The organism is Halomonas sp. AOP30-A1-24 (genome assembly GCF_052378165.1).
Taxonomy (GTDB): Bacteria; Pseudomonadota; Gammaproteobacteria; order Pseudomonadales; family Halomonadaceae; genus Vreelandella; species Vreelandella citrativorans.
The window spans coordinates 1-57,671 of record NZ_JBQSXL010000016.1; the positions used below are offsets into that span (position 1 = coordinate 1).

A 57,671-nucleotide genomic window follows, 5' to 3' on the forward strand; every position below is an offset into this window, starting at 1 on the left:
CTAGCAGGTAGTAGCCCAGGCCGAATAGGGCGCCAGCGCTGCCCAACTGCTGCTGGTAGTTTTTAAGTGCTCGGCTGAGGATATTGGGAATAGCCACCGCAAACGCTGCTGCTATACCCATCATCGGTAACAGGAATAGCAAGGAAGATTGCAGGATGTAGACACCTAGGGCGCTGGCCGCCGCTAGTTGACAGGCTCGGACGATAAGTTGGTGAGGGCTCCCGCCATTCTTGAGTAGCGTCTTGTTAGCATAGCTGCCAATTAGGCTGCCGGTTGCCAGCGCTAACCCGCTGTAACCGAACGCCTGCGCGCTCAGTCCAAGCCTATCAAATAGGAATGGGCCCTGTAGATAATAGCCAAACAGCAGTACGTTAAAGCAGGCCACCAGAATGACATCGCGCCATAGCGCAGCGTCTTTCACCATCTGTTTTCCTAGCGTGACTAGGTCAACAGGCACCTGTACCTGACGGGTTTCTGGCAGTATTTTAGCGGTGATGGCAAGCAATAGAAGTGCCAGCACAAGCAGTGCGCTGAACACTGCCTGATGACCACCAAAGCTGACCAACTGCCCGCCAGCAAACAGACCGACCACCGGACTAAGGGCGATACCCATTCCCATGTAAGAGAAAATCTGCGCCAGTTTCGCTCCCTGCCAACGGTCACGCAAGATTGTCTGGCAGACCACAGAGCCGGTCGCCGCGCCAAAGGCGCTTAGCGCTCGGGCTAGCAGTAGCCAATGAAAATCTGGAGCGTAGATAGCAATGCCGGAACCGAGTGCGTAGCACCCCAGCCCAAGCAGCATTGCCGAACGACGACCTAGCTTGTCCGCCATCATGCCCCAGAACACTACGCCGAAGGCGAACACTAAAAAATAGCAGGAGAGGGTCAGACCCGCAGTGGAGGCTGATACGCCGAAAAAGCTCGCCATCGACGGTAGTGCAGGGCTGTAGATAGTCTCGACCACCTGGGGGAACATCATCAGTGCCAGGATCAAAAAAAGTAGCGGGTTCATCGTAACGATTCCATGTCTCTTGAAATGTGGTGCTAGCTTACTTAGTCTTGTGTTGTTCAAATAACGTTATTCAAACCAAATATGTCGAAAATAAGACAGTGGCACTGATCAACCAGCAGCAGTCTTTTGACCCGGACTTGGTAGTAGGCAACGTGGTGGGCATTGCCGCCGAGGTCGGTCGTCATGATTCAGGTATGCACAGTCACGCCAAAGGGCAGCTGTTGTATGCCCCACGTGGGTGTATGCGCATTGTGCTGGATGGTCAGCGATGCGTGCTGCCGCCAACTCGGGCGGCGTGGATCCCTGCTGGGGTTAAGCATCAGGCGATGATGACCAATGTGGTGTCATATCGCTCCGTCTACTTCAGCCTCGAGGTGTCTCAGTTACTTGGCCAGGAGGTGAAAGTGGTCGTGGTGAATGAGCTTTTGCGCGCACTGATCGAACGTATGGCCTGGTGGCCTTGGGATATAACGGATGTTAATACGCACAACACGCTGGCATTGTTTATAGAAGAGATGCAGCAGGCTGAGCGTGAGTCACTGCAACTGACGCTACCGTTGCACCCGCGTTTGAAGGCACTGGTTGAATGCTGGAGCCCTGAGGGGGAATTACCCCCAGCTCTGATCCCGCTTGCAGGACAGTTCGGTGCTAGTGCTAAGACGGTTAGCCGGATTTTTTGCCGTGAAACCGGAATGAGCTACCAGGCCTGGCGCCAGCAATGGCGTCTGCTTGCAGCTATCGAACTGTTATCAATGCAACGTCAGGTTAACGATGTGGCCTACCTGTTGGGGTTCTCTTCGGACAGCGCCTTTATTCATTTCTTCCGTCAGCACACAGGGATGACTCCACTGAAGTATATGCACGGGCAGTGGGAGGCTGAGCCTGGCAGGTCCACTGTCGACATTGCTTGAAGAACCTCTCGTGCCATGTCGACGTTTGAGTCTTTGAATCATCGCAAAGATCGACCCGGCTAGCTCAATCTCTATTCAGTGCCATCGAGGAAGTACAGGAATAGGCAGCGTGATGGTTTTGTTAATTTTTTCCTTGTTTATCCTCCTTTAGCCGAGTTTTTGTACTAAACCTAGAGCCGGGAAGAAAAAAGCGTGATAGCCTCAGCTTAATCGATTAAGTTAGGATTTTTTCAATTGAATCTCGTCAAATTTACTCCTCTTAGGCCAACGCTGCATTTTACGCCGCCTACTGGCTGGATGAATGACCCCAACGGGCTTGTATATTTCGAAAGAGAGTATCATCTCTTTTATCAATACCATCCCCACGACCCGGTATGGGGGCCTATGCACTGGGGGCATGCGGTAAGCACCGATCTTTGCCGCTGGGAACATTTGCCTATTGCGCTTGCACCAGATGAGCAGGGGGCATGCTTCTCAGGTAGTGCGGTGGTGGATGAGCACGATGTAACAGGGCTATTTGGTGGTAAACCGGGGCTGTTGGTGTTTTACACCTGCCATAAAGTGCTCTCCAGTGACTCAGAGGATTATGAGCAGTCTCAGTGCGTAGCCTACAGCTGTGACCGAGGGCGTACTTGGCAGCGTTTTGCACATAATCCAATCTTGCCACCGCCAGGATTTAAAGACTTTCGTGACCCAAAAGTATTCTGGCATGCCGCTACCCAGCGTTGGGTAATGGCGCTGGCTTGTGGGCAGGAAATTCATTTTTACACCTCGGAAAACCTATTGGACTGGCAGTTTGCCAGTGCGTTTGGCGAGGGCCACGGTGCGCATACTCAGCACCCTTGGGAGTGCCCTGATTTGTTCGAGCTGCCAGTGGAAGGCGCTAGAAATGGGCAGCTATCTAGCCGCTGGGTATTAATCGTTGGCATTGGGGCTACGCCAGATAATGCCTTTGGCTCGTTTACGCAATATTTTGTGGGGGAATTCGACGGGCAGTGTTTTATTAACGATCATTCGCCCCATGACGTCATGATGATGGACGAAGGGCGCGACTTCTACGCCGTGCAAAGCTGGTCGAATACCCCGGGGCGTCGTTTAGCCGTGGCTTGGCTCAATAATTGGCAGTATGCCAATCATGCGCCCGAAGCAGGTTGGCGAGGAATGATGAGTCTACCTAGAGAGCTCACCCTGCGCGCGACATCGAGAGGCATTCAGCTTTGTCAGCGTATCGCCAGCGAGTGCCATGAAGCGTTAACGGCTTATCCGCAAACCATTGCGCCGCAGGAGTGGCTAGGTGTTGGCCAGCATGTGCTCTTGGCCTCTCAGCAAGCGATAGGGCGTGGGGTGCTTACGTTTACCTTGATGCCAGGCAGCCGAGTGGCGCTGTCACTTCAACAGGGCGATCATCAGTGGCTTATTCTTGAAGCGGGAGACGAGGACGTTGCACTGCGCTATACGCGACAAGGTGTGAATGGACAAGCTGCTTTCGATAACCATTTTGCCTGTGATCATGCGGCGGGTAGCATTGATGGATTAACCGTCACGGTAGAGTGGTGGTGCGACCATGGCTCGTTGGAGATTCTGGTTAACGGTGATACGCAGCAACGAGCGATCACTCAGGTTAGCTTTATAAGTCAAATTAAAGGCTCGCTTGATGTGAAAGTTTTGGAAGGCAGCGCAAGGTTACTAGAAGGCAATGTGGTATCGAGGAAAGAAGCGGTAGCGCAAGAAAAAAATGCGGTCACTTCTTGTACTTATTAGCGTGTTAGTGGGATGTAGCGTATAAGCTGGAGACATGGTTAAGGGCGTGCTGTTGCACGCCCTTTTTGCTACAGGCGTTACGTATTTCTTAGCGCTTCAATATCACTATGAGTCGGCAGTGCGGCGTAGGCGCCTGGGCGTGTCACTGCGTGAGCACCACAGCGGCAGGCAATATCCACCGCGCGGGTTAGAAAGGCACTGTCCTGGTACCAGTTCTCATCAATGCCGTGCCGTGAAAGCTCAGCCAGCAGGCCGCCAATAAATGCATCACCGCCAGCCGTGGTGTCAACCGCGGTTACCTGGGGCGGTGTGATGGTGTGGTCAAGGCCAACGCCTTTCAGCACCACCTTGTTAGGGCCGTCGGTGATTAAAATTACTTTTACCCCGGCGGCTAGTCGCTGAGATAGCCACGCTTCCTGAGAGTGGCCGCCACGAAGATAATCAAGCTCCTCCAGTGAGACTTTAACGAGCTCGGCGCTATCCAATAGCTCGGTTACCAGCCAAAGGTCGGCTGACCCTTCGGTCCACAGATTGTGGCGGAGGTTGGCATCCACGCTGACTAAACAGCTCGCGCGCTTTGCCATAGCGGCAATCGCTAAGGTGGTATCGGCAATCTCAGGGTCAGTCAAACTGTTGCTGCATAAGTGAACAATCGCCGGTTGTTCAAACACGCCGTGGGGCAGGTGCTCTAGGCGATAAAGCAGGTCGGCCGCCGGTGGGCGATAAAAATCAAACGTGCGCTCGCCGCTGCTGTCCCGGGAAACAAACGCCAGCGCAGTGCGTGCTTCTTTTGTCAGCAGCACTCCCTGGGTATCTACACCATGACTTTTTAGTTCACGAATAAGGAAGTGGCCAAACGTATCGTCGCCTACCATGCCTAAAAACTGGCTGGGCACGTTAAGTTGGGCACAGGCAACGGCGACATTAGCAGGCGCGCCACCTGCGTAAGGTGTGAAGGTTTCCTGCCCAGTGTCATCGCCTAAGCGGCTGGATAACATATCAACCAAGGCTTCACCGAAAGCAATCACCGGCGTCATAAGTCATTCCTTGTCATTATTAATATTGATAAAGGGGTTACGCGACACAGTGGCCTCGCGCGGCCTCTAATAGCGCGTACCAGGTCTCTCTTGGAAGCGTCTCAGGCCCGTTTAGCATTTCAGCAATACGCTCTGGCTTTACGCTGCCCACAACGGGGACCGGGCGATTAGGCAGTGTACGCAGCCAGGCTAGTGCTAGTGCATTAGGGGTGCTGTTTTGCTCGCGGGCAAAGTGGTTAAGAGCGTTACCCACGTCGCCTTGCATTAGTGTGCCGCCCGCTAGCGGTGACCATGCCATCGGCGCATGACCGTCGGCACATAGATCATCAAAGCTGCCATCAAACAGTGGGGCGGTATGGTTAATGGAAAGCTCGATCTGGTTGGCACGTAAAGGGTGGTGCATGGCGTTTTGTAGCCTGCGCCACTGACTTGGCAAATGATTGGAAATGCCCGCCGCGCCAATTTTGCCTGCCATAATCGCTTCATCCAGTACCCGGCCAGTAGTGACGGCATCCATTAGTAGATCAGGGCGGTGAATCAAAAAATGATCTAGCCGCTCAACACCCAGGCGGTTCAGGGCATTGTCAATGGCATGGCTTAGGTAATCGGGGCTAGCATTGTAGTGCTTCACCTTGTTAGAGCTGCGGGCTGGGTTGTCGTTGGCAATGCTAGCCTTGGTCACCACGTGAAGCCGCTTGGCTAGCGAGGGGCGGGCGCGCAGCGCTTGACCAAACAGCATCTCGCAATCACTGTTTCCGTAAATGTCAGCATGGTCGAACCAGTGCAAACCCTGCTCAATACGTGCTTCGATCCAGTCGGCAAGGTGATTCGTTTGGTGCATCTCTGGTGCTTCATGCAGGCGCATCATGCCGAGAACAAAGGGCACGTCGAAGGTGTGAGCAGGCATGGGCATTCCTAATAAGTTAAAAGACTTCTTCGTTGTGCAGCGCTTCGGCGGCGCCCAGCAGCCCCACCCATGGGTGGGTAACAACCCATACGGGGATATCGGCGTTATAGGCGCCCATACGGCCCTTATTCACAAAACTGTCACGTAACTCGGACTTTGGTAGCCACTCCAACAGGCGCGGTAAAATACCGCCGCAGAGGTACACGCCACCTCTGGCGCCCATGGTCAGGGTCGCATCGCCGCATACATCGCCAAGAATTTTTAAAAAGCGCAATAGGGTAGTGGTAGCAATGGGATCACCCTGGTTAGCAGCTTGGGTAACCTCTGCTGGCGTTGTGTAGCTAGGTGTTTGTTCGTTCAGTGCACAATGTGCCTGATACAGTTCCAGAAGGCCTTGGCCGCATAAAATGCGCTCGACGCTAACGCGGTTGTGGTGTTGTAAAAATACGTCAAGCAGCGCACGTTCGGTGCTATCCGTCGGGGCGAACGTCACATGGCCGCCTTCGGTGGGCAGCGGTATCCATGCATGCTGACCGGAGAAAACACCCGCAACGCCTAGCCCTGTACCGGGGCCAATCACCAAGCGGGCGGAATGGGACTGAGCCACACCTGCTTGTACTTGCACTAAGTTGCCAGTGTCCACATGGGGCACACCCAGCGCCTGAGCGGTAAAGTCGTTAATCACTTTGAACAGCGACAGGTTCAGCGTCTGCTGAACATCACTTTTCATAAAGTCCCAGTGATTATTGGTCATTTTGATCCGCTCGGCGTGAACGGGGCAGGCGAAGGCTAAGCAAGCTTCTTGAGGCGCGTTGTCACCCGTCGCGCCGACACGTTCCAGGTAGTCCTTAACCGCTTCCACTACACCTGGGTAGTCGGCGCAGGGCAGGTTCACAATGTCGTGAGGCGCTACCTCGCCTGGCGTGACCAGCGCCAAGCGTGCATTAGTGCCACCAATATCACCAATTAATGCCGATCGCATCAGGCATCCTCTTGAAGAATCTGGTCTTGTTGGCGAGCAAGGTCGTCGGCTTCGAAGCCGCCCAGCGAGCCAGCGCCTTCTTCACCACGCATGGCCAAGTGGCGGAAGCCGCTAAACAGTTCACGGCCCAGGCCAACGTGATAGTGGTCCAAGTTAGCCTCTACGTGCTCGCGATCTGTCCAGGTAGCGGTGTCAACTTTCGCTTCCAGCGTACCTGCATTGGCGTCCAGGCGTACAATATCGCCGTCCCGTAGTTTTGCCAGCGGGCCGCCATCCAGCGCTTCAGGGCTGATGTGAATCGCTGCTGGCACTTTGCCAGAAGCACCAGACATGCGGCCATCAGTTACCAGCGCAACCTTGAAACCGCGATCTTGCAGCACGCCTAAGAACGGTGTCAGTTTGTGCAGCTCTGGCATGCCGTTGGCTTTCGGGCCTTGGAAGCGTACGACCACAATCACATCGCGATCCAGAGCACCAGATTCGAAGGCCGCCTTCATCTCGTTTTGGTCTTCGAAAATCTTTACGGGTGCTTCTACTTCACGGTGCTCCTCAGCAACCGCCGAGACTTTAATCACACCACGGCCTAGATTGCCTTTCATTACGGTCAGGCCGCCGGTAGCGGCGAAAGGGGTGGCCACTGGGCGTAAGACGTCTTCATCCAGGCTTTTCTCAGGGCCTTCACGCCATACTACTTTGCCATCTTCCAGAAATGGTTCTTGGGTGTAGGCAGTGAGATCAGTACCGAATACGGTGGGAATATCCCCGTGCAGTAGGCCTGCACCCAGCAGCTCGCGGAACAGGTAGCTCATACCGCCCGCTGCCTGAAAATGGTTAATGTCCGCTTGGCCGTTGGGATAGACCTGCATCAAGCTAGGGGTGACCGCTGACAGATCAGTGAAGTCGTCCCAGTTTAGGGTGATGCCTGCGGCAGCAGCCATGGCAATCAGGTGCATCGTGTGGTTGGTCGAGCCGCCAGAAGCGAGTAAGCCCACCACCGCGTTGACAATTGCGCGCTCGTCGATCTGTTTATAGAACGGGCGGTAGTCGCCGCCGGGTGCAGTGTTACGAATCGCTTGTTCCGTGGCGTAACGGGTGAGTGCTTCACGCATCTCAGTGCCTGGATTTACAAACGAGGTACCCGGTAGGTGAAGCCCCATTACTTCCATCATCAGCTGGTTAGAGTTAGCCGTGCCGTAGAACGTGCAGGTGCCAGGGCTATGGTAAGAATCGGACTCCGCTTGCAGTAGCTCTTCTCGGCCAACTTTGCCTTCAGCGTACAGCTGACGAATGCGCGCTTTCTCTTTGTTTGGTAAACCGCTGGGCATCGGGCCCGCCGGTACGAACATCGCAGGCAGGTGGCCAAAGCGTGCGGCGGCGATAAACAGACCAGGGATAATTTTGTCGCACACCCCCAGATAAAGGGCAGCATCGAACATGTTATGAGAAAGCCCTACAGCCGCGGCCATGGCGATGACATCGCGGGAAAACAGCGAAAGCTCCATGCCTGGCTGCCCTTGGGTAACACCATCGCACATGGCAGGAACGCCACCGGCAAACTGGGCGGTTGAGCCCATGGCATTAGCGGCTGCTTTAATCGTTTCAGGGAAGGTTTCAAACGGCTGGTGGGCCGAGAGCATATCGTTGTAGGAGGAGATAATTCCCAGGTTGGCGCTGTTCATCAGCTTTAAGGCATCTTTCTCCTGGGCGCTACAGGCGGCAAAACCGTGGGCTAGGTTGCCGCAAGAGAGCTCCGCGCGATGCACGCCACGGCTGTGCTGATCGGCCATGCGGCGCTCATAAAGTTCGCGCCGTTCGGCAGAGCGCTCACGAATGCGTTGGGTAACATCAGCAACAGTTGAGTTGAGGGTGGCGGGGGTTGGGCTCGGCATATAGACCTCTGCACGGTAGTAACGGCAAGTTTGGATTGTGGTTATCTTACATATTTTATACTCATTTTAAGATACTTTGCGGCAATAAAAGCTAATTTTGTAGTTTTATTACTCTATTTTTGTGTTGTTGAGCATTGGGCGACACCCAGCGCCAGCAGAAGAGCCTGCTGGTGCTGGGCGGATAGGCTGGTTATTTCTCTACCTCATCGCTTTGTATACTAAATAGCATGGCATAAAGGGTGGGAACTGCCACTAGCGTTAGCAACGATGCGAATGCAAGGCCGCCCATAATTGTGACCGCCATATTGTTGAAAAAAGCATCTACAAGCAGTGGCAGCATACCTAGGATGGTGGTTCCGGCAGCTAGGAAAACTGGGCGTAGTCGGCTAACACTGGCATCTAACAGAGCTGTAAAACGTGCTTTGCCTTCGTGAATTTGTCCATCTATTTCATCCACCAAGACGATGGCATTTTTCATTAACATGCCGGATAGGCTGAGCATGCCCAGAAGAGCGGTGAAAGAGAAAGGCAGGCCCGATATCAACAAGCCAATTACCACGCCACATACCGACATTGGCACTACCAACCAGACGATAAGCGGCTGTTTCAGTTTGCCGAAAAGCAGTATTGAGATCAGTAGCATAACCAGTAGGCTAATAGGTAGCTGTTGGGCTAGTCCTGCCTGAGCGTCGCCAGAATCTTCGTGCTCTCCGCCCCACTCTAAGCGATAGCCTGGCGGTAGAGGAATCGACTCGATCTCTTGGCGAATGGCATCAAAGGCTTGCGCTGCGGTATAACCCTCAGCGGGGTCGGCGCCGACCGTTAATGTACGTACGCGATTGCGTCGCTGTATTAACGACTCTTCGCTTTGCAGTTCAAACTCGCTAACCACTTGGCTTAGCGGGATAAATCGCTGCTGGGCGCCGCTCCAGACATGGCGGTCTTGAAGGAGTGCCACATCGTCACGCTCCATCGCGGGAGGGCGAGCGACAATCGGCAGTAAATACTCACCTTCACGGTAGGTGCCCGCCCGCACGCCTGATGAAGCAAACTGCAGTGTGCGGGTGATATCCTCGCGGCTGACCCCGGCAATGCGTGCCCGCTCTTCGTTAATGTGCGGTGCAACCACCAACTCCTGCTGGCGCCAATTATTACGTGGGTCAATAAGATAGGGGTTGGCATCTATGCGTCGCTCTGCCTCGGCTGCCAGTTCGCGCAATACCGTAGGTGAAGGCCCTTGAAAACGGGCTTCTATATCGGCGCCATCCCCTGGGCCAAACTGTAGCCGTTGGGTGCGAATCTGTGCACTAGGAAAGGCTTCATTGAGTTCCCGATAGAACTGACGGTCAAGCGCTGGAATAACGTCCAGATCTTCAGTTGTCATGTTTAGCGCAAGCTCCGTCACCCTCGTGTAAAAAACCTCTACAAATTTGCTAGTTTTAAAACAAGCTGTACTCGCATTGTTGAGTCTTCCTTGACGGGTTGTGATCAGCACGCGTGCTATGACTACTGGGAACATGGCGATTAAGCAACTAAGCGAGTAGCGCCTTTATCTTATGCGATGGCATGCATTTTCTTATATCCATCCAAGGCTTTGAAGAACTCAGTAGCGGTGATGCCTAAGGCCAATGTGTGCTTGGGCTCAGGTAGCGAATAAATCATTGGTCTGTTAGCGACAAGCACGTCATTGTGCATGGACTCACGACGACTAGATGAATTGTTTTAGCATTGGCAGCCCCTGCCTGAGAGGTTTCTCCATGAAAGCACCCCAGTTAGAGATAAGCCAGCCCCCCTTGGCGTGCCACTCAGGAGAACTGACTATTCCCAGCGTAGCCGTTGTCTTGGTGAGAGGGGGGCTAGAGCATAAGAGTGAGGAGGAATCACCCAAGGGCGCTGGCAGAGGCTAGCTGCCTGGGCGCATTACTTCATGAAAGGCATTGCCAGGGTTTTCCTGAATGACGTTTTTCTACATAACAACGCTTCGAGCAGCAAGCCATTTCGCTTTGCAGCCAGTCTTCAGTGCCCAAGCGAGAACAATGATAAATCAATCACTACAATAAGGAGATACATCGTATGGGCTTATTAAATAAACGGGCCTCGTCGACGTACGACGACAACGACATGCAGACGGATTATGTTGTAGGGCAGGACAATATCCAGGGAAGTATGGGACCCATCGGTTTTGACATTCATAACCGCGTCTTTGTCCTGTCCGCACTCGCCTCGTTGATTTTCATTGTGTTGACCCTGATGTTCCCGGCGCAGGCAGGGAAGCTGTTCCAATCTATCGTTGGCTTCTCGACGCGCACGCTGGACTGGTACTTCATGATTCTGGTGGATTTTTTCATTGTCTTCTGTCTGGCGCTGATCGTGCTTCCCCATGGCAAAGTGAGGCTAGGCGGCCCGGATGCTCGGCCGGAACACAGCTACCTGTCGTGGTTCGCTTTGTTGTTCACGGCGGGTATCGGGATCGCCTTGCTGTTCTTCAGCGTGCTGGAACCGGTTTATCATGCAAATGTGTCTTCGCCCTTAGGCACTCCTTCGCCCTTCGGTGCCGACGGTGCGCTAAATATGGCCGCGGTTGACGAAGCCTCGGCCATGGGGCTGGCGGGGACGTTTCTACACTGGGGGCTGCACGGCTGGGCCGTATACGCGGTGATGGCGCTTGCTCTGGCGATCTTTAGTTATAACAAGAAACTGCCGTTTTCTATTCGCTCGATCTTCTTTCCTATCCTGGGGGATCGCGTATGGGGCTGGTGGGGGCACTGGATCGATATCCTGGCGGTGTTTTCCACCTTGTTCGGCTTGGCCACGGCACTGGGCCTGGGCGCGCAGCAGGCCAACGCGGGACTGAATTTTGTTTTCGGTATGGCCATCAATACCACGACACAGGTCATCATCATTGCACTTGTCACTGCGGTGGCGCTGGTATCGGTGTGGCGCGGCCTGGAAGGGGGCGTAAAGCGACTCTCCGAGATCAACATGATCGCGGCCGTGATGTTCTTCTTCTTTGTGCTGTTCGCTGGCCCGACCTTGATGGCGATCAGCGGCATGTGGACGGGAATCACCCATTATGTGACGGAACTCATTCCGCTCTCGGCGCCCTTTGGACGTGAAGATGACGCCTATCGTCAAGACTGGTCGGTGTTTTACTGGGCGTGGTGGGTCAGCTGGGCGCCTTTTGTCGGCATGTTTGTCGCGCGCGTGTCCAAGGGGCGTACGGTGCGTGAATTTCTGCTCTGCGTGCTGATCGTGCCAAGCCTTTTTATCTTTATCTGGATGGGGGTATTCGGCAGCATTGCACTGGATCAGCTTTATACCAATCCCGCCGCCAGTCTGGTCAAGGAGTACGTGATCGATAGCTACCGTCCCGAACTAGCCCTATTCGGCATGCTCAATGAGCTACCGCTGACGGGTTTGATGTCGAGCCTGGGGATCATTCTGGCGCTCACCTTCTTCGTGACGTCATCGGATTCCGGCTCTCTGGTGATCGATACCATCACCGCCGGCGGCAAGATCGAAGCGCCTCGGCCTCAGCGTATGTTCTGGGCAACGGTAGAGGGGTTGATTGCCATCGTGTTATTGATCGGTGGTGGGTTGTCGGCGCTTCAAGCGGGTGTCACGGCGACGGCTATCCCATTTTCCATCTTGATGCTGCTGATGTGCTACTGCATCATCCGGGCGCTGAACGGCGAGCTGCGCCGCATGCGCAACGGAAAGTGACGTGTTGACCCCTTTGCCGGACGCTACGTCCGGCAAAGAGAAGTTTTACTGCCCCACACGAAAGAAAAACGCCTGTACCCAACAGGTACGGGCGTCCGCGTTGCTTGTGTAATCCCCCCCGAAAATCCGATTCAGCTCAGATGAGGTGAATCGCCATGAGCTTACTCGCCGCGGGGGTAGCGCTGGGCTTCTTCGACTTCGTTCAGATCCATGTGGTTACGCATGTAACGCTCGCAAGCATCCTGCAGCGGCTGATAGTCCCACGGATAGTAGTGGCCATTACGCAGGGCTTCGTAGACGATCAGACGCTGTGCCTGGGAGGCGCGCACGTCGGCATCGAAGGCTTTCATGTCCCACTGCTTGTGTACCTTGGCCTGATAGTCGGCTACCACCTCGGCGTAGTCGGGATGCACCGCCAGATTGTACTGCTCCAGCGGGTCGGCCTCCAAGTCGAATAGCTGCGGTGGGTCAATCTCGCAATAGTTGAATTTCCACTTGCCCTCGCGGATGGTCACAATTGGAGAATAACTGGCCTCGGCGGCGTATTCCATGTACACCGGCGCGTCGCGCTTCTCGCCTCTGGTCAAGGGGAGCAGCGACTGGCCATCGGTATAGGGCGCGATCGAGGAAAGGTCGATGCCGACCAGGTCGGCAATGGTGGTATTGATATCGATGATCGATACCGGATCCTCAACGTTGCGCGGTTCGATCCCCGGTGCAGACAGCATCAGCGGTACCCGCGACGAGCCTTCATAGGGACTCATCTTGAACCACAGGCCCTTTTCGCCAAGCATATCGCCGTGATCAGCACAGACCACGATAATCGTGTTGTCGAGCATGCGGGTGCGTTCGAGCACGTCTAGAATGCCGCCGATCTTATCGTCGACATAGGAGATGTTGGCGAAATAGCCCTGGCGAGCGTTGCGCACGTCCTGGGGCTGGATATTGAACTTGGTGTAATCGTTGGCTTCGAAAATTCGCTGGGAGTGCGGATCCAGCTCATCGAAGGGTATGGGCCCTTGCTGGGGCTCAAGATACTCGCAGTCGTTATATAAATCCCAGTATTGGCGACGTGCTACATAGGGGTCGTGCGGGTGAGTGAAACTGACGCACAGCGCCCAAGGCCGCTCGTCGTGACCGCGCGACAGGTCATATAGCCGCTGCTCGGCGTGAAACGCGACTTCGTCGTCGTATTCCATCTGATTGGAAATTTCAGCAACGCCAGCGCCTGTCACCGACCCCAGGTTGTGGTACCACCAGTCGATACGTTCCTCGGGCTTGGTGTAGTCAGGTGTCCAGCCGAAATCAGCCGGGTAGACATCGGTGGTTAAGCGTTTCTCGAAACCGTGGAGCTGATCTGGGCCGACGAAGTGCATCTTTCCCGACAAGCAGGTGGAATAACCTGCGCGACGCAAATGATGCGCCCATGTCGGCACGCTTGAAGGAAATTCCGCTGCGTTGTCATATACCCCGGTGCGGCTCGGCAACTGGCTCGACATGAAGGCGGCCCGCCCCGGTGCGCAAAGATAGCTAGGTGTATAGGCATTGTTGAAATTGACCGAGCGTTTGGCCAGTTTCTTGAGGTTAGGCGCATGCAAGAAATCGGCGGGGCCATCCTTGAACAGTGTACCGTTGAGTTGGTCGGCCATTAACACCAGTACATTAGGTCTAGCCATATAGAAATCTCCCTGGCGAGTATTGTTGATATTCGAAGCTGCCAATAGGCGCGACTTCAATCCCTTACAATGACGTGCCAGGAAGTAGTAAACCAATGATTTATTTGCCCCCTAAGCCCAAACTCACATTGGCCTTAGGTATAAACAACGATTTAGTGGATAGTGTCTGTTACCGCCATTAGGATTAACACTCGGTCTTGCGGTGGATATTAACGTTTGAGGCGCCATCAACTTGGTTCTACTGTGCCCTATATTAATGCTACTGCTGTGTGATAATCATACGGCCTACCTGCCGGTTGGAGGCTGAGCGCTATGTGTTTCCATCGTTTTTAAGGTGAAGGTAGAGTGGGTCGAACTCGCCAGCTTGCTGCAGCTTGTCCCAGTCCGGTATGGTCATCCGGCTTCTTTCGGTGATGATCAAGCCATCTGCGCGTAGTGCCTGAAAAACGCGGTTTACGTGGACGGGCGTCATCCCTGTCGCATCTGCTATTTCTGCTTGGGTCGTTGGCATATAGAACGTGTTCCCCTCAGTCAAGCCTACTGTCTTTAGGCGCACCATGAGTTCGCAGATAATATGCGCGATACGGGAGTAAGCCTCGCGTTGTCCAATATTTAACAGCCATTCACGGAAAATAGAGGCGTAGACAAGTGTCTCGCGCCAAAAGGCAGCAACAAGCCTGGGATAGCGCTCACAGAGTTGGTGCAGATCTTTATGCTGAATGAAGCCGAGCTTGCAGGGGCTGATAGAGGCAATATTAATATCTATTACTCTCAAGTGAAGGCTTTGCAGGTCGGGTATGTCGCCAGGAACATGCAGGGCCATGATCTGGCGTTTGCCTTCAATGGATACTTTATTGACGCAGGTAAAGCCCTCAACCATCAAGCAGCACTGGTTTGGCTGATCGCCCACTTTAACAATGTCTTGATTGCTCTTGATTTCTTTTGTGTGGATCGGTAGCCCCATCAGTGCCTGCTTCTCTTCACTGGTAAGCGCAAAAATATTTTCTAATTTGCGGATCATGATGTGATTGGGCGAGAAGGGCGCTGTGGTCATGTTTGGCTCCGAGGTTTGCAGAAATAATGAAGCCTGATGCAACATTTTCTGCGCACTATGTGGTTTGGTAATGCCAGTCTCCAGCATGCTCCACGTGAGGTGAAATAGCCAGGTTACGCGATTTATCGTATTGGATTTTATTTATTTGGAAGGAGGCTTTAAAAAAAATTAAAGTTCTGTGGCAGGTATTTTCATCAGTGACGCTAGGCTGGTGTGTTGGCCCTGCAGCAAATCGGCCAGTGTATATTGATCCAGAACGCCCAAAAAGGCGTCTAGTGCATCGTTAAGGATAGGCTTTAAGCGGCATGCGGGGGTAATGACGCAGGCGCTATCGTCTCGAAAGCACTCGACGAGCGCCATTTCCTGCTCGGTATCTCTCACCAGCGCCCCTAATCGAATGTGTTCGGGCGCCCGGTTTAGCCAAAGCCCGCCATACTTGCCACGGATGGCTTTGAGGTACTCTTTTTGATGTAGTTCCTGGACAATTTTCATCAAGTGATTGCGCGAGATCGAGAATGTCTCGGCAATTTCCGTGATTGTTGCGCGCTCTTCTCCCTTGGCTGCCAGGTAAATCAAAACGCGAATAGAGTAATCCGTGAAGCGGGTTAGGTGCATGGTTTGCCAAGTGTGGACCAAACACCGCATTGTACGGGGTTTAAAAAGGATGGGGAATATTCGGCTAGGGGCCGTGATAATAGAAGGAAGGTGTTTATGATAGAAAATGAGCGCTATTAATCATTTTTGCTCATCGTTAATGTCGTTAACATGGGGCAGAGTAATTGCCTGGTAGCCTGTATAGCATGGGTGGGGTGAATGGGGTGTTGTTAAAAAAGCGGATCAGGGAGGTCATATGAACTACGAAATAGTGCTTAAGCGCGTCTATTCAGCGTTTGAAGACGACGAGGGAGCACGCGTCCTGGTTGACCGTTTATGGCCACGTGGAAAAGAGCGTGCTTCGCTGGCGCTAACGGAGTGGTATCGCGATGCCGCGCCTTCATCATCTCTAAGGCGTGACTACCACCAGGACAAGATTAGTGAGGCTTCCTTTCAGACCCGCTACCGTTTGGAATTAAAGGAGTCTGATGAGGCGTTACTACCGCTGATGCGTTATGCCAGGCAAGGTAAGCTGACGTTATTAACGGCTTCACGCCAACTGGACCATTCACATTTGCCCATTCTGCGTGAAGCGGTGCTGGACGCGCTGGATATAGAAGACCGAGCAGACCAAGAGTTAGCGTCCTCACCGTGTTACTTAAATAGCACTTCTCAGGATAGTGAGTAGCGAGGGATGTTATCACTAGGCTGGCTATCGGTCGTGATTAACGCGTTGTTTGTTCGTCAATAAAGTGCTGCATAATCGCCAGAGTTTCATTGCTGACATGATGCTCCATGCCTTCAGCATCAATGCGTGCGGTATGATCATTAACGCCCAGCGCGCGTAAAAAATGTAGCACTATATCGTGCCGTGCCCGGGATGTTTCTGCCATTTTTTGGCCTTCCGCTGTTAGAAACAGGGAGCGGTAAGGCTTACTGGTGACCAGTCCCAGCTCATTTAAGCGGCGGATCATCTTGGATACGGTCGCTTGACTCACCCCCATGCGGCTGGCGATGTCGGCGGCGCGCGCTTCTCCCCGATGGCGAATCAGGTCGCCGATCAGTTCAACGTAATCTTCGATTAGCTCGGTTTCATGCGCATTGCGCACGGTTTCATATTGCCGTGTGTGCTCTTCAATGGGCGGCAATGCGTCATTGCAGTAACCTTTACTCATACATTTGGCGTTATGGGGAAGCGGCTGATCGTTATCACTCATTGGCAGACTATATCGAGGTGGATGGAAAACTCTAATGGATCATGGTAGCGCATATTGTAGAATAATTGTTAGCCAAGGCTAAACTATTTGCACAATGCTTTTTTGTTGAGCTAAAGTTGTAATTAGCGCAAACCAAATTTACAACGGGGGACGTCCATGAGCCAACGAAAAACATGCTTGATGATAAGTTTGTTGCTTGCGACGGCGGGCAGTGTTACGACGGCCGGTGCCCAGACGCTATCGCCGCCGATTAATGTTGTGGCGACGTTTACGGTATTGGGCGATTTGGTGGCCCGCGTGGCAGGAGACGACGCCAACGTATCAGTGCTGAGCCCTGTTAATGCAGAGGTGCACGAGTGGGAATTAACGCCCAATAATTTTGCCGCTCTGGAAGAAGCCGATATTGTTTTTTATAACGGCTATCAACTGGAGCAGTGGATGCGCCAGGTGGAAGCGACTACCCAAGACGATGTGTCCTTGGTCGCCGTTGCCGAAGCGTCTGAATACCCCACTCAGCATATTATGATTGGCGATATGCAGGGCGATGTCGACCCACATTTGTGGACAGACCCGCGTGCGGCAATGGCCTATGTTCATGTGATAGCGAGTGAGTTAGAAGGCCTTCTGCCAGAGCAGGCAGAGGATATTCAGGCGCGTGCCGATAACGTCGTGGCAGAACTTCAAGACCTTCACTTGGAGCTTCAACAGACGCTAAGCGATATTCCGGAAGAGCGTCGTGTTTTGCTCTCAAGCGAAGCAGCATTTTTGTATTTCTCTGATACTTATGGCTTTGAACATGACGGTATCTGGGGAAATAACGCCGAAACGGAAGGCTCGCCGCAGCAGTTAATGCGCGTCATCGACTTGATTAACGCACGCCAGCCTGCAGCGCTTTTTTGGGAAAGCACAACGTCGGATCGTTACGTTAGTAGCCTTTCCAGAGATACGGGGATTCCCACCGCGGGCCCTTTATACGTGGATTCGTTAAGCGAGCCAGAGGGCGAGGCGGGAGACTATTTTGCCATGTTGAGGCATAACGCCGATATGCTGCGCCAGTATTTAGCCGTTGAGTAGTGCACCATGACAACCAGTTTACCGAGCACGATGGCCGCCATTGAAATAACCGGGCTGTACGCTGCTTATCAGCGCCAAACCGTGCTGGAAGATATACACCTCACATTTCCCGCTGGGAAATGGACGGCCATTGTCGGGCCTAACGGTGCGGGTAAATCGACACTTTTTCATGTGTTGACCGGCAGCATGAAGCCGCTGCAAGGCAGCGTAAAAGCCTTTGACGAGCCCATAGCAAAGCATCGTCGGGCGGGGCGTATCGCGTATATGGCTCAGCGTGAGGCGATTGAGTGGGATTTTCCTGTCTCGGTATGGGACACCGTTATGGGTGGGCGCTACGGACACATGCGCAGCGATGCGTTATGGCGCCGCTTATTGCCAGCGCGCTGGCATCACGCTCGACATAGCGAAGCGGTGCATGATGCTTTGGTGGCAGTCAATATGCTCGACCTGGCTGACCGACCTATTGGCGCGCTTTCCGGTGGTCAGAAAAAACGTGTGTTGCTAGCACGCGCGCTAGCGCAGCAGGCCAGCATTTTGTTGTTGGATGAGCCACTGGCTGGCGTTGACCCGCCCAGCGAGAAGCTCATCTTGTCGGTACTTCGTCGCGAGCGTGAAGCGGGTAAAACCGTGATTATGGTCACACATGATATGCCCGGTGCTCGCCGCTATGTGGACCACGTCGTGCTGATTAATCGCTTTGTGCGGGGTACCGGTACGCCTGAAGAGATGCTAAGCGAAACAAAACTGGCCGAACTTGCAGTGAGTTCAATTGAGCAAACGGCCAATGATCGCCAAACGATGCCAGTGGCTTCCAATAGTTCTGGGCAGGGGTAAGTTACGTGGTTGACAGCATATTAATGATTGAAACGTTTAGCGATGCACTGGTAAACGGCTTAATCGCAGCGTTAATGGTGGTAGTTAACCTGCTACCTGACAGCGTTTCTGACGCCTTTCAGTATGCATTTATGCAACGAGCGCTACTGACCTCGGTGCTGGTAGGCGCTATTTGTGGGATGCTTTCCTGTTATGTCGTGCTAAAGCGCTGGTCGCTGCTGGGGGATGCGATCTCTCACGCTGTGCTGCCGGGGGTAGCCATTGCGTATTTGCTTGGCTGGCCCTTCTTTGTAGGGGCGTTTATTACCGGGGCGCTGACCTCGGTAGGCATCGGGGCGATTGAAAGGAACACACGAATTAAAGCAGATGCCGCGATGGGGCTGATGTTTACCGCCTCCTTCGCCCTTGGTGTGGTCATTATCAGTAAATTGGCTTCCAGTACCCATCTGATGCACATTCTGTTTGGCAATGTACTGGGTGTTAAACACTCAGCATTAATGCTGACCTTTGTTGCCAGCATCATTGCCATTTTAACGGTATGGCTCGCTTATCGGCCCTTGTTGCTCTATGCCTTCGACCCTCAGCAGGCACAAGCATTGGGCTTTAATACGCAGATTATTCACTATGGCCTCATTCTTTTGCTGACGCTGACGATTGTTGCAAGCCTTGAGACTGTCGGCATCATATTGGTTGTTGCCATGTTGATCACGCCAGGTGCGACAGCACATCTGCTGACAGACCGCTTCACGATAATGCTGTTGATTTCAGTATCCATTGGCATATTGTCTGCGGTTATCGGGCTTTGGCTTTCGGTAGTATTTAACGTGGCATCGGGTGGCTCAATCGTACTGGTGGCTTTCGCTTTCTTTGTTTTAGCGCTGCTCTTTTCGCCCAAGCAGGGTATCGTGCCGCGCCAGTGGCGTCATTGGAAGATGGGATAACGGCTCGTTTACGAACAGAGCACCCGAGTCCGCCATGAGTTGGCTAAAAAGCAGTACGGCCAGTGACGCCATTAGCGGGGCTCGCAAACGTACAGAGATGCCTCTATATGCCAAAACATTAGCAACAGCAGAGAAATAACTGATGGATGCTTTTTGTAAGCGCGCTATCTGCTAAAATTTGCACCCTTCGATATTAGGCTGTGTACGAAATGGTGGCTCTTGAGTGAGCCATTCGGCATTCGCTTGTTTTTCGTACACGTCCTAATCACCTTGTCATCGGTCTGGAAATCTTCATGAATGCAGTTATTCTTGCCGTGCTTGTCATGGTAGTGCTGTCTCTTGTGCGTGTCTCAGTTGTTTTTGCATTGGTTGTAGGTGCGCTAGTGGGTGGCCTGGTGGGTGGGCTTACGCTTGACCAAACGTTAGAGGCCTTCAACAACGGCGTTGGCGGGGGAGCGCAAGTAGCGCTGGCCTATGCAACGCTCGGTGCGTTTGCGGTTGCCATCTCGCGTTCTGGCTTGCCCGATATGCTGGCGAACCGATTGATTGCCATGCTGGGCAAGGAGGCAACGGCCGCGCGTCAGGCTCGTGTGAAAACGCTGCTGCTCACCGCCATATTGTTAGTGGCTATTGCATCGCAAAACGTGATTCCGGTGCATATCGCGTTTATTCCGGTGCTGATTCCTCCACTGCTTACCCTTATGAATCGTCTGAAGTTGGATCGTCGAGCGGTAGCCTGTGCATTAACGTTCGGCCTAACCGCGCCTTACATGTTATTGCCCGTTGGATTCGGCGCAATTTTCTTGAACGATATTTTGTTGGCTAACTTAAACAGCGCCGGTACGCCATTTGGCTTGGAGATTACGCGTGGCATGGTGCCGATGGCGATGGCCATTCCTGTTGGGGGTATGGCCATTGGCTTATTAGTGGCGCTGTTCTTTAGCTACCGCGGTAATCGCGAATATGCGGATAAAGAGTTGGCGGCGGCTCCTTATCAGCAGGATTCTACACCGGCTGAGCCTCACCTCTTGGGGTTGGTAATGTCTGGTGTTGCCATTGTGGCAGCGCTTGGCTTGCAGCTTTATAGCGGGTCGATGATTTTGGGTGGCCTGGTCGGGATTGGCTTGCTCTCCTTGGGCGGCATTTTTAAGTGGCGTGAAGCTGACGACCTGTTTACCAGCGGCATGCGGATGATGGCGCTGATCGGTTTTATCATGATCTCTGCGTCAGGTTTTGCCGAAGTGATGAAATCCACGGGTGAGATCGATACGTTAGTGACGGGGGCTTTTGATATCTTTGGTGATAACCGAGGTGTCGCAGCGTTAGTGATGTTGCTGGTAGGGCTTTTTATTACCCTGGGCATTGGATCATCATTCTCGACGATTCCGATTATTGCCGCGATCTTTGTACCCTTGGCGATACAGTTTGGCTTTTCCCCTATGGCAACGGTGGCGCTGGTGGGTACGGCGGCGGCATTGGGTGATGCCGGTTCACCAGCATCTGACTCGACGTTAGGGCCAACCTCAGGCCTAAACGTGGACGGGCAGCACGACCACATTTGGGATAGCGTTGTACCGACATTTTTGCATTACAACCTGCCATTAATCGCCTTTGGTTGGCTGGCGGCCATGACGCTTTAATAGTGTTATAGGGCAGCACTCAAAACGGTAGTAGCAGTCACAACAAGGGCAGCCAATGGCTGCCCTTGTTGGTTTTAGCGCTTATGGCTGCTTCGGGAAGTGAGCTTCAAAGGCGCTTAATAACCCGCGCAACAGAGAAAGCTCTTTTCGGCTTGGCTGGGCGCGTGCAAAGAGCGCCTGAAGCTGCTCTTCGGTGCGCGCATGCGGCTGGGTAAGAAAACCACTTTGCTGCATCAAGCGGCCCAAGTGGTCCTGGAAATGCACAAACTGCTCGCGGCTGGGTGGGGTGGCGTCAAGAGGGCGCTGGTAAGTGAAGTCGTTACCAGCGCGTTTTCGCCAAGCGCGGTGGGTTTCGTAGGCGAGGATCTGCACGGCTTGAGAAAGGTTTAAAATACCGTATTCAGGGTTGGCCGGTATGCTGACTTGATGCGTGCAGCAGCGAATCTCGCCATTGGTTAGGCCCGAACGCTCACGGCCAAAAACGAGTGCGACGGGGGCATTGGCCGCGTTTAAAATAACCTGTTCGGCCATTTCATCCGGCTCATCAAAGTGGGGAAGTGGCAGGCTGCGTAATCTGGCGCTTGCGCCAATCACTTGCACGCAATCCTGCACCGCTTCTTCAAGGCTAGTAACCATGCGGGCGTTTTCCAGCACATCCGTCGCGCCCGCTGCCAATCGGGTGGCCTCTTCATCAGGGAAGCTTCGTGGGTTAACCAGTACCAGGTTGGTTAGTCCCATGGTTTTCATGGCGCGAGCGGCGGCGCCTATGTTGCCAGGATGAAAGGTTTGCACGAGTACAATGCGAATATTGGAAAGCACGGTAATGATGACCTAAAAGCTGCCTAATAAAGGCGCTGATGGTAGCACGCTTTAACGCCGGGTACGCGTGGGCATTACGCAGGCGTTAAACAGCAAGAACCCCGCAAAGGCGGGGTTCTTGGTGACGCTAGGCGTCAGAGCGGTAGGCTCAGGGGTGCATGTCGGGTAGCAGCAGTGCATTACTGCACCGCCGCCCCCTAAGAACCGTACGTGCGAGTTTCCCCGCATACGGCTCAAGCCTTTATAAGCCCGCAGTGAAACAAGCCGGCGACTGTTTTCTCAGTCGTCACCGTTCATCATCTCATCACAGTGATGGCAGCAATCGCTGGCATGGTCAGGGTTTTCAACGGTGGCCTTGACTGCATCGGTCATCTCTTTACGAGAGTCAAACGCCTCAAGTTCACCTCTTGAAAACTGAGTATTACCAAGCTTATAAGCTTCCTCGACGTTTTCACCAGTTTGGTACACGATGCTTTCGCAGAATTCACATCTTTCTAGAACTCCAGCTTGTATCGCTATCTCAGTGGCAACGTTCAATTTATGCTCTTCTTGCTCCATCCACCTTTTAGTGATGCTCATTTCCATGCCCCTTAGCATAAGAAAAATTAATGCTAGCAGTGGCAATGGTCATTGTCGATCACTTGTTTCATGATGATGTTGCCGATGGCAATTGGGATGCAACAGTACCAAATTGCTCAGCTCGTCACCGCCACCTTTATGCCGCTCCACCACATGGTGAACATTCCAACCCGTTTCCCAGGTGATAATACTACGGCACATCGGGCAGCGTTTACCTTGCCGAGTCCAGAGCGTTTGCAGTTTCTTACGACCTTTCGTCGACGCCTTCCAAGAACGCTCCAGCTTGTCCTCGAAATACTGCTCGTCTCTAGGGTCATAAGGGTTTGCTTCTGCCCTGATCTTAGTATGTCGCACAATCGGGATGTCCTTACTGCTCAACAACCGTACTGGCTTGCCAGGCAATAAGGTGCTTTGGAAAACCCAGTTCTCGTTTTTGACTGAGTGAAAATACTTCCTTTTCACCCAGCGTTTTTGACGATTACCGTGACGCCGACAGCTCCAGCGCCACAAGAGTTTCCAAATACGGTAGTCAACATAGCCAAAAGTCTCCTTAGCCACCACGTGACGATGATAGTTGGCCCATCCGAGTAGTACTGGATTAAGCTGCTTTATCAATATGTCTTGTCGTGACGTACGGTTCACTTTGACGATGTCCTTGATTTTTCTCAGGTGTCTTTGCAGGTTCTTACGGCTAGGCTTAATCAACAGCTTACCGTTGTACTTCCGCAGGTTCTGCCCAAGAAAGTCAAAGCCTTCTGTAATGTGCGTCACCACTGTCTTACTAGCTGACAACGCTAACCCACGCTCTGCCATGAAGGCAGAAACGATAGGCAACACATCATTTTCCAACAGCTCTTTCGAGATGCCAGTAATGATGAAGTCATCGGCGTAACGCACATAATTAACCTTGGTCTTGTAGCTCGCTTTAGTGTTTTTCCTCCCAAAATGGGATTCCAGAACCTTTTCAAGCCCATCAAGCGCCAAGTTTGCTAATACCGGAGAGATGATCCCGCCCTGGGGCGTTCCTGCCTCTGTCGGATACAGTTGTTGAGACTCCATGAATCCCGCTTTCAGCCATTTTTTGAGCACTTGCGTGTCCATCGGGACATTAGCCAGCAGCCAATCGTGACTGATATTGTCAAAGCACCCCTTGATATCGCCTTCCAGCACCCATTGAGCAGAGTACTTACGACTCAAATTGACAAAGCATTGCTCTATCGCATCGGCCGTTGAGCGCCAGGGACGAAATCCATAGCTATTGCGGTCAGCTACCGTTTCTGAAACTGGTTCGAGCGCCAGCAAATGTAATGCTTGCATGGCTCGATCCCGCATCGTAGGTATCCCTAATGGGCGGCGTGAGCCGTCCGATTTTGGAATATAGACACGACGTAATGGGGCAGGGCGATAGCCCTTCCTTTTCAGCCTGCCTAACGCTAACCACTTGGCTTGTGGAGTGCTCCACAATTCACCATCAACGCCAGGCGTTTTCTTGCCCTGGTTTTCAGTGACACGTCTAACGGCCGATGCTCTGGCCCCAAACGAGTGGGTAAGTAGTCGTTGCAAGGCTTTCACCTTACGCCAACGTTTTTCCCGAGTCGCCTTCGCGATCCGCACTTGTAGCCCTCTCACCTGTCTGTTGACGGCAGACCAATTTATGGTGTGCCAACCTTCAGGCGGGTGGGAGAACGCAGGTACTTGATTAAAAACAGTACTCATCTTGCTGTCCTCCGAATGCCAATAAAACGACCTCGGAGAACAGATACATTGATCCCTAGCGGGAGTGTATGTGCTCCCGCAAGGGTGAGATAGGATCGCTAGCTTGCCGCGCCTACCTTTATCGTAATATCAGCATGATTGAGCGCTTTAGAGCGCTATCACACGATTAAAGACCAGTTGGAAGTGGGCCCCGTTTCCGGTAGAGGAACGTTTAACCTCTTATCCATCCCATTACAGGATGGCATTCGCTTTCTCCAACCTCCTAATCCCGCACTATTAACAGCTCGCCTCACGGCTTGCCTGCCTGGAAGGCAATAATACGGGGTTTCCGAGTTCCATATCCTGGACACGGATCACTTAGACCCTGCCAATACACCGAAGGTCTGTTGGTAACGTATCCCCAGATGTAAAAGGGATAGCCGACCTTGTACCTTTTGGTCAAAGCGTGTCAGTAGCTTACGCTTCTTGCGGCTGACGGTGCTTTTTAGCAGTTCACTTACGTTGGTCATATGATCCAGCCTAGCCTCTCACCTGCCTGCTACTAGCGGGATCTCCAATGGACCTCGCGGTCACATCAAACCCCGAAGGGGAGTACATTGTCAGGACGCTTGGCACCTCACCGTTACCGGTGACGCACTGCCCCTAGGCTACTGCTGGTTACACAGCAGGTTCCTCTTACATCGCTCCAGCTACATACTGGTTAGACATATGGAACCATCCAGAATACAGCTTCGCACCGGATAGGTAGCTAAGCCTATTAATAGACACGAGTATTCCCGCTACATCACATTTTCCAAAAATGAAAATGTTTCAGCGTGTACGAATATCGCCGAGGCGAAAGGTACGAGCAGACTCATACCAGAAAGGGGTATTTACCCTAAGGTAATACCCGATATCCGGACTGAGTCAGCCCGAACATCGGGTTTATTAAAAATACTTCTTTCGCGGTTGTGGTCACTAACGTAATGTTAGTGACCACTTCTAGTGTAGACCGCTAGGCAAGTTACCTATACGACTCTCGTCGCACTACATCATGCCGCCCATGCCACCCATTCCGCCCATGCCACCCATATCCGGTGCAGCTTCTTTCTCTTCCGGATCGTCAGCGATCATGCACTCGGTGGTGATCATCAGACCAGCCACGGAACCAGCAGACTGCAGCGCAGTACGGGTTACTTTTGCCGGGTCAAGAACACCCATTTCGAACAGGTCGCCGTACTCACCCGTTTGAGCGTTGTAGCCGAAGTTACCTTCGCCGTCTTTAACGCGGTTGATCACAACAGCGGCTTCTTCACCGGCGTTGGTAACGATCTGACGCAGCGGAGACTGCATAGCGCGCAGCGCCATGTTGATACCGTGGTTCTGATCTTCGTTATCGCCAGTCAAGCCTTGTACTTTGGCCATTACGCGAACCAGCGCAGTACCGCCGCCAGGCACAACACCTTCTTCTACGGCAGCGCGAGTAGAGTGCAGCGCGTCTTCAACGCGAGCTTTCTTCTCTTTCATCTCTACTTCGGTAGCAGCACCAACGCGGATAACGGCAACACCGCCTGCCAGTTTGGCAACGCGCTCTTGCAGCTTCTCTTTGTCGTAATCAGAAGTGGTGTCTTCGATTTGCGCGCGGATCTGGTTAACGCGTGCTTCGATATCGTTCTCTGCACCAGCGCCATCGATGATGGTGGTGTTCTCTTTGGACATGGTCATGCGCTTGGCGGTACCCAGGTGATCCAGGGTCGCTTGCTCAAGTGTCAGGCCAACTTCTTCAGAGATAACGGTGCCGTTAGTCAGGATGGCGATATCCTGCAGCATGGCTTTACGACGGTCGCCGAAGCCAGGTGCCTTGGCCGCTGCTACTTTAACGATGCCGCGCATGTTGTTCACAACCAACGTTGCCAGCGCTTCGCCTTCGATATCTTCAGCGATGATGGCAAGCGGTTTGCCTTGCTTGGCAACGGCTTCCAGTACCGGGAGCAATTCGCGAATGTTGGAGATCTTCTTATCCACTAGCAGGATGTAAGGATCTTCAAGTTCAACCGCCATGGTGTCCTGGTTGGTAACGAAGTAGGGCGAGAGGTAGCCGCGGTCAAACTGCATACCTTCTACGACTTCCAGCTCGTCTTCGAAGCCACGGCCTTCATCGACAGTGATAACGCCTTCTTTACCGACTTTTTCCATCGCTTCAGCGATGATTTCGCCGATGCGCTTGTCGCCGTTGGCAGAGATAGTACCTACCTGAGCGATAGACTTGGTATCGGTGCAGGGCACAGACATTGCCTGGATTTCTTTAACCGCTGCAGTAACCGCTTGGTCGATGCCGCGCTTAAGGTCCATCGGGTTCATGCCAGCCGTTACGCCTTTCAGGCCTTCAGCAACAATAGCTTGAGCCAGTACGGTAGCTGTCGTAGTACCGTCGCCCGCAGCGTCAGAAGTTTTAGACGCAACTTCTTTCACCATTTGTGCGCCCATGTTCTCGAACTTGTCTTTCAGTTCGATCTCTTTGGCAACTGATACACCGTCTTTGGTGACGGTCGGCGCACCAAAGGATTTGTCGAGCACAACGTTACGGCCTTTCGGGCCTAGAGTAACTTTTACCGCGTTGGCCAGGACGTCAATGCCATGCGCCATACGTTTGCGTGCGTCATCAGAAAACTTAACTTGTTTAGCTGCCATGTTCGTTACTTCCTAGAATCGAATTGTAAAAGGTGAAAGTAAGTAGTCGAGGCGATGATTAGCCTTCAACGACCGCCAGGATGTCGGCTTCGCTCATGATCAAGACTTCTTCACCGTCGATTTTTTGCTTCTCAACGCCGAAGCCATCTTTGAAAATGACGCTGTCGCCAACTTTAACGTCTAGCGGACGTACTTCGCCGTTATCGAGAATGCGACCATTGCCTACTGCAAGAACTTCGCCACGCGTGGGCTTTTCTTGTGCATTGCCTGGCAGAACGATGCCACCAGCAGTTTTCTGTTCTTCTTCCACGCGACGAACAACGACGCGATCGTGCAAAGGACGGATTTTCATGCTCACGTTCTCCTGAGTATCGTCAAGGCCCGTATAGGGCAGATAGCTAAAACAAGATTCTCGAGGATGTCCCATCGAGAAATGAAGGTTCGCGACCTTCGTTGTTAATGGTGGCAATGTCACCATCGCCACCGAATTTGTATGCTGGTTCAAAAGTGGGGGCTTCAGTAGCCCTTTCAAGGGGGTGGCAGTGAAAAAAGTGTCTTTTGTTGGATTTTTTCTTGCTAATGCAGGCTAGCGTCACCGGGTAGTTTCATCACGGCTAATGAAATCGCCTTCCAGGGGAGTCTCTTTATGTGAGGTATTAGCATTGGAGTGGCTATTTTCGTGGTAAGCCGTGCCTTCACGACGATGCGTTTTGGTAGATTTTGCTTGCTCGCTATTCCTGCTGGTTTTTAAACCCAGCCACATTAATGCGTTGTACATAAGCTGCCGAGCGGTGGGGAGCAAGCAAGCAATACCCAGCAGGTCAGAAAGAAAGCCGGGCGCCATCAGTAAAGCGCCGCCGAATATAAGTGCCGCGCCGGTTAGGAGCTCGCTGGACGGTAGCTCTCCCGCTTGCATGCGCTGGCGGGCGCGGGAAAAGGTGGCCACACCCTCTTTACGAATAAGATGAAGGCCGATAACACCGGTTGCCAGCACGAGCAGTAGGGTGGTTAATAAGCCTATTTGACTGCCAATCGAAAATAGCAAAATAAAATCGAGTAAGGTAAACAAGGAAATAAAAACAAGAATAGGCATGGTGGACTCCGTAACAGGCGTAATCGCTCATTATTGTGTCAAATATGCAAAAAACAAGCGCCCGCAGGTCTTTGCCGGAAAGCCCTTTACTGACAAGGGGGCGCTCCTGGATAAACTCGAATTTTGAATGCACGCTTACATTAAAGGAGTAACGGATGCAGTTAACCGATAAAGTCATTGCAGTAACGGGTGGGGCGCGGGGATTAGGCTATGCCATTGCAGAGCGTTTGGGCCAGCAAGGTGCCGTGCTTGCACTGCTTGATAGGAGTGCTGAAGCGTTGGATCAAGCGGTCTCAACCCTTAAGTCACAAGGCATTCACGCCGAAGCGTTTGTCGTCAATGTTGCCGATGAGTCGTCAGTCATCACGGCGTTTGATGATATTGCGAAACGCATGGGTGCCATTAGTGGTTGTGTTAATAATGCGGGTATTACCGAAGATGCCTTGCTGGTAAAAGCACGTGATGGCCAGGTCGAAAAGCGCATGTCGCTAGAGAGTTGGCAGAAAGTCCTCAATGTTAATCTAACCGGCGTATTTCTATGCGGCCGTGAAGCGGCAACACAGATAATCAAGGCCGGACATGAAGGGGTGATTGTCAATATTTCGAGTATTTCCCGGGCTGGCAATGCGGGGCAAAGCAACTATGCCGCCGCCAAGGCAGGCGTTCATGCGTTAACCGTCACGTGGGGTAAAGAGCTTGCGCGCTACGGTATCCGCACCGGCACCGTGGCACCTGGGTTTATTGCGACCGAAATGACGGCGTCCATGCGCCCTGATATGTTAGAGCGGATCTCTTCAAGCGTGCCGTTAAAGCACTTGGGGGAGCCGGATGATATTGCCAAAAGTGTCGCGTTTATATTTGATAACGACTATTTTAGCGCGCGTATTATTGAGTGCGATGGCGGCTTGCGGCTTTAGTATCACCTGAGCTATCACTTGGCCTTTTTTGCATCATCCTCTATTGCCCAGCGGCGTCCTGGCGACTGCCCAGCTATCGATGCGTGTGGCACCTGCTTGTTGGGCAACGTTCGCTAATGCATTGATGGTTGCACCGGTAGTGATTACATCATCAATCAGCGTTATATGTGCTGGGAGTAGTGCTTTGATTGAAAAGGCTCCGTGTAAATTAGCCGCCCGTTCGTGTCGGTTTAAGCTACGCTGGGAAGCGACCAGCTTATTGCATTGAGCTTCCAGCACGACAAGGCCTGTACGCTTTGCCAGTTGCTCCGCCAACCATCGAGCTTGATTGAACCCTCGCTCGCGTGCTCGTTTGCGATGCATGGGGACTGCTACCAAGGCAGTGCCTGGGTCGTCGGGTATGCTCGCCAGCATAAGCTCTACCAGCAGCATCCCAGCACGAGGAGATGCCTTGAATTTGAAATCGTGCAGCAGCTCTTTAATCGATGCTTGAAAAAGCAAAGCAGCATGGGCGTGAGTGACCAGGGGCGGATCAAGTAAGCAGTGCCCACAGCGTCGTTGTGTTGGATGATCCAGGGGCTCGGCACATTGTTCGCAACTTGAAACGTTCCAGGGTAATTCAGTAAAACAAGTTTGGCACCAGCCTAAGCCTCGACCCGCTGGCATTAAACAAAAGGCGCAGTAGCCCGGCAATGCCTTTTGAAGTTCCTTATGGGCCGCTTGCTGCCACGTTGACCTTAAACGCATACTGCTCCTGGAATGCTTTTGAATAATTATGTTGGATGATAGCGTTGACTTTTGCACCGCATATATATAATATACGTCTCGTCTTCTGCGGATGTGGTGGAATTGGTAGACACGCTAGATTTAGGTTCTAGTGCCGTAAGGTGTGGGAGTTCGAGTCTCCCCATCCGCACCAATTACTTGTTATCTCATAGTTATTGCTTAAATATCAATCGGCCAGCATCTGCTTGCCGATTTTTTTGTGTCTATTTTTCGCTACCCTCCTTCCTGCCCGCCTGACTTTTGCTCGCGGTTGCGCTAGCTTGATATTTCATTATTGCTTTGAGAAGGATCTCAATCATGGGATGGCTCAATGAGCACGCCCAGGCAATTTCTGCTATTGCCAGCGTCCTTACCCTGTTTGTTTGGGTTTTCTATGCTCAGCTTCTTTATAACGGCTATGTTCGGCAGCGACGTCCGCGAATTATTATTAACCGGGGCAAGGGCGTTGGGCTGGAGGCCTTGTGCTTAATAAGTAATATGAGCAATGAGGCTATCTATATTCAGCACCTGGTGGCTGTGCTACATGCCCAGGAAAGAGATTACGAACTCGATATTGTTGAATACCAACAGCAGGGCGATGAAGAGCATGAAGCCGCTTTCCGTACCCACCAGGGCCCGCTTAATTCAGGTGATTACATTCATATTCAGTCATTTGACAGGATACTGAAGCGGCTCCTTCAGCACTGGGATTTAAAAGAAGACACCATTAAACAGCAGAAACCTCAGCTTGAAATTCGGGTGATTGCCATCTATGGCTCAGAAGACATGCCGGTTGGTGCCGCACGCCATTTTCATCTTGATATTTCGGCTGAGCCCGCTCGACAGCTCAACCCTTGTGACGTGGATACACATCGTATGAATAGCAGGCGCGATCGTAAACGTGTCTTAAGTTGGGCACAAAATATAGAAATACATAAATCAGATTAGCCTGCTTTTGTCATGTAAATTTCTCCAGACTGCACGGTTTAAAGCTATGTGTTGTTATCTTCGTGCCCTTTTCCTCCAGGCGTTCCCCGAAGAAGGTGTACTAAAAGCAAAGGCTCAGTGCATCGATAGTGGGGCGTTCGTCAGAACGTTTCCATGCAATAGTTGATAAGATAGGCGCCCCGTTATGCAGGAGCGATCCATGTCACATCCTTTTAGTGCGCTTTCGCCCGACACGGTTATGTCGGCGGCCGAATCGGTTGATATTTGGCCCGCAGGCGAGCCTTTTGCGCTCAACAGTTATGAAAACCGTGTATTGATGTTTCGTGATGATGATGCCCGTCACTGGGTAATCAAGTTTTACCGTCCCGAGCGCTGGTCGGATGCTGCGATTCAAGAGGAGCATGATTTTTTAAAGGAATTAAGCGAGGCCGGGGTGTCGGTTGTCGCACCCTGGCGTAATAGCGCGGGGCAGTCATTGCATCATTACGCAGCGTTTCGCTTTGCTCTTTTCCCCCAGTGTGCAGGCCAGGCGCCTGAGCTTGATAATCCTGAACACCTCTTTGCGCTGGGCGAAGTGTTAGGCCAGCTGCATAACGTATCGCAGCGCAAGGTATTTCAACACCGCCCGCGCATGGAGCTGGAAAGCGGTATAGAAGAGGCACGGCAGCGCGTTGTGGGCAGCCAATGGCTCGACAAGTTTCAGCTTCGGGCGTATGACGCGGTGATTCAAAAGCTGCAGCATCGGTTGGCGCCCAAGGCGTTGGACCCAGCATCGTTAATACGTTGCCACGGTGATTGTCATTTAGGGAACGTATTGGGCCGAGATGAGCATTTTTCCCTGGTCGATTTTGATGACTGTGCGATGGCGCCCGCCATACAGGATATATGGATGTTGCTGCCCACTGATGAGCCGGATAGCTGGCGGGCGCAGCTAAGTGAGATTAGTGAAGGCTATGAGGAGTCACTAGCGTTTCCTCATGAGCAGATGTCGCTCATTGAGCCGCTAAGGGCTTATCGCTTGATTCGGCATAGCGCCTGGTTGGTTTCGCGCTGGGACGATCCGGCGTTTCCGCGTGCTTTTCCCTGGATGGCAGATAGCGGCTACTGGGATCAGCATATCCGTCAGTTAGAACAGCAGTGTTTACAGCTTGAGCGTCCTGTTTGGTTAGCTTAATAGATCTTTTGACCCCTCTGTTGTCGTAAAAATTATACGTTCAGCGCCTTAAAAGTCGTTGCGACGCTGCCACCGAGTGGCCAGGTACGTTAAAATAAGTGCATAAATCGCCTTTGGTACGTTTAGTGGTTTCTGTATGCTTGGGCATTGTTTTGTAAGGTTGTTTTGCTTGCGTGCTGGTTACTTGATAAAGCAATAACGAGCGAGTGAGCGGGCACCGCTTTAATGAGAATGACTATGACCGACGATATCGCCCAGCACTATCGCCAAATTATTACCGCCCTTGGCGAAAACCCGGACCGCGAAGGGCTGCGGGATACACCAAAGCGTGCAGCCAAAGCCATGCAGTTTTTAAACGCGGGCTATCAGCAGTCGCTGGAAGAGATTATCAACGGCGCGGTGTTTGAATCGAAGACCGATGAAATGGTGTTAGTAAAAAACATTGAGCTTTACTCAATGTGTGAGCACCACTTATTGCCGTTTATTGGCAAGTGCCATATTGCCTACTTACCTGATGGCAAGGTATTAGGGCTTTCCAAATTTGCGCGCATCGTTGATATGTATGCGCGGCGTATGCAGATTCAGGAAAGCCTGACTCGTGAAATTGCCGATGCCGTCCAGCAGGTAACCGGTGCGAAAGGAGTAGCGGTTGTCGTTGAGGCGCGCCATTTATGCATGATGATGCGCGGTGTTGAGAAGCAGAATTCGAGCATGTCGTCATCGGTAATGCTGGGTGGATTCCGTGACAACCCCGCGACGCGCCAGGAATTTCTAACGCTTATTAACTAAACGAATTTCTCCACGGCCAGGATGACCATATTTGCCAAACACTTGGTTAAATACGCCGTTTCGTCTTAGCATGAAAGCGTAAATATGAGCCCACAGGGCCATCCTTTGGCCAGGAGTCTGTCATGGAAGCGCTAAAAGAGACACAGCTGTATTGCCCCTTTGCCTATATCGACGGCAGTTGGGTAGCGGCTGAAAGTGGAGAACAAATTAACGTTATTAACCCCGCCACAGGCAAACCGGTGGGGGATATGCCGCGATTAGGTAAAGCTGAAACCGAGCGTGCCATTGACGCGGCTGATGCCGCTTTGCCTGCCTGGCGGGCATTGACCGCTCAAGAGCGGGCTGACATGTTGCTTAAGTGGCATGATCTGATGCTTGAGCATCAGCACGACCTTGCACTGCTGATGACCTATGAGCAGGGTAAACCGGTTAAAGAGGCTGAGGGCGAAATTGCTTACGCCGCCAGCTTTCTGCGCTGGTTTGCCGAAGAGGCGCGGCGTGTATATGGCGAGACCATTCCTGCAGCAAAAGCCAACCAGCGTATTGTGGTAACCAAGCAGCCGGTGGGCGTTGTAGGAGCGATTACTCCGTGGAATTTCCCCGCAGCGATGATCACGCGTAAAGCAGGTGCAGCGCTAGCAGCAGGTTGTACCATTATCGTTAAGCCCGCTAGCCAAACGCCTTTCTCGGCAACGGCGCTGGCGCTATTGGCTGAGCGAGCAGGGATACCCCGCGGCGTCTTTAATGTGGTGCCAGGCAGCGCCGCTGACATTGCTGAAGCGCTAACCCAGTCGCCCAAGGTGCGCAAAATCACCTTTACTGGCTCTACGGAAGTAGGCCGGACGCTGATGGAAAAAGCGGCGCAGCATGTACAAAAAATATCGCTTGAGCTGGGTGGAAACGCGCCGTTTATCGTTTTTGAAGATGCTGACCTTGATGCCGCCGTTGAGGGCGCGATGGCAGCCAAGTTCCGCAATGCAGGCCAAACGTGCATTTGCACCAATCGGTTTTTAGTTCAGTCCAGTGTGATTAACGCGTTTTGCGAAAAGCTCGCGGTTGCCATGAACAGTGAGCTGCATGTTGGCGATGGTGCTCAGCCAGGCAACAATATTGGCCCGCTCATTGATGAAAATGGGGTCAAGAAAGTCAGTGAACACGTTCAGGACGCTATTGATAAAGGTGCTGAGTTGCTGCTGGGCGGTCATCCGCATCCGTTAGGCGGTAACTTCTTCACGCCTACGTTAATCAGCTTTGCCGATGCCAGCATGAAGGTTGCTCAGGAAGAGACGTTTGGCCCGCTAGCGGCGGTGTTCCCGTTCGACGACGAAGAGACCGCTATCGAAATGGCCAATGATACGCAGTATGGGCTGGCGTCCTATTTCTACTCCAGCGATCTTGCTCGTGTATGGCGCGTGGCTGACGCGCTTGAATACGGCATGGTGGGCATTAATACCGGGGCTATTTCCAATGCGTCGGCGCCGTTTGGTGGTGTCAAGGCGTCAGGGCTTGGCCGTGAAGGTGGTCATCAGGGGCTGGAGGAGTACCTGGAAACCAAGTATTTATGCATTGACCTTGGCTAGTGTCGGTTAAGGCATTCTGAGCGTTATATTCATAAAAAAACCTCGCAAGCAGTGCTTGCGAGGTTTTTATGGTGCTAGCGCTAAAGCACAGCTTAGTGACGGAAGTGGCGCATTCCGGTGAAGACCATGGCAATGCCCGCTTCGTTGGCAGCATCAATCACTTCCTGGTCGCGCATGGAACCACCAGGCTGAATAACGGCGGTAATGCCCGCAGCGGCGGCGGCATCAATACCATCACGGAAGGGGAAGAAGGCATCAGACGCCATAACGGAACCAGGTACAGAAAGGTTTTCGTCGGCCGCTTTGATGCCCGCAATTTTAGCGGAGTACACGCGACTCATCTGGCCTGCGCCCACGCCAATGGTTTGGCCGGCTTTGGCATACACAATGGCATTGGATTTGACGAATTTGGCAACGCGCCATGCGAACGCCAAATCGCGCAGTTCCTGTTCTGAAGGTGCACGCTCGCTGACCACAGTAAGCTCGTCGCGAGTCACCATGCCCTGGTCACGCTCTTGTACCAGCAAACCTCCGTTAACCCGCTTGAAATCAAAGGCGGGCTGGAGGTTGCCAGGCCAATGAGCGCTGACATCCAGTAGGCGGACATTTTTCTTTTCAGCGATAATCGCAACGGCCTCATCGCTCACCCCGGGTGCAATAATGACCTCAACAAACTGACGGTCAACAATTGCGCGCACGGTATCGGCTTCAAGCGGTGTGTTGAAGGCAATAATGCCGCCGAAAGCACTGGTAGGGTCGGTTGCAAACGCTTTGTCATAAGCCTCAAGCGCCGTAGCGCCGATGGCAACGCCACAGGGGTTAGCGTGTTTAACAATCACGCACGCCGTTTCATCAAACGCCTTGACGCACTCAAAAGCCGCATCGGTATCGGCAACATTGTTAAACGAAAGCGGTTTGCCTTGCAGCATAGTGGCTGTCGCAACACTGGGTTCAGATGCTGCAGGGTCAACGTAAAAGGCGGCCTGCTGATGCGGATTTTCGCCGTAGCGCATGTCCTGCTTTTTATGCAACTGAAGATTAAAGGTACGCGCGAAGGTGGCATCGCTCTCGCTGACTTTACGGCCCAAGTACTCGGCAATAGCGCCGTCGTAGCCCGCGGTGTGCTCAAACGCTTTAACCGCAAGGTCAAAGCGTGTGGCGGTGCTCACTTGGCCATCATTGGCGGCCAGTTCTTCAAGCACGCGCGTGTAGTCGTCGGCGTTAACGACGATGGTGGTGTACGCGTGGTTTTTAGCGCAGGCACGGACCATGGTGGGGCCGCCAATATCGATATTTTCGATGGCGTCTTCCAGGCTGCAGTCAGGTTTGGCAACAGTGGCTGCAAACGGGTAGAGATTAACCACGACCATATCAATCGGGGTGATATCGTTGTCAGCCATTACTGCGTCATCTTGACCACGGCGCGCCAGAATACCGCCGTGAATTTTAGGATGCAGCGTTTTCACTCGGCCATCCATGATCTCAGGGAAGCCCGTATGTTCGGATACTTCGGTGACCGGGATGGCGTTTTCCTGTAACAAGCGGAAGGTGCCGCCCGTGGACAGTAGCTCAATGCCGCGCTCGGTAAGGCTGCGGGCAAACTCAACAATACCCGTTTTATCGGACACGCTTAACAGCGCGCGGCGAACAGGAGTAGCGGTACTATCAACCATGAATAAGCTCGTGTGCAGAGTGGAACAATAAAAACAACAACGCCCCATGGTTATGGGGCGTCACCTTCGATAAGACCGTAAATCTTGAGTTTCTTGCGCAGTGTACCGCGGTTTAATCCCAGTACATCAGCGGCGCGTGTCTGGTTGCCTTCGGTATGCTCCAGCACGCAGGCCAGCAGCGGCGCTTCTACTTCGGCCATCACCATGGCGTACAGGTCGGTGGCCTGACTGCCATCGAGATGCTCGAAGTAGCGGCGCATGGCAGACTCCACGGCCTCTCTTAACGGCTGCGGCGGGGCGCTTGCCGCTGGGTCAGCGAGCGTACCCGCTAGTCGCGAGGGTAACTCGCTAGAAAGAAGATCGCGTTCGTTCATGCAGCATGGGTTCCTTTGGCTAATAGACGCTTGTCTGCGTCAAACGCCATGGCGTCGTTAATCCAATCAAATTGTGTTTCAGGTGATGCCAGCGCATTGAATTGCTGTTTTAGCTCGCGGCGTTTTGTATCGCAAAAGCGCAGATCACTTTCGAGATACCAGCCAATATGCTTGCGCGCAATGCGTACACCCATTGTGTCGCCATAAAAGGCGTGCAGCGCCGCTACGTGCCCGACCAGCACGTGACGACGCTCCTCCAGGTTTGGCAAAGCCAACTGCTCGCCATGCTGTAGATAATGGGTTATTTGCTTGAAAATCCAAGGATTACCCTGGGCGCCACGTCCAATCATTACCGCATTCGCGCCGGTATAGCGTAGGACATCGGCTGCTTTTTCAGGACTTGTAATATCACCATTGGCAATCACTGGGATGGACAGACACGATTTGATATCGGCGATCGTGTCGTACTCTGCCCAACCAGTATAGCGCTGTTCGCGATGTCGGCCATGAACGGCGAGCGCCTGAATGCCTGCATCTTCTGCCAATCGAGCAATTCTCACGCCATTGTTGGATTCGGCGCACCAACCGGTACGGATTTTCAAGGTAACCGGCACATCCACCGCCTTGACCACCGCATCTAAAATATCGGCTACCAAGGCCTCATCGCGCAGTAGCGCTGAGCCAGCCGCCTTGTTGCAGACCTTCTTTGCCGGGCAGCCCATATTGATATCGATAATCTGGGCGCCCAGTTCGACGTTAAGGCGTGCCGCCTGAGCAAGCATCTGGGCGTCGCCACCGGCAATTTGCACGACCCGTGGGTCGGGCTCACCCGTATGGTCCATCCGCAGTTGGGACTTTCGGGTATGCCACAGGCTGGGGTCTGAGGTGACCATTTCGCCTACTACCCAGCCAGCGCCCAGCCGCCGGCAAAGCTGGCGAAAAGGGCGGTCGGTCACGCCTGCCATCGGCGCCAGTATGACCTGATTGGGCAAGCTGTAAGGGCCGATAGATGTCGATTGTTGCGTGGCTAATGTCATGGAGTTTGCGCTGCTGGATAAGCGAGTAGGCGTTCAGGGGGGCGTATGATACGCCTACTCGGAAGCGGAATGAAGGCTGTTTTGAAGATTAACCGGGTCGATGGCCTGTTAGTCTCACCCAGCCTTCACGAATAACCGGTTCATCCATCATTATGCCTTCTGCTTCGTAGGCCTTAAGCACGTCCTGGGCCTGGTTGGCAAGAATACCTGACAGCGCAAGAAGCCCCTTCGGCGCGACATGTCCTGCAATCGTTGGCGCCAACTCCACCAAGGGGCCGGCTAAAATATTCGCAGTGACAATCGGGTAAGGGCCGCCTGTTAACTGCTCCGGATAATAGAGCGCGAGATTTTGCTCTGCAATATGATTGCGTTCGGCGTTATCGCGGCTAGCCTGCAGCGCCTGAGGGTCAATATCCGTGCCATCGGCGTGCTGAGCACCTAGCTTAAGCGCGGCAATGGCGAGAATGCCCGAGCCACAGCCAATATCCAGCACGTTCTTTTCGCCAAGTGTGCCATCAACCGCTAACTGATCAAGCCATTCAAGGCACAGTGCGGTAGTAGGATGAGTGCCGGTGCCGAAGGCTAAACCTGGGTCTAAAATTAGATTGACCGCGCCTGCTTCAGGCGGTGTATGCCAGCTAGGAACAATCCATAAGCGCTGGCCCATCTGGAGCGGTTTGAAGTCATCCATCCACTCGCGTTCCCAGTCGCGGTCGGCCAGCAGCTCATACTCAATGGTGGGGCAGGATTCATCGGGCATTTGTTGCGCCCAAGCGCTTTCGATGCGGGCCAGCATGCTTTCCACGCCCTCCAAATCATCGTACAGGCCGGTCAGAATGGTGTCCTGCCAAAGCGGCGTGGTGCCGCGTTCTGGCTCAAAGACGGGGTCATCATGGGCATCCTGAAGCCCAATGGCGGTAGCTCCCTCTTCAAGCAGTAGCTCTTCCAGAAGTTCAGCCTGTTCAGGCGCTACGTGGGCTTTGAGTTGCAGCCAAGGCATGGGGAGTCTCCGCGGTAGGCATAATCGATAACGGGGTGGGCTTGGCCACCCCGTTGGGTATTACTCGGCAACACTATGAAATGCTTGCTTGGCACATGGAGCGTTTAGCCGGCAAGTTTCTTTTCTAGATAGTGAATGTTGACACCGCCCTGGCGGAATTGGCTATCGCGCACCAGGTCTTTCTGTAGGTCAATATTGGTTTTGATACCTTCGACCAGCAGCTCATCCAGCGCATTACGCATGCGCGTTAACGCGATCTCACGATCCTCGCCCCAGGTGATCAGCTTGCCAATCAGTGAGTCGTAGTGTGGCGGAACGGTATAGCCTGTATACAGGTGAGAATCCATGCGCACGCCCAAGCCGCCAGGGGCGTGATACAGCGTCACTTTGCCTGGTGATGGCATGAACGTGCGTGAGTCTTCCGCGTTGATCCGACATTCAAACGCGTGGCCGTTAAGCTTAACGTCTTCCTGGCGAATCGACAGTGGCAAGCCTGACGCAATACGCAGCTGTTCTTTGACGATATCCACGCCGGTGACCATTTCCGTTACCGGATGCTCAACCTGAACACGTGTGTTCATCTCGATAAAGAAGAACTTGCCATCTTCGTACAGGAACTCGAACGTACCGGCGCCGCGGTAGTTAATTTCAATACAGGCCTGGCGGCACGCTTCCAGTACGTCGGCACGTGCTTTCGGGTCGAGGCCGGGGGCAGGCGCTTCTTCAAGTACTTTTTGATGGCGGCGTTGCAAAGAGCAGTCGCGGTCATAGAGGTGGATCGCATTGCCCTGACCATCGGCCAGAACTTGTACTTCCACATGGCGCGGTTTCTCAAGGAATTTTTCCATGTAAACCGTGCCATCGCCAAACGCTGCCTGGGCTTCGTTTTGGGTAATGCTAATGGCGGACAGTAACTGGTCTTCTGAATGCACGACCCGCATGCCACGACCACCGCCACCAGCTGCTGCCTTGATAATAACGGGATAGCCTATACGCACGCCAGCCGCCAGGCTTGCGGCCTCATCATCGCCCAAGGGGCCATCAGAGCCAGGTACGGTAGGCACGCCCGCCTTCTTCATGGCTTCAATGGCGCTCACTTTGTCGCCCATTAAGCGAATGGTTTCAGCGCGCGGACCAATAAAGGTAAAGCCGGAGCGCTCAACCTGCTCGGCAAAATTGGCATTTTCAGACAAAAAGCCATAGCCGGGATGAATGGCGCTTGAGTCGGTCACTTCGGCAGCGCTAATCAGCGCGGGAATATTCAAGTACGACTGGGCCGAAGAGGCCGGGCCAATGCACACTGCCTCATCCGCCAAGCGTACGTGCATCAGCTCGCGGTCAGCCTTGGAGTGTACGGCGACGGTTTTGATGCCCAGCTCTTTACATGCCCGTAGAATACGTAGGGCTATCTCGCCGCGGTTCGCGATAAGTACCTTGTCCAGCATGGGAGAGTCCACCCGTGTTGATGTGAAAGATTAAGCGAGGACGATCATGGGTTGATCAAATTCCACCGGCTCACCATCTTCCACCAGGATGGCTTCAACCACGCCGTCGCGATCAGCTTCAATCTGATTCATCATTTTCATCGCTTCAACGATACATACCGTGTCGCCTTGCTTAACGGTGTCGCCTACTTCAACAAACGATTTTGCACCCGGTGCCGGGCTGCGGTAGAAGGTGCCCACCATCGGAGAGTTAACGGCTTCACCGCGGAAGCTTGCGCTGGCAGGCTCCGCGTCAACGCTGGGCGCTGTAGGTGCTGCGGGAGCCGGTGCAGGCGCTGCAAAAGGTTGGGAATACTGGGGCATTGGCTGGGGCTGCCAGGTAGCACCGTTAGGATGACGGCTGATGCGTACTGACTCTTCGCCCTCCTGAATTTCAATTTCGCTAATGTTGGATTCTTCGAGCAGTTCGATCAGTTTTTTTACTTTGCGAATATCCATATTGGGCCCCGTAGATAGATGAAGGTTGCTGCCTAACACGCTAGTGATAACGCTTAAGTATCGCAATATTTAGCGCGCAGTAAACCGAGTTAAGAAAAGAAGAGAACGCAGCATGATGGTGAACGTTACCCCTCTAACAGCTTAAAAATCGAGCATTTAACTAATGTGGAGGCGGAGTTTGCCGAAAAAAGCGGAACATGTCCAGCGCTAGTCCAGTGCAGAGCCGAGGCATAAAACGCGGTATGCCTTGATGGCTATCTTTACCGTTTAGCGAAGAGCATGCTGTTATCGGTACTCAACAATTGCCCCCAGGGTACAAATAAAGTTCAGGCTTTTAGCTTAATAGCCACTGTTTTAAGGATGAAAGATGCTCTGCAAGCGCGTTGGCGGTGACCTCCCCTTGGATCCGCGCTGGGCGTATTTCTGCACCTTGATCAAAGAACAGCAGGCTGGGCGGCCCAAAAAGCTGGTACTGGTTAAGTAGCTGTCTACTTTCAGGGGTCGTATCGGTGACATCGACGGCAATTAGCGTGAAGCCTTCCAGCGCCTCAATAACACGTGGGTCTGGATAAACTTCACGCTCCATCACTTTGCATGAAATACACCAGTCAGCGGTGAAATGGACAAAGGCGGGTTGATGGGCACTGTCTGCCTGAGCAAGAGCTGAGCGTAGTTCATCCAGGCTATCCACGGTTACAAAATCAAGCGCCGTTTCTTGAGTGGCTGTAGCACTATGGGAAAAGCGCAGCGGTTGAAGCGGGTTATTATTGCCCTGAGCTGCGCCCAAAACGAGGGCAACCCCCCAGGCAAGCAGCATCAATCCCAGCGTTTGTCGCGCACGCGACCAACCTGACGGTGGGTTCAGACGTAACGCGCCCAGCGCCAGCGCGCTGCCTATCGCCAGTGCTGCCCAGAGCAGGAGTCCTACAGGCCCGGGTACAAGACGCTCAATCATCCAAATGGCCACACCCAGCAGCAATAAACCAAAGCCGGTTTTAACGCCGTTCATCCAGGCGCCTGTTCGTGGCAGTAGGGTAACGCCCAGCGTGCCGACCAGTAGCAGCGGCAACCCCATGCCAAGACCCAGCGCAAAAAGAACCGCGCCCCCAATAGCAGCGTCGCCGGTAGAGGAAATAAAGACCAATGCACCGGCAAGCGGCGCGGTAACGCAGGGCGATACCACCAGTACCGAAAGCGCGCCTGCCAGGGCGAGCCCTCCCGGGCCACTGCGTTGCGCCCGAGCTTGCCATGCCTCGATGCGGTGGGTCATGCGTGACGAGAAACGTAACTCGAAGGCGCCAAACATGGCGAGCGCAAACAGCGTGAAAAGTAACCCAAACGCTATTAATACAGGCGCCGACTGAAGGCGGGCCTGCAAGTTTAGGCCTGCCCCAAAGAGCCCCATTAAGACACCGACAACGGCGTAGGTCGTTGCCATGCCCAATACGTAGCTTGCTGAAAGAACAAACGCACGCGGTTTAGTCGGGTTCTGACCAACGATGATCGAGGAAAGAATGGGAATCATGGGTAAAACGCAGGGCGTAAATGTTAAACCCAGCCCGGCAATAAAGAAAAGCCCCAAGGCCAGTGGCAGGCTTGCCTCGCTTAGCAAGGCGCTAAAGCGGCTGTCGGCACTTTGCGGTGTGTTCAGCGCTTGACGAGAAGCGTTGAGGTTTTCCGGCTCGGCGCTGCTCGCCGCTTGGGCCGGCGCGGCAACGCCTGTTGATGAGGGGCTGTTTTCGGCTAACCATTGGGCATATTGAGCAGGCGGCTGTGACTCAGCGGCCTGTAGCGGTACCTGTTCAGGTGGGTAGCAAAGCCCGGCATCGGCGCAGCCTTGAAAGGTAAGCTCAATGTCGATGGGGCCTGAATAAACGTGTTCAAGCGGTGTCTCAAACATCAGTATGTCGCGAAAGGTGTAGACATCGCCCATAAATTCGTCATTGGTAAAGGTGCCTTCGGGTAGAGCAGGGCTACCCAGTGCCACAGAAGGCGTTTGGCTTTTAACGTCAAACTGATGTCGGTAAAGGTAATAGCCTTCAGCACTTTGAATGCCGATATAAAGTGTTTCGCCATCGTGCCAAGCGGTAGGCTGAAATGCCTCCATTACGGGCAGAAACTGATCGTTGCTGCTGGATGAAAACCATTGTGCGTGGGCGAATAATGGTAGCCAGCAGAGTAGCCAGAATAAACCTAATCGTTTGACGGATAACACGATACATCCTTAACGGCGATATGGCTGAAAAGCACCCGCATTAACATGGCGCATAATATGGAACGAGCGCTTGGTAGCGCTTGTGAAAGATCCGCGCGCAGTGATAAAAAAATGGCTAGTGGGTGTAATAAGAAGGCCGCCTATTGGCGGCCTTCTTAATAGAGACAAAACAGCGCGTTTAGTTCACTTACGCCTTTTGGTAAGCGGCCGCTGATTTTTCAATAGCTTTACGCGCTGCTTCAACGCCTTCCCAGGACTCAACTTTTACCCACTTACCTTTTTCAAGGTCTTTGTAGTTTTCAAAGAAGTGGGCGATTTGCTGACGCAGAAGCTCGGGTAGGTCGGTAACTTCCTGTACGTCATCATAAAGCGTGCTGAGTTTGGGGTGTGGTACGCATACCAGCTTGGCATCTTCACCTGCTTCATCGGTCATGTTCAGGATGCCGATGGGGCGCGCACGAATAATGCTGCCAGGCGCTACCGGGTGCGGTGTTACTACTAAGGCGTCGAGTGCATCGCCATCATCAGCCAGCGTATGGGGAATAAAGCCGTAGTTGGCGGGGTAGAACATTGGGGTCGCCATAAAACGATCAACCAATAGTGCGCCCATATCCTTATCAATTTCGTATTTGATAGGCGAGTGGTTCGCAGGAATCTCGATCGCCACGTAAATATCGTTCGGCAAATCCTTTCCGGCTGGGATGTTATCGAAGTTCATCGTTGAGTCCTTAGAAGTTCTTGGGTGTTGCAGTGGCTAAGCAATTGATGCGTTGCACGAATAGTCGGGAATTATACGAAGATGGCTGGGCGATTGCCAATGCAACATGGGCGCAGCGCCGACGCTATCGCTTAATGGTAGCGGTAATTTGCTTTTATCGCAGTGGTCGCGACGTTTGGTGGGCATCGCAGTAAAGCCGTTGCGTGTATTATAGCGACCATGAAGTTTTGTCATGAAATTCTGTCATGAAATTCTGTTGAGCGGTTCGCCAAGGAGGATGAGTGGGGCATGCCCAGTTGCTGATCAGTTATGGTCAAGCGTTTGTTGCGCCTGACCGACGTTTGCATCGCAGCTCCATGTCGGTGCGTTTCCCTGATGCACCGCTATTAAAGGTCAAAGGGGGCTGCGCCGTTATTAGCGACTCTGTGTCACGCAATACGCTGGCCAAACAGGCGGGTGATTTAAGTGTGCGTGGCTTTTTAGCGGATTACTTTTCTACACCTGACCATTGGGACACTAAAACGTCAGCAACACGCGTGCTACGTGCACTCAATAGCTGGTGCTACAGCCAAAGCCAGCATGTAAAAGAGGGTGGCTTTGTTTCCTCAATGTCGGTGGTTGTCTTTCGTAAGTGCGAAGCGCACCTGTTTCATATGGGGGACACGCTGGTATTTCGCTTACGGGGCGCTGAGTTTGAACAGCTAACGCGAGACCATGTGACCGATATTGGCGGCTACCACTATCCGTCCCGGGCGCTGGGAATGGATGGCAGTGTGGACATCGACTATACCCATTTGGGCCTTAAACAGGGCGATATTTTTCTGTTCACCACGCGTGGCGTGCGCGGTACGCTGTTGCCTTCTGACTACGTACGCTTGATTCGCCAGGATGCCAGTGACCTGGATGCGGCTTGCGAACGCCTGGCCAGTGAAGCTAAGCAGCGCGCTCAAGAGCGAGGCTACGGAGGGGATCAATTTTGCTTTCAATTGGTGCGTATTGATGAGTTGCCGGAAGAGTCACCGGACGACCCGGGGCTGATTTACGGTGATTTGCCGATTCCGCCTGAACTTGCGCCAGGCGAGCGGCTTGATGGGTTGGAAGTAATAGAAGTGCTGTCGCGTAATGCGCAGTCTCGTGTCTATCGGGTAAGAGACGTGCATACCGAGCGTGAAATGGCAATGAAGGCGCCAAGCCCTGAGCTATCGCTCCGTAATGCCTATCTGGAGCATTTCCTGCTTCAGCAGTGGATCGTTGAGCGGGTTAATTCGCCTTTTATCGCTAAGGTCGTAAAGCCCTCAAGACCACGCCGCTATCTTTACTACTTGATGCAGCATGTTGAAGGGGACACGTTGCGCCAGTGGGCCGAGCGGCATCCTCAGGCCAGCCTTGTCCAGCGCTTGGATATCGCAAACCAGCTGGGTAAGGCCGTGCAGGCGCTGCACCACCGCGACATTATTCATCAGCAGATTACGCCGGATAATATTTTAATTGATAGCCACGGTAAGTTGATGCTCAACGATTTTAGCGCGTGCCATATGCGTGAGGTGGATGGTCACCGGCATTCAGGTGAGCTGTTGCGCCAAATTGGTTTTAACGAACACACCGCGCCTGAGTATGCATTGGAAGATAGCATTGGCCGCCGCAGCGATCAGTACTCCCTCGCTTCAACCGTCTACTGGCTGTTAACCGGAGAGCTACCTTACCAACTTACCCCGAACAAGTTGCGCAGTCATACGGATTTAGAAGAACTTAGCTATCGCAGCTCGCGAACTCATAACCCGGAAATTACCCAAGAGCTGGATGATGCCTTACGGCGTGCATTGGACCCACAGCGTGCGCTGCGCTTTAGGCGTCAGTCAGAGTTTCTGCATGCACTGCGAGTTCCGCTAGGCCGTTTACCTGTTCAAGAGGACACTCGCCAGGAGCCACGTCGTCATTTCTGGCAAGGCGTCGCCGGTGTGTTGCTGCTGCTATTGGTACTTTCGTGGCTATTAAGGTGATGTGCTAGCTAAAAAACGGGCGATGAGATAATCATCGCCCGTTTTGGTTACCGCCGTTGGCAACCCCGAAAGGGGTGGCGCCTTATAGCGTAAACGTGGGGAGTTTTTGGTCCACTTTAGCAAGTTTCAGCTTAGCCACTTTGGGCAAGCCGTTCTCAAAGGGCGGGAAGTCTTCGCCTTGAATCAACGGTGAGAGGTAATCACGGCATGCCTGGGTAATCGCAAAGCCGCTTTCGCTGATAAAATCGCGCGGCATGAACTTTTCCTGGTTGGCAATCTGGGCCAACGGCGCGGAAATAACATCCCACTGATAGGGTGATTGAGAAATACGGCGAATCGCGGGCATCATCGAGTTCTTGCCTGCCAGCGCGAGCGTCACAGCTTCACGGCCAACCGCATAGGCTTGTTCAACGTCTGTTTTCGAGGCCAGGTGGCGAGCTGCACGCTGTAAGTAGTCAGCGACGGCCCAGTGATACTTGTAGCCCAGGTCTTGCTTGATCATGCCGGCAAGCGTAGGCGCAACACCACCCAACTGGCGATGACCAAAGGCATCGGTATTGCCTGCATCGGCCAGGAAGGTGCCGTCTTCATAACGTGCGCCTTCTGATACCACGATGACGCAGTAGCCGTTCTGTTTCACGCTTTCCTCAACCCGCGCCATGACGGCTTTACGGTTGAAGGCGATCTCGGGGAAAATAATCAAGTGAGGCGGTTCACCTTCGCCTTCACCGGCTAATCCGCCCGCCGCTGCAATCCAGCCAGCATGGCGCCCCATCACTTCAAGCACGAAGACTTTGGTAGATGTTGCGCACATGGAGGCGATATCGAGAGAGGCTTCACGGGTAGAGGTGGCAATATATTTGGCAACGCTACCAAAACCTGGGCTGTTATCGGTAATCGGCAGGTCATTATCCACGGTTTTAGGCACGTGAATAGCGGTTAGCGGATAGCCCAGCTTTTCTGAAAGTTGAGAGATCTTCAGGCAAGTGTCGGCACTGTCGCCACCACCGTTATAGAAGAAGTAGCGGATGTTATGTGCCTTAAATACCTCAATTAAACGCTCGTACTGAGTGCGATGGGTATCGATATCTTTTAGCTTATAGCGGCAAGAACCGAATGCACCGCCGGGCGTATAGCGTAATGCGGCAATCGCTTCGTCGCTTTCCTGAGTAACATCAATGAGGTCTTCGGTTAATGCGCCAATAATGCCGTTATGGCCCGCGTATACCTTGCCAATTTGTTCGGGAGCTTGTCGGCATGCTTCGATAACGCCGCAGGCGCTGGCGTTAATAACGGCGGTAACGCCGCCTGACTGGGCGTAAAAGGCATTATACTGAGCCATTGAAACGTCTCATCTTTTGAAAAGCGAAAAAATAAAGCACACAGAAAGCGTTGAACGCCTTCATCAACGGTGCATGTAAAGTGGCGAAGTTTAGCGTAAAGCCCACGTCACTGCATCCAGCCAACGGGTTATTCACCGTCGTCCATGTCCTGCTCTCGTTGGGCCAGGCGCCATCCGCCCAGGTCTTTATAACGGTTAACCATGGCGCAGAATAACTCCGCCGTGCGTTCGGTATCGTAGCGTGCTGAGTGTGCTGCTTTATTGTCAAATTCGATACCGGCCGCACGGCAGGCTCGGGCCAGTACGGTTTGGCCGTAAACAAGGCCTGCCAGCGTCGCGGTGTCAAAACTTGAGAAAGGGTGGAACGGATTGCGTTTAACGTTGCAGCGATTAGCAGCAGCGTTAAGAAACCCCTGATCAAACGCCGCATTGTGGCCGACTAAAATGGCGCGCGAACATCCGTGGGCTTTTATAGATTTGCGTATAGGGCGGAAAATTTCACCCAGCGCTTCTGTTTCGCTGAGCGCTACCTGGCGGCGTAGTGGGTCATCTAGATTGATACCGGTAAAGTCCAGCGCTGACTGTTCAACATTGGCCCCCTCAAAGGGTTGAATGTGATAAGCGTAGGTCGCATCAGGCAGTAGGTTTCCTTCCGGGTCCATGGTGAGCGTGACGGCTGCAATTTCAAGCACGGCATCACTGTGGGCATTGAAGCCGCCCGTTTCTAAATCAATGACAACCGGCAGATAACTGCGAAAACGTTGGGCCATTAATTCGCGGGCAATTGCCTCGCTCATGCAGCTCTCCTTAGTACAGCGAGTAATCGTCAAAAATGGGCGGTAAGCCGCCTCCTGGATGGTGTGATTCTAGCAGCTTTCTGTATAAGGCGTCGCTGACGGTATTCGCTAGCCATAGAGAACGCTATACTTGGCGTTTACTTTGATACGTTGTGCGCTTAAAGGCGCCGTATTCGCTGGTGAGCGTCGTTTCACACACGTGGTTTTTATAAACGGTTTTATAAACAAGGAGCAAAGAATGTCCGATGTCAAAAAGGTTGTGCTGGCATATTCAGGCGGCCTGGACACCTCTGTAATCGTTAAGTGGTTGCAAGAAACTTACAACTGCGAGGTAGTGACCTTTACTGCCGACATCGGTCAAGGCGAAGAAGTCGAGCCGGCACGCGCGAAGGCACAGGCACTGGGTGTTAAAGAAATTTACATTGAAGATTTGCGCGAAGAGTTTGTACGCGACTATGTCTTCCCCATGTTCCGTGCCAATACCATTTATGAAGGCGAGTATTTGCTGGGCACCTCCATTGCACGCCCGCTAATCGCCAAGCGGTTGATCGAAATCGCCAATGAAACCGGCGCCGACGCTATCTCTCACGGTGCAACCGGTAAAGGTAACGACCAGGTGCGCTTTGAGCTGGGCGGTTACGCACTGAAACCTGGCGTTAAAGTGATTGCGCCGTGGCGCGAGTGGGATCTAACGTCTCGTGAAAAGCTGATGGCTTACTGCGAAGAGCACAATATCCCGGTCGATTTCTCCAGCAAGAAGAAGAAATCGCCGTACTCCATGGACGCCAACCTGCTGCATATCTCCTACGAAGGCGGCATTTTGGAAGATCCGTGGGCCGAAGCTGAGGACGATATGTGGCGTTGGAGCGTATCGCCTGAAGCCGCCCCGGATCAGCCTACGTATGTTGAGTTGACGTTCGAGAAAGGCGATATCGTTGCCATCGACGGCGAAGCGCACAAGCCGCACGAAGTGCTTGAGAAGCTCAATAAAGTAGGTGGTGATAACGGCATTGGCCGTCTGGATATCGTAGAGAACCGTTACGTGGGCATGAAGTCGCGTGGCTGCTACGAAACACCTGGCGGCACCATCATGCTTCGCGCCCACCGTGCCATTGAATCGCTGACACTTGATCGTGAAGAAGCCCACCTCAAAGATCAGCTAATGCCGAAATACGCAGAAGTGATCTACAACGGCTACTGGTGGAGCCCCGAGCGCCGCATGCTGCAAGCCGCTATTGATGAGACGCAGGCAAACGTCTCGGGCGTTGTGCGCATGAAGCTCTATAAAGGTAACGCCACCGTAGTAGGACGTAAGTCCGAGCAGTCGTTGTTCGACGAGTCCATCGCAACGTTTGAAGATGACGCCGGTGCTTACAACCAGAAAGACGCGGAAGGCTTTATCAAGCTGAATGCATTACGTTTACGGATCGCCGCTGGCAAAGGTCGTCAGCAGAGCTAATTCCGATCAAAAGCGGCAGGTTTTCCTGCCGCTTTTTTTCTAACGCGAGGAGCCCGTATGTTTAAAAAGCTCTTTTCAGGACTGTTGGGTGGCGGCAGTAAGTCGGCCACTAAGGCGGTCACCAATGCCGCGGAACCGGTGGAATACAAAGGCTATTCGATCGTTTCTCAGCCCGATCAACAGAGCGGTCAATACCGCGTCAGCGGTTGGATTAGCAAGGCTGACAGCAATGGTGAACCGCGTGAACTTCGCTTTGAGCGTTCCGATATGCTCCCTGGCCGCGATGCTTGCGATGCCATGATGGTGACCAAGGCACAGCGTTTTATTGATGAAGTGGGCGATGAAATGTTTAAGCCTGACCCTCGTCATGCGGGCAGTGAGCCAACAATGACGGATAACCAGCAAACGCCAAGCGCCTAAGGCGCAGGCGTGCCTTTGTTAGGCTCTGCTTCTGGTAGTGTCAACACAAAGCAGGCGCCCTTGAGTATTTGGGCATCCTCTACCCAAAGCCTGCCACCCATGTGAACAGCAATTGCCCGGCTGATGGGTAAGCCTAAACCACTGCCTTTAGGGCGACCACCGGTGGATGTATCGCCCGGCTGTAGCTGGTGGAATTTCTCGAATACATGTTCACGTACGCTTGGCTCAATGCCTGCGCCATTATCTTCGACGCATAAATAAACGTGTTGATTCTGTTTATACAAGCGCAGCAAGACGTGTGGGTCTGCCGGGTCGGCAAATTTGCTCGCGTTATCCAGCAGATTGATAATAATTTGCTCCAGCCGGTCCGGGTCGCCAATAACGTTGGCGGGTCGTTCTAAAATAGTGATTTCAAGGTGGACATTACGTTGCTCTTGTAGTCGCGCAATCGCTTCAAGGCTATGGTCGGTAAGCGCTGCTAGATCCAGCGTTTTTGCATCAAACGTCATACGGCCGCTCTCCAGGCGAGCAAGATCCAGAATTTCATCAATCAGCCGTGAAAGGCGTTGGCTCTCAAGTACCATGACGTGCAAAAAGTGCTGTCGCTTTTCCTCGGGAACGGCCTGAGAACCTGACAGGATTTCTGCAAATGCGCGAATGGAGGTGAGCGGGGTGCGCAGCTCATGACTCACCATCGCTACAAACTCATCCTTTAAACGGTCCAGTTCACGGAGTCGATCATTGGCGCTTTGTAAATCCTTGCCGATTCGCGTCAGCTCATCCGATTTTTGTTTTAAACGACGGTTGTACTCCAGCGTTTGCGTGGTGATGTCCAGCATGCTGAGCAATGACTCAATATCGAGTGCTTCACCGCGAACCACCGAGTTGATCAATACGCGCGCTGACGCATTACCCAGTGAGCCTGCCAAGGCCTGTTCTGCGCGCATGATAAGTTCATCAGCGGCAGGCTGGTCTTTTTGCAATGTGCTAAGGGTTTGGGTGTGCGTTGAAAAAACCTGCTGCGCCGCTTTAAGCCCTAAGTAGCGCACCAATAGCTCATGCAGAGCACCTTGCGTTGTTTGGCCACGTTGAAGCGAAGTGGTGGGCAGGTTGGGGTGCAGCGCCTCGGTAAACAGGGCGGCCTGGGTTTGTTCAAGCGGGGTGGAGCGCGTAAACAGTGAAATGCTCACTAACAGACCTGCGTTGACAAACATGCTCCAGAGAAGGGAGTGCGTATAAATATCCCATCCTTCCAACCCAAAAAGCGCATAGGGCGTCAGCCAGCCAATACCCCAAGGGCCTTCGGTGAGTAGTGCGCTATCCAGCCATCCGGACTGAGCAAACCCAGGCAAGAGCAGGGTGTAACTCCACATGAAGAATCCACCGATTAAGCCATACACTGCCCCCAGCCGGGTGGCGCCACGCCAATAAAGGCCAATTAGCAGGGCCGGTGCGAACTGTGCCGCGCCGACGAAAGATACCAGGCCGATGGTAACTAAACTGTAGGAGTCGCCGATGAGCGCGTGGTAGAGATAGCCGAGTAGCAAGATAAGTACGATGGCGACCCGGCGTATTCTTAAAAGCCACCGGGCAAGCCCGCCTTTACTGTCTGTATGCAGCGCCTTGAAACGTAGCAAGAGCGGCATGATCAGTTGGTTGCTGACCATAGTGGAGAGCGCAATGGTTTCAACAATGACCATGCCCGTTGCCGCAGAAAGCCCGCCAATAAAGACCAGCAGGGGAAGCCCTTCAAGCCCCGCAGAAAGCGGCAGGGTCAGCACAAAGCTGTCTGGGTCTCCCGCATCGAGCAGTAAACCGGCCAGGGCAATAGGGATCACAAATAGGTTGATCAGGAGTAAATACAGGGGGAATAGCCAACTGGCCCTGGCAAGATGGCGCTCATCGATATTTTCAACCACCAGCACCTGGAACTGACGTGGTAGGGTTAGGAACGCCAGAAAGGCAAGGACCAACATGCCTACCCAGCCGGTTGCTCCACCTGGAACGCTTTCCAGGTGCATTAATTGGCTTAAAGCAGGCGTTTGGGCGACCTGAGTAAACAGCGAACCTGGCCCCTCAAACAGGATAAAGACAACAAAAATCCCCACCGCTAGAAAAGCCACCAGTTTGACAATAGACTCCAGCGCAATAGCCGCTACCATGCCTTCATGACGCTCGCTGGCATCTAGGTGGCGTGTGCCGAATAAAATAATAAAAACGGCCAGTACCAAAGCAACCCACAAGGAGCGGTCCATCCAGAAACGCTCGTTATAGAGAATCGACTCAGCGCTTTGTGGGTAGCTAATGAGTACCGCATGGCTCACCGTAATGGCCTTTAGCTGTAGGGCTATATACGGCGTAATGGTAATCAGCGATATGAGCGCCACCAGCGCGCCAAGACTGGCACTTTTGCCATAGCGGGCGCTAATAAAGTCAGCAATGGAGGTGAGCCGTTGGCGTGCAGCAATGCGCACCATTTTGCGGATGATAAAAGGCGATAGCATCATCGCAAGCGTTGGCCCTAAATAGATAAGTAAAAAACTTGGGCCAAACTGCGCCGCGCGCCCGACACTGCCGTAGAACGTCCATGCCGTACAGTAAACGGCAATAGAAAGTGCATACACCGTTGGAGAGTTAATAATCGAACGGCCTTGCACCGCCCGGCGGTCGCCCCAGGCCGCTACTAGAAAAAGCAGGCCTAAATAGCCGAACACCGCACTTAGTATCAGCGCATCCGTTCGCATGATTATCGCCTTTTAGTAGGTTCCATCAGCCACGCGCTCAGGCCAATGATGAACGCCCAACTGCAGAAAAGATAAAGGGGTAGCCAACCGATACCTACCGAGGGCAGGCGATCAATCACTAGAAGCAGTGGCGGACAGAAAAGCATCAGTGCCAGGGTGACTAGTCCAAGCAAGCGTTCTCGGTAGCGTGAATTTGAAGGCATCATGAGGCGCTGGCATCCTCTTTATCAAACGCACTGGCTTGTAAGGCGAGTAGCTGCTCAAGTGTGGTAATTCCGCGTGCTTCCAAACGTGGCAATAGTGCAAGCCAGAGCTCGCCAGTTACGCGAGCATCGCCCAGCGCCGTATGGCGAAGGCCGGGTGGCAGTGTCAAACCATACCGCTTTACCAGGCTGTCCAGGTCATGGCCATCGAGCCCTTCATCAAGCGCACGGGAGATTAATAACGTATCCAGTACGGGCATGTCGAATAGCACACCTTTCTGACTGATCGCGAGCATATCAAACGAAGCGTTATGGGCGAGCAGGACAGCTTCTCCAATATAATCACGAAAGTGTGGTAGCACCTGTTCCAGGCGCGGGGCTTCGTTAACGTCGCTATCTGTGATGCCATGAATCGCGGTACTGGCGGCAGGAATCGGCTTGTGTGGATTAACGTAGTGATCAAACACATCGCTGGCTAATAAGCGCCCATTCACAATACGACAGGCGCCGAGGCTAATCACCGTATCGCCTCTGCGCAGCTCAAGCCCGGTTGTTTCGGTATCAAAAATCACCAGTTCCAGGCTACGCAGAGCGCAATTAGCGAGCGTGGTATCGGGAGAGGGCAAGTCTGCGATACCAAAATCATGAAATTCTGGCCGAGGTGGCGCAGAGCGCGGAGCCGCATTTTGCGCCACGCCAAGAAGTGGTAGCCGCAAGCGTGCGTGCTGGCCGTCGGTGTCTTGCGTGCTCCAGGCATCGCTTGCGTGCTGGCGCAATACATCCGCCGCACTTGGGCTCAAGGGGAGCGTGTTCAGGGGGTGCATCAGCCACTTGGTAAGCTCGCTCTCGGGTATCGGTTTGCCCTTCCATACAAGGTCGAGGTAGGTGTGTTTAGGGCTAAGCGACACTTCGCCTTCAAATACACTACCTGTGATGTAATCACTCAGGTGTTTAACCAGCGATCCAAAAAGAGCCATCAATGCAGGGGCATCGCCTTTAAACCAGACTGGCATTCCAATGGGGGTGATCAGGCGGTGGGCAGGGTCCAGATAATCATCCAGCATCTGCCAAAAGTCATTGGACCATATTGAGGTAAGCCGCTCACCCTGTTGCTGCATGGCTTCAACAAGTTCACTGACGTTGGCGACTGTTTCACCTAGGGCGCTACTCTCTTCACGCACTACTTGCTCCAGCCGCTGAGCAAGCGAGCCACTTTCATGCGCTGATTGACGCAGTTGGCTGAGTGCATCCGTCGCGGTTACCAGGCTTGCAGTATGTTGGCGCAGAGGTGTGAGCATACGTGCAAGATCGGCCCGCTCACCCCGTTCACTGGCCCAGGCCGCCGTGGCATCGCTGCAGGTTATCAGTGTTTCACCTTGGCTTTCAGGCACCCGACGGATAATGACTTTTAACCAGCGCTGATCACACGGCACCAAAAGCTCACGCGGAGTGCCATTAGCGGGCAGTTGCTCAAGGAGTTGTTGCAAACTTGCAAGCGGCAATAGGGCTTCCAGACGCTTACCCAAGCCCAGGCCTTGCGTATTCACAAAAAAGCGCTCAGCCGCTTGGTTGAACAGCATTAAACGGCGGTGCTTATCGTAAAGCAGAAGCGGCGTTTCCAGCACCTGTAGCAGCGCCTCAAGCGCTTTACGAATACGGGTTGCGCTTTGGGCGCCCTCGGCACGGGCCTTATGCAATGAATGACGGTCCGAGTGCCAGCTCTCTTGCACACGGCGTAGATCAGGTGCTAGGCCCTTCAGCCAGCCTTGCGGGGGCCAGGTGTCTTCGGTATCAGGGTTGGCGGCCAGTCGGGCAAGCTGTGCTTGCAGACTGCGTAGCGGCGTAAAAAGCAGACGTTCAAGCAGCAAGCCCACTAAGAAAAGTGTGATGCCGCCTGAAAAGCAACCTGCCCAGAGGATAAGCCGGTAGCCACCACGCACGTTCAACTGGCTTTCCAGCCAAGCAGCAAATAAAGCCCCTCCCAAGAGGCTCAAGCCGCTAAGCAGTAGCCAGGCACCCACCAAACGCTGCCGTTTAGGCAGTGCCTTTGGTGTCATGAGGTTTCCTCACCCAGCAGGGTTTGCACTTTCTCAACCAGCGCCTGTGTTGAAAATGGCTTGGTAATATAGGCGTTAGCGCCCAGCGCAAAGCCCTTTTCACGCTCCGCTTCACGGCCATGGGCGGTGAGCATAATCACCGGCAGCTGTGCCGTAACGGTATGGCTGCGTAGTGCTTCCAATACATCAAACCCGCTAATCCCGGGAAGGCTAATATCCAGTAACACAACATCTGGTTCGTTGGCCGCCACACACTCAAGGGCTTGTTCGCCATCCAGCGCGCTGATGACATCAAACCCTGCCTGCTCCATTAAAAATTCAATCGATAGGACGATGTTCGGTTCATCATCGACCACTAGCACTTTTGTCATGGAGCCCACCGACTGGTTGTTGTTTAAAAACGTTTATCTCACTCACTACGAGTGTAGGTAGCGATGCAAGGCAGGCCAAGACGACCTTGGCCGAATAGAAAGCGAGTGCGGGTACCAGTTTACAACTTTAGGGTGAATAATCGGTGTTCAAGAGATTTAGACATAGACGTAATCAAGAAGCCGTACCAACATATAAACAGAAACACCTAACCTATACGTGCCTTGGTTTTAATAATAAAGAACAATCTTGCCAAAGGAGCCGCGCATATGAGTGCTGTTATCTTGCTGTTAATCGGACTTGGGGCAATGGCGTTAGGATACGTGTTGTATTCTAAATTTATTGCTCAAAAGATCTATCAGTTAGACCCCGATTTCAAAACCCCTGCCCATGAATTTGAGGATGGCATCGACTATGTGCCGACCAACCGTTTTGTGCTCTGGGGGCATCACTTTACCTCAGTAGCGGGAGCGGCACCCATAGTAGGCCCTGCCATTGCGGTGATATGGGGCTGGGCACCTGCTTTTTTATGGGTGGTGTTCGGCACCATCTTTTTTGCCGGTGTACACGATTTTGGCGCTATATGGGCCAGCGTACGCAATAAGGCCAAATCGGTAGGCGCCTTAACGGGCGATGTAGTCGGCAAACGGGCACGCAGCATTTTTATGATCGTTATTTTCCTTGTGCTGCTTATGGTTAATGCCGTGTTTGCTGTGGTGATTGCCGGATTAATGATGAACTTTCCTAGTGCAGTGGTACCGGTTTGGGGGGCGATTTTTGTGGCACTGATCATTGGCCAACTGATCTACCGGCGGATACTGAGCCTAGCTGTGGTATCAGTATTAGGCGTCATCGCTCTTTATGCGCTGATTGGTATTGGCCCGATGGTGCCTGTTCAAATGCCTGCTGAAGTCGCTGGACTGTCGGGTAACGCTATCTGGATTGTGATTTTGTTTGGCTATGCAGCCATTGCTTCGCTATTGCCCGTATGGATGCTGCTGCAGCCACGAGACTATATCAATGGTTTACAGCTATTTATCGGTCTGCTGATTCTTTATGGAGCGCTGGTGCTGCTTAACCCAACGCTGGTCGCGCCTGCCTTTAACAACAATGTACCTGCCGGCACGCCTTCGATGATTCCGCTGCTTTTTGTAACGATTGCCTGTGGGGCAATATCGGGTTTCCACGGGCTGGTATCTTCAGGTACAACGTCCAAACAGCTTAATAAAGAAACCGATGCGCGGTTCGTGGGCTACTTTGGGGCGGTAGGCGAGGGGATGCTAGCACTAGCGGCTATTTTGGCCGCGACGGCAGGGTTTGCGACATTTGGCGATTGGCAGGCCATGTACAGCGCCTTTGGCCAGGGCGGCGTTAACGCCTTTGTGGAAGGGGGCGCATTTATTATTCATAACGGTATTGGGCTGCCTGAGGCTACTGCCGCGACGCTGCTTACGGTCATGGCCGCGCTTTTTGCAGGTACCACCATGGATACTGGCTTACGCTTGCAGCGTTATATTTTCCAGGAGTGGGGTGATATTTATAACCAGCCGTGGATGAAAAAACCGGCACTTGCGACAGGGCTGGCGGTGGGAACCTGCCTGTTGTTGGCATTCGGGGCAGGTGGTGCGGATGGTTCTGGCGGTTTGATTATCTGGCCGCTTTTTGGCACCACCAACCAGCTGCTTGCCGGGTTAACGCTGCTGATTATTACCGTCATGCTGGTACGTCTGCGGCGGCCCATGTGGTACACCCTGGCGCCCCTGTGCTTTTTGCTGGTAATGACCATATTGGCATTACTCATTCAGCTTCGCACTTTCTGGGACCAAGGCAACATGTTCCTGCTGGTGATGGATATTGTGGTGCTGATGGCGGCCATTCTCGTCGCGATGGAGTGTGCCGCGGCGCTTAAACGCTCGCGTGCCGAAATGGCAGCCCAAGGTGACTAAATAAAGAGGGCATCTAATGCGCGATGACTCGACTAAAAAGCTGTTATCCAAGCGCGATACGTTGCGGGCCTGGCTAGGCCAGGCCCGCTTTTTTACCGAAGAGGTCTATAGCGCGCGCTATCGTGGGGCGATTGCGCGGGCGCGCCGTGATGAAGATGACCTGTTCATGCTGCTGGTTTTTTCAGAAATGATGGGTGTACCCAACCCCGCCGCCTATTACACACTGGAATTGCAGCCGCTGCTGCTTGAACGTTTTCATGACTGGCATACGCGAATGGGCATGGAGCATTCGCCGCTGGACCATTTTCGCTGTTGCTAGCCCCCTAAATAAGCCCATGGACAGGTGTAACCTATGCAATCAGTTCTCAACCGCCGCCTGCTGTGGGTAGGCGGTAAAGGCGGCGTGGGTAAAACAACCGTCGCGGCCTCTTTGGCAATTCTTGCGGCCAGACGCAACAAGCGCGTGCTGGTGGTTTCAACTGACCCCGCCCATAGCCTGGGCGATGTGTTTGATCAAACGTTAGGCGATACGCCGCGTCGCTTGCTGCCTAATCTGGATGCCATGGAGATTGATCCTGATAGTGAGGTTGAGGCGCATTTAAATAGAGTTACCCAGCAAATGCGCCGCTTCGCCGCACCTGAAATGATGCAGGAGCTAGAGCGGCAAATGCGCCTGACGCGTCAATCCCCTGGCACTCAGGAAGCTGCCCTGCTTGAGCGGCTGGCGCGGCTGATTCTGGATGACGATGCGCCTTATGACTTGGTGATTATCGATACGGCGCCCACTGGACATACGCTGCGCCTTTTAACCCTGCCCGAAGCCATGGCGGCCTGGACGGATGGACTGCTGGCACATAATCGCAAATCGTCTGAATTGAGCGGTGTGCTTAAGCATCTCACTCCATCACGTGGGCAGGATGTGGCTACTCCCTTTGATAACCCCACAGAAGATGCGCTTTCCGGTCTGGATGAGCGTACCCGCGAGGTGGCGGAAACGCTAATCAACCGTCGGCGGCTGTTTCACCAGGCACGGCGTCGTATAGAGGATGCCAAGGCGTGCAGCTTTTTATTC

General features: G+C 53.2%; 50 protein-coding genes and 1 tRNA gene (1 of these 51 running past the window's edge). 20 read left to right on the plus strand and 31 right to left on the minus strand.

What is annotated here, in order from left to right:
• A partial coding sequence (locus ACT3TJ_RS10450) for an MFS transporter (protein ID WP_444624382.1) occupies positions 1-1,012 on the minus strand: 1,012 nt, incomplete at its 3' end.
• 98 nt (positions 1,013-1,110) lie between these two features.
• Here ACT3TJ_RS10450 and ACT3TJ_RS10455 point away from each other — a divergent pair.
• Positions 1,111-1,923 carry an AraC family transcriptional regulator gene (locus tag ACT3TJ_RS10455; RefSeq protein WP_444622038.1) on the plus strand — a complete coding sequence of 271 codons (813 nt, stop codon included), beginning with the start codon at positions 1,111-1,113 and terminating at the stop codon, positions 1,921-1,923.
• Positions 1,924-2,157: 234 nt separating this feature from the next.
• Entirely contained in the window at positions 2,158-3,684 is a 1,527-nt protein-coding gene (locus ACT3TJ_RS10460; protein WP_444622037.1) for a glycoside hydrolase family 32 protein, read from the plus strand.
• Between the two features lie 77 nt (positions 3,685-3,761).
• Here ACT3TJ_RS10460 and ACT3TJ_RS10465 read toward each other — a convergent pair whose 3' ends face one another.
• The 5 genes from ACT3TJ_RS10465 to ACT3TJ_RS10485 all read right to left on the minus strand — a co-directional run bounded on the left by ACT3TJ_RS10465 (position 3,762) and on the right by ACT3TJ_RS10485 (position 9,883).
• Entirely contained in the window at positions 3,762-4,721 is a 960-nt protein-coding gene (locus tag ACT3TJ_RS10465; RefSeq protein WP_444622036.1) for a carbohydrate kinase family protein, read from the minus strand.
• A 37-nt stretch (positions 4,722-4,758) separates the two neighbouring features.
• Complete coding sequence (locus ACT3TJ_RS10470; RefSeq protein WP_444622035.1) at positions 4,759-5,628, minus strand: aldo/keto reductase; 870 nt, start codon at positions 5,626-5,628, stop codon at positions 4,759-4,761.
• Between the two features lie 16 nt (positions 5,629-5,644).
• Positions 5,645-6,610, minus strand: coding sequence for a glucokinase (gene glk / locus ACT3TJ_RS10475; protein ID WP_444622034.1), 966 nt, complete (start codon positions 6,608-6,610; stop codon positions 5,645-5,647).
• Positions 6,610-8,499, minus strand: coding sequence for a phosphogluconate dehydratase (gene edd / locus ACT3TJ_RS10480; protein ID WP_444665722.1), 1,890 nt, complete (start codon positions 8,497-8,499; stop codon positions 6,610-6,612). The genes glk and edd overlap by 1 nt, the downstream gene beginning before the upstream one ends.
• 190 nt (positions 8,500-8,689) lie before the next feature.
• Positions 8,690-9,883 (minus strand): efflux RND transporter permease subunit, encoded by a 1,194-nt coding sequence (locus ACT3TJ_RS10485; protein WP_444622032.1) that lies wholly within the window; start codon positions 9,881-9,883, stop codon positions 8,690-8,692.
• 689 nt (positions 9,884-10,572) lie between these two features.
• Between ACT3TJ_RS10485 and ACT3TJ_RS10490 the strand changes: the two genes are divergently transcribed.
• Positions 10,573-12,222, plus strand: coding sequence for a BCCT family transporter (locus ACT3TJ_RS10490; RefSeq protein ID WP_444622031.1), 1,650 nt, complete (start codon positions 10,573-10,575; stop codon positions 12,220-12,222).
• Between the two features lie 161 nt (positions 12,223-12,383).
• Here the strand turns inward: ACT3TJ_RS10490 and betC are convergent, their stop codons facing one another.
• The 3 genes from betC to ACT3TJ_RS10505 form a co-directional block, all read right to left on the minus strand.
• Positions 12,384-13,898, minus strand: coding sequence for a choline-sulfatase (betC, locus tag ACT3TJ_RS10495; RefSeq protein WP_444622030.1), 1,515 nt, complete (start codon positions 13,896-13,898; stop codon positions 12,384-12,386).
• Between the two features lie 310 nt (positions 13,899-14,208).
• Positions 14,209-14,952, minus strand: a complete 744-nt coding sequence (locus tag ACT3TJ_RS10500) for a Crp/Fnr family transcriptional regulator (RefSeq protein WP_193054374.1) — start codon at positions 14,950-14,952, stop codon at positions 14,209-14,211.
• A gap of 168 nt (positions 14,953-15,120) precedes the next feature.
• Positions 15,121-15,567 carry an Rrf2 family transcriptional regulator gene (locus tag ACT3TJ_RS10505; RefSeq protein WP_444622029.1) on the minus strand — a complete coding sequence of 149 codons (447 nt, stop codon included), beginning with the start codon at positions 15,565-15,567 and terminating at the stop codon, positions 15,121-15,123.
• A 235-nt stretch (positions 15,568-15,802) separates the two neighbouring features.
• Between ACT3TJ_RS10505 and ACT3TJ_RS10510 the strand changes: the two genes are divergently transcribed.
• Positions 15,803-16,234, plus strand: a complete 432-nt coding sequence (locus ACT3TJ_RS10510) for a DUF488 domain-containing protein (RefSeq protein WP_444622028.1) — start codon at positions 15,803-15,805, stop codon at positions 16,232-16,234.
• A gap of 37 nt (positions 16,235-16,271) precedes the next feature.
• On the opposite strand, the gene mntR is transcribed toward ACT3TJ_RS10510, so the two are convergent.
• Positions 16,272-16,763, minus strand: a complete 492-nt coding sequence (gene mntR, locus ACT3TJ_RS10515) for a manganese-binding transcriptional regulator MntR (protein ID WP_444622027.1) — start codon at positions 16,761-16,763, stop codon at positions 16,272-16,274.
• A 156-nt stretch (positions 16,764-16,919) separates the two neighbouring features.
• Here mntR and ACT3TJ_RS10520 point away from each other — a divergent pair, with 156 nt between their 5' ends.
• The 4 genes from ACT3TJ_RS10520 (at position 16,920) to ACT3TJ_RS10535 (ending at position 21,252) form a co-directional block, all read left to right on the plus strand.
• Positions 16,920-17,837 carry a metal ABC transporter substrate-binding protein gene (locus ACT3TJ_RS10520; RefSeq protein WP_444622026.1) on the plus strand — a complete coding sequence of 306 codons (918 nt, stop codon included), beginning with the start codon at positions 16,920-16,922 and terminating at the stop codon, positions 17,835-17,837.
• 6 nt (positions 17,838-17,843) lie between these two features.
• Positions 17,844-18,671 carry a metal ABC transporter ATP-binding protein gene (locus ACT3TJ_RS10525; protein WP_193054370.1) on the plus strand — a complete coding sequence of 276 codons (828 nt, stop codon included), beginning with the start codon at positions 17,844-17,846 and terminating at the stop codon, positions 18,669-18,671.
• A gap of 23 nt (positions 18,672-18,694) precedes the next feature.
• Positions 18,695-19,612 (plus strand): metal ABC transporter permease, encoded by a 918-nt coding sequence (locus tag ACT3TJ_RS10530; RefSeq protein WP_172116766.1) that lies wholly within the window; start codon positions 18,695-18,697, stop codon positions 19,610-19,612.
• 293 nt (positions 19,613-19,905) lie between these two features.
• Positions 19,906-21,252 carry a Na+/H+ antiporter family protein gene (locus tag ACT3TJ_RS10535; protein ID WP_192526485.1) on the plus strand — a complete coding sequence of 449 codons (1,347 nt, stop codon included), beginning with the start codon at positions 19,906-19,908 and terminating at the stop codon, positions 21,250-21,252.
• An 81-nt stretch (positions 21,253-21,333) separates the two neighbouring features.
• On the opposite strand, the gene ACT3TJ_RS10540 is transcribed toward ACT3TJ_RS10535, so the two are convergent.
• The 6 genes from ACT3TJ_RS10540 to ACT3TJ_RS10565 all read right to left on the minus strand — a co-directional run bounded on the left by ACT3TJ_RS10540 (position 21,334) and on the right by ACT3TJ_RS10565 (position 28,129).
• Positions 21,334-22,071: an RNA methyltransferase gene (locus ACT3TJ_RS10540; protein ID WP_444622025.1), complete on the minus strand. Its 738-nt coding sequence runs from the start codon at positions 22,069-22,071 to the stop codon at positions 21,334-21,336.
• Positions 22,072-22,350: 279 nt separating this feature from the next.
• A complete protein-coding gene (locus tag ACT3TJ_RS10545; protein ID WP_444622024.1) occupies positions 22,351-22,650 on the minus strand; it encodes a hypothetical protein in 300 nt (99 codons plus the stop codon).
• 48 nt (positions 22,651-22,698) lie between these two features.
• Positions 22,699-24,366 carry a group II intron reverse transcriptase/maturase gene (gene ltrA / locus ACT3TJ_RS10550; RefSeq protein ID WP_444622023.1) on the minus strand — a complete coding sequence of 556 codons (1,668 nt, stop codon included), beginning with the start codon at positions 24,364-24,366 and terminating at the stop codon, positions 22,699-22,701.
• Positions 24,367-25,392: 1,026 nt separating this feature from the next.
• The gene (groL, locus tag ACT3TJ_RS10555; RefSeq protein ID WP_172116507.1) at positions 25,393-27,036 is read right to left on the minus strand and encodes a chaperonin GroEL; all 1,644 of its coding nucleotides are present in this window, start codon (positions 27,034-27,036) and stop codon (positions 25,393-25,395) included.
• Between the two features lie 58 nt (positions 27,037-27,094).
• Entirely contained in the window at positions 27,095-27,388 is a 294-nt protein-coding gene (locus ACT3TJ_RS10560) for a co-chaperone GroES (protein WP_018916005.1), read from the minus strand.
• Positions 27,389-27,628: 240 nt separating this feature from the next.
• A complete protein-coding gene (locus ACT3TJ_RS10565; RefSeq protein WP_193056363.1) occupies positions 27,629-28,129 on the minus strand; it encodes an FxsA family protein in 501 nt (166 codons plus the stop codon).
• A 155-nt stretch (positions 28,130-28,284) separates the two neighbouring features.
• On the opposite strand from ACT3TJ_RS10565, the gene ACT3TJ_RS10570 reads away from it, so the two are divergent.
• The gene (locus ACT3TJ_RS10570) at positions 28,285-29,046 is read left to right on the plus strand and encodes an SDR family oxidoreductase (RefSeq protein WP_444622022.1); all 762 of its coding nucleotides are present in this window, start codon (positions 28,285-28,287) and stop codon (positions 29,044-29,046) included.
• Between the two features lie 33 nt (positions 29,047-29,079).
• On the opposite strand, the gene ACT3TJ_RS10575 is transcribed toward ACT3TJ_RS10570, so the two are convergent.
• The gene (locus ACT3TJ_RS10575) at positions 29,080-29,793 is read right to left on the minus strand and encodes a double zinc ribbon domain-containing protein (protein WP_444622021.1); all 714 of its coding nucleotides are present in this window, start codon (positions 29,791-29,793) and stop codon (positions 29,080-29,082) included.
• A gap of 87 nt (positions 29,794-29,880) precedes the next feature.
• On the opposite strand from ACT3TJ_RS10575, the gene ACT3TJ_RS10580 reads away from it, so the two are divergent.
• From ACT3TJ_RS10580 to ACT3TJ_RS10600, 5 genes are all read left to right on the plus strand, one after another.
• Positions 29,881-29,965, plus strand: a tRNA-Leu gene (locus ACT3TJ_RS10580).
• 164 nt (positions 29,966-30,129) lie between these two features.
• Positions 30,130-30,759, plus strand: a complete 630-nt coding sequence (locus ACT3TJ_RS10585) for a hypothetical protein (protein ID WP_172116511.1) — start codon at positions 30,130-30,132, stop codon at positions 30,757-30,759.
• 199 nt (positions 30,760-30,958) lie between these two features.
• Positions 30,959-31,933, plus strand: coding sequence for a serine/threonine protein kinase (locus ACT3TJ_RS10590; protein WP_444622020.1), 975 nt, complete (start codon positions 30,959-30,961; stop codon positions 31,931-31,933).
• A 237-nt stretch (positions 31,934-32,170) separates the two neighbouring features.
• On the plus strand, positions 32,171-32,722 hold the full coding sequence (gene folE, locus ACT3TJ_RS10595; RefSeq protein WP_193054364.1) for a GTP cyclohydrolase I FolE: 552 nt from the start codon (positions 32,171-32,173) through the stop codon (positions 32,720-32,722).
• 122 nt (positions 32,723-32,844) lie between these two features.
• Positions 32,845-34,302, plus strand: a complete 1,458-nt coding sequence (locus ACT3TJ_RS10600) for an NAD-dependent succinate-semialdehyde dehydrogenase (protein WP_444622019.1) — start codon at positions 32,845-32,847, stop codon at positions 34,300-34,302.
• A 92-nt stretch (positions 34,303-34,394) separates the two neighbouring features.
• Here ACT3TJ_RS10600 and purH read toward each other — a convergent pair whose 3' ends face one another.
• From purH to ppa, 8 genes are all read right to left on the minus strand, one after another.
• A complete protein-coding gene (purH, locus tag ACT3TJ_RS10605; protein WP_444665724.1) occupies positions 34,395-35,975 on the minus strand; it encodes a bifunctional phosphoribosylaminoimidazolecarboxamide formyltransferase/IMP cyclohydrolase in 1,581 nt (526 codons plus the stop codon).
• A gap of 50 nt (positions 35,976-36,025) precedes the next feature.
• On the minus strand, positions 36,026-36,349 hold the full coding sequence (gene fis / locus ACT3TJ_RS10610; protein WP_087105564.1) for a DNA-binding transcriptional regulator Fis: 324 nt from the start codon (positions 36,347-36,349) through the stop codon (positions 36,026-36,028).
• Positions 36,346-37,386: a tRNA dihydrouridine synthase DusB gene (gene dusB, locus ACT3TJ_RS10615; protein WP_193056371.1), complete on the minus strand. Its 1,041-nt coding sequence runs from the start codon at positions 37,384-37,386 to the stop codon at positions 36,346-36,348. The genes fis and dusB overlap by 4 nt, the downstream gene beginning before the upstream one ends.
• Positions 37,387-37,474: 88 nt before the next feature.
• Positions 37,475-38,386: a 50S ribosomal protein L11 methyltransferase gene (prmA, locus tag ACT3TJ_RS10620; protein ID WP_444622017.1), complete on the minus strand. Its 912-nt coding sequence runs from the start codon at positions 38,384-38,386 to the stop codon at positions 37,475-37,477.
• Between the two features lie 104 nt (positions 38,387-38,490).
• A complete protein-coding gene (gene accC / locus ACT3TJ_RS10625) occupies positions 38,491-39,831 on the minus strand; it encodes an acetyl-CoA carboxylase biotin carboxylase subunit (protein ID WP_172116518.1) in 1,341 nt (446 codons plus the stop codon).
• Positions 39,832-39,861: 30 nt separating this feature from the next.
• Entirely contained in the window at positions 39,862-40,329 is a 468-nt protein-coding gene (gene accB, locus ACT3TJ_RS10630) for an acetyl-CoA carboxylase biotin carboxyl carrier protein (protein WP_172116519.1), read from the minus strand.
• 334 nt (positions 40,330-40,663) lie between these two features.
• A complete protein-coding gene (dsbD, locus tag ACT3TJ_RS10635; RefSeq protein WP_444622016.1) occupies positions 40,664-42,544 on the minus strand; it encodes a protein-disulfide reductase DsbD in 1,881 nt (626 codons plus the stop codon).
• 187 nt (positions 42,545-42,731) lie between these two features.
• Positions 42,732-43,262, minus strand: coding sequence for an inorganic diphosphatase (gene ppa / locus ACT3TJ_RS10640; protein ID WP_087105558.1), 531 nt, complete (start codon positions 43,260-43,262; stop codon positions 42,732-42,734).
• Between the two features lie 281 nt (positions 43,263-43,543).
• Between ppa and ACT3TJ_RS10645 the strand changes: the two genes are divergently transcribed.
• A complete protein-coding gene (locus ACT3TJ_RS10645; RefSeq protein WP_193054357.1) occupies positions 43,544-45,262 on the plus strand; it encodes a bifunctional protein-serine/threonine kinase/phosphatase in 1,719 nt (572 codons plus the stop codon).
• A gap of 82 nt (positions 45,263-45,344) precedes the next feature.
• Here ACT3TJ_RS10645 and ACT3TJ_RS10650 read toward each other — a convergent pair whose 3' ends face one another.
• Positions 45,345-46,604 (minus strand): 6-phosphofructokinase, encoded by a 1,260-nt coding sequence (locus ACT3TJ_RS10650; protein WP_087105555.1) that lies wholly within the window; start codon positions 46,602-46,604, stop codon positions 45,345-45,347.
• A gap of 128 nt (positions 46,605-46,732) precedes the next feature.
• Positions 46,733-47,401 (minus strand): ribonuclease T, encoded by a 669-nt coding sequence (gene rnt / locus ACT3TJ_RS10655; RefSeq protein ID WP_193054355.1) that lies wholly within the window; start codon positions 47,399-47,401, stop codon positions 46,733-46,735.
• Between the two features lie 238 nt (positions 47,402-47,639).
• Here rnt and ACT3TJ_RS10660 point away from each other — a divergent pair, with 238 nt between their 5' ends.
• Positions 47,640-48,860, plus strand: a complete 1,221-nt coding sequence (locus tag ACT3TJ_RS10660; RefSeq protein ID WP_444622015.1) for an argininosuccinate synthase — start codon at positions 47,640-47,642, stop codon at positions 48,858-48,860.
• A 57-nt stretch (positions 48,861-48,917) separates the two neighbouring features.
• Positions 48,918-49,280: an HlyU family transcriptional regulator gene (locus ACT3TJ_RS10665; RefSeq protein WP_193054353.1), complete on the plus strand. Its 363-nt coding sequence runs from the start codon at positions 48,918-48,920 to the stop codon at positions 49,278-49,280.
• On the opposite strand, the gene ACT3TJ_RS10670 is transcribed toward ACT3TJ_RS10665, so the two are convergent.
• Genes ACT3TJ_RS10670 through ACT3TJ_RS10685 form a run of 4 tightly spaced genes read right to left on the minus strand, consistent with a single transcriptional unit; the run spans position 49,277 to position 54,655 of the window.
• On the minus strand, positions 49,277-52,024 hold the full coding sequence (locus ACT3TJ_RS10670) for an ATP-binding protein (RefSeq protein WP_444665726.1): 2,748 nt from the start codon (positions 52,022-52,024) through the stop codon (positions 49,277-49,279). The genes ACT3TJ_RS10665 and ACT3TJ_RS10670 overlap by 4 nt on opposite strands.
• 2 nt (positions 52,025-52,026) lie before the next feature.
• Complete coding sequence (locus ACT3TJ_RS10675; RefSeq protein ID WP_172116526.1) at positions 52,027-52,230, minus strand: hypothetical protein; 204 nt, start codon at positions 52,228-52,230, stop codon at positions 52,027-52,029.
• The gene (locus ACT3TJ_RS10680; RefSeq protein ID WP_444639688.1) at positions 52,227-54,284 is read right to left on the minus strand and encodes an exonuclease domain-containing protein; all 2,058 of its coding nucleotides are present in this window, start codon (positions 54,282-54,284) and stop codon (positions 52,227-52,229) included. Before ACT3TJ_RS10680 ends, ACT3TJ_RS10675 begins: the two co-directional genes overlap by 4 nt.
• Entirely contained in the window at positions 54,281-54,655 is a 375-nt protein-coding gene (locus ACT3TJ_RS10685) for a response regulator transcription factor (RefSeq protein ID WP_444665728.1), read from the minus strand. The genes ACT3TJ_RS10680 and ACT3TJ_RS10685 overlap by 4 nt, the downstream gene beginning before the upstream one ends.
• Positions 54,656-54,922: 267 nt before the next feature.
• Here ACT3TJ_RS10685 and ACT3TJ_RS10690 point away from each other — a divergent pair, with 267 nt between their 5' ends.
• The 3 genes in view from ACT3TJ_RS10690 to ACT3TJ_RS10700 are tightly spaced (at most 33 nt apart) and all read left to right on the plus strand, a layout consistent with a single transcriptional unit that may run on beyond the window.
• Positions 54,923-56,599, plus strand: a complete 1,677-nt coding sequence (locus tag ACT3TJ_RS10690; protein WP_444665730.1) for a carbon starvation CstA family protein — start codon at positions 54,923-54,925, stop codon at positions 56,597-56,599.
• A gap of 16 nt (positions 56,600-56,615) precedes the next feature.
• On the plus strand, positions 56,616-56,918 hold the full coding sequence (locus tag ACT3TJ_RS10695) for a cory-CC-star protein (RefSeq protein ID WP_192526501.1): 303 nt from the start codon (positions 56,616-56,618) through the stop codon (positions 56,916-56,918).
• Between the two features lie 33 nt (positions 56,919-56,951).
• On the plus strand, positions 56,952-57,671 hold the 5' portion of the coding sequence (locus ACT3TJ_RS10700; RefSeq protein WP_444665732.1) for an ArsA family ATPase. The gene runs 288 nt beyond the window's last position; 720 of the gene's 1,008 nt are visible here — the first part of the coding sequence; the start codon lies at positions 56,952-56,954; the stop codon falls past the right edge of the window.

Bases quoted from the DNA above. Each gene is read 5' to 3' on its own strand.
- ACT3TJ_RS10465 (WP_444622036.1), bottom strand. From the start codon at position 4,721: ATGACGCCGGTGATTGCTTTCGGTGAAGCCTTGGTTGATATGTTATCC.
- ACT3TJ_RS10470 (WP_444622035.1), bottom strand. From the start codon at position 5,628: ATGCCTGCTCACACCTTCGACGTGCCCTTTGTTCTCGGCATGATGCGC.
- glk (WP_444622034.1), bottom strand. From the start codon at position 6,610: ATGCGATCGGCATTAATTGGTGATATTGGTGGCACTAATGCACGCTTG.
- edd (WP_444665722.1), bottom strand. From the start codon at position 8,499: ATGCCGAGCCCAACCCCCGCCACCCTCAACTCAACTGTTGCTGATGTT.
- ACT3TJ_RS10485 (WP_444622032.1), bottom strand. From the start codon at position 9,883: ATGACAACTGAAGATCTGGACGTTATTCCAGCGCTTGACCGTCAGTTC.
- ACT3TJ_RS10490 (WP_444622031.1), top strand. From the start codon at position 10,573: ATGGGCTTATTAAATAAACGGGCCTCGTCGACGTACGACGACAACGAC.
- betC (WP_444622030.1), bottom strand. From the start codon at position 13,898: ATGGCTAGACCTAATGTACTGGTGTTAATGGCCGACCAACTCAACGGT.
- ACT3TJ_RS10500 (WP_193054374.1), bottom strand. From the start codon at position 14,952: ATGACCACAGCGCCCTTCTCGCCCAATCACATCATGATCCGCAAATTA.
- ACT3TJ_RS10505 (WP_444622029.1), bottom strand. From the start codon at position 15,567: ATGCACCTAACCCGCTTCACGGATTACTCTATTCGCGTTTTGATTTAC.
- ACT3TJ_RS10510 (WP_444622028.1), top strand. From the start codon at position 15,803: ATGAACTACGAAATAGTGCTTAAGCGCGTCTATTCAGCGTTTGAAGAC.
- mntR (WP_444622027.1), bottom strand. From the start codon at position 16,763: ATGAGTGATAACGATCAGCCGCTTCCCCATAACGCCAAATGTATGAGT.
- ACT3TJ_RS10520 (WP_444622026.1), top strand. From the start codon at position 16,920: ATGAGCCAACGAAAAACATGCTTGATGATAAGTTTGTTGCTTGCGACG.
- ACT3TJ_RS10525 (WP_193054370.1), top strand. From the start codon at position 17,844: ATGACAACCAGTTTACCGAGCACGATGGCCGCCATTGAAATAACCGGG.
- ACT3TJ_RS10530 (WP_172116766.1), top strand. From the start codon at position 18,695: ATGATTGAAACGTTTAGCGATGCACTGGTAAACGGCTTAATCGCAGCG.
- ACT3TJ_RS10535 (WP_192526485.1), top strand. From the start codon at position 19,906: ATGAATGCAGTTATTCTTGCCGTGCTTGTCATGGTAGTGCTGTCTCTT.
- ACT3TJ_RS10545 (WP_444622024.1), bottom strand. From the start codon at position 22,650: ATGAGCATCACTAAAAGGTGGATGGAGCAAGAAGAGCATAAATTGAAC.
- ltrA (WP_444622023.1), bottom strand. From the start codon at position 24,366: ATGAGTACTGTTTTTAATCAAGTACCTGCGTTCTCCCACCCGCCTGAA.
- groL (WP_172116507.1), bottom strand. From the start codon at position 27,036: ATGGCAGCTAAACAAGTTAAGTTTTCTGATGACGCACGCAAACGTATG.
- ACT3TJ_RS10560 (WP_018916005.1), bottom strand. From the start codon at position 27,388: ATGAAAATCCGTCCTTTGCACGATCGCGTCGTTGTTCGTCGCGTGGAA.
- ACT3TJ_RS10565 (WP_193056363.1), bottom strand. From the start codon at position 28,129: ATGCCTATTCTTGTTTTTATTTCCTTGTTTACCTTACTCGATTTTATT.
- ACT3TJ_RS10570 (WP_444622022.1), top strand. From the start codon at position 28,285: ATGCAGTTAACCGATAAAGTCATTGCAGTAACGGGTGGGGCGCGGGGA.
- ACT3TJ_RS10575 (WP_444622021.1), bottom strand. From the start codon at position 29,793: ATGCGTTTAAGGTCAACGTGGCAGCAAGCGGCCCATAAGGAACTTCAA.
- ACT3TJ_RS10585 (WP_172116511.1), top strand. From the start codon at position 30,130: ATGGGATGGCTCAATGAGCACGCCCAGGCAATTTCTGCTATTGCCAGC.
- ACT3TJ_RS10590 (WP_444622020.1), top strand. From the start codon at position 30,959: ATGTCACATCCTTTTAGTGCGCTTTCGCCCGACACGGTTATGTCGGCG.
- folE (WP_193054364.1), top strand. From the start codon at position 32,171: ATGACCGACGATATCGCCCAGCACTATCGCCAAATTATTACCGCCCTT.
- ACT3TJ_RS10600 (WP_444622019.1), top strand. From the start codon at position 32,845: ATGGAAGCGCTAAAAGAGACACAGCTGTATTGCCCCTTTGCCTATATC.
- purH (WP_444665724.1), bottom strand. From the start codon at position 35,975: ATGGTTGATAGTACCGCTACTCCTGTTCGCCGCGCGCTGTTAAGCGTG.
- fis (WP_087105564.1), bottom strand. From the start codon at position 36,349: ATGAACGAACGCGATCTTCTTTCTAGCGAGTTACCCTCGCGACTAGCG.
- dusB (WP_193056371.1), bottom strand. From the start codon at position 37,386: ATGACATTAGCCACGCAACAATCGACATCTATCGGCCCTTACAGCTTG.
- prmA (WP_444622017.1), bottom strand. From the start codon at position 38,386: ATGCCTTGGCTGCAACTCAAAGCCCACGTAGCGCCTGAACAGGCTGAA.
- accC (WP_172116518.1), bottom strand. From the start codon at position 39,831: ATGCTGGACAAGGTACTTATCGCGAACCGCGGCGAGATAGCCCTACGT.
- accB (WP_172116519.1), bottom strand. From the start codon at position 40,329: ATGGATATTCGCAAAGTAAAAAAACTGATCGAACTGCTCGAAGAATCC.
- ppa (WP_087105558.1), bottom strand. From the start codon at position 43,262: ATGAACTTCGATAACATCCCAGCCGGAAAGGATTTGCCGAACGATATT.
- ACT3TJ_RS10650 (WP_087105555.1), bottom strand. From the start codon at position 46,604: ATGGCTCAGTATAATGCCTTTTACGCCCAGTCAGGCGGCGTTACCGCC.
- rnt (WP_193054355.1), bottom strand. From the start codon at position 47,401: ATGAGCGAGGCAATTGCCCGCGAATTAATGGCCCAACGTTTTCGCAGT.
- ACT3TJ_RS10660 (WP_444622015.1), top strand. From the start codon at position 47,640: ATGTCCGATGTCAAAAAGGTTGTGCTGGCATATTCAGGCGGCCTGGAC.
- ACT3TJ_RS10665 (WP_193054353.1), top strand. From the start codon at position 48,918: ATGTTTAAAAAGCTCTTTTCAGGACTGTTGGGTGGCGGCAGTAAGTCG.
- ACT3TJ_RS10670 (WP_444665726.1), bottom strand. From the start codon at position 52,024: ATGCGAACGGATGCGCTGATACTAAGTGCGGTGTTCGGCTATTTAGGC.
- ACT3TJ_RS10675 (WP_172116526.1), bottom strand. From the start codon at position 52,230: ATGATGCCTTCAAATTCACGCTACCGAGAACGCTTGCTTGGACTAGTC.
- ACT3TJ_RS10680 (WP_444639688.1), bottom strand. From the start codon at position 54,284: ATGACACCAAAGGCACTGCCTAAACGGCAGCGTTTGGTGGGTGCCTGG.
- ACT3TJ_RS10685 (WP_444665728.1), bottom strand. From the start codon at position 54,655: ATGACAAAAGTGCTAGTGGTCGATGATGAACCGAACATCGTCCTATCG.
- ACT3TJ_RS10690 (WP_444665730.1), top strand. From the start codon at position 54,923: ATGAGTGCTGTTATCTTGCTGTTAATCGGACTTGGGGCAATGGCGTTA.
- ACT3TJ_RS10695 (WP_192526501.1), top strand. From the start codon at position 56,616: ATGCGCGATGACTCGACTAAAAAGCTGTTATCCAAGCGCGATACGTTG.